At 63.7% G+C, this 57,671-nt stretch carries 48 protein-coding genes and 5 tRNA genes (1 of these 53 only partly in view); 21 read left to right on the forward strand and 32 right to left on the reverse strand.

Annotated elements, in window-relative coordinates:
• Window positions 1–984, reverse strand: a 984-nt coding sequence (locus IE125_RS11550; RefSeq protein WP_189444842.1) for a DUF2333 family protein, incomplete at its 3' end; no start/stop codon positions are given.
• 348 nt (window positions 985–1,332) lie between these two features.
• Between IE125_RS11550 and dsbD the strand changes: the two genes are divergently transcribed.
• From dsbD to purH, 8 genes are all read left to right on the forward strand, one after another.
• Window positions 1,333–3,351 carry a protein-disulfide reductase DsbD gene (gene dsbD / locus IE125_RS11555; protein ID WP_189444843.1) on the forward strand — a complete coding sequence of 673 codons (2,019 nt, stop codon included), beginning with the start codon at window positions 1,333–1,335 and terminating at the stop codon, window positions 3,349–3,351.
• Between the two features lie 266 nt (window positions 3,352–3,617).
• Window positions 3,618–4,061, forward strand: coding sequence for a type II 3-dehydroquinate dehydratase (gene aroQ, locus IE125_RS11560; protein ID WP_189444844.1), 444 nt, complete (start codon window positions 3,618–3,620; stop codon window positions 4,059–4,061).
• A 69-nt stretch (window positions 4,062–4,130) separates the two neighbouring features.
• A complete protein-coding gene (gene accB, locus IE125_RS11565; protein WP_189444845.1) occupies window positions 4,131–4,592 on the forward strand; it encodes an acetyl-CoA carboxylase biotin carboxyl carrier protein in 462 nt (153 codons plus the stop codon).
• A gap of 46 nt (window positions 4,593–4,638) precedes the next feature.
• Window positions 4,639–5,982, forward strand: coding sequence for an acetyl-CoA carboxylase biotin carboxylase subunit (accC, locus tag IE125_RS11570; protein WP_189444846.1), 1,344 nt, complete (start codon window positions 4,639–4,641; stop codon window positions 5,980–5,982).
• Between the two features lie 115 nt (window positions 5,983–6,097).
• Window positions 6,098–7,015 carry a 50S ribosomal protein L11 methyltransferase gene (gene prmA, locus IE125_RS11575; protein ID WP_189444847.1) on the forward strand — a complete coding sequence of 306 codons (918 nt, stop codon included), beginning with the start codon at window positions 6,098–6,100 and terminating at the stop codon, window positions 7,013–7,015.
• Window positions 7,016–7,200: 185 nt separating this feature from the next.
• Window positions 7,201–8,235 carry a tRNA dihydrouridine synthase DusB gene (gene dusB, locus IE125_RS11580; RefSeq protein ID WP_189444848.1) on the forward strand — a complete coding sequence of 345 codons (1,035 nt, stop codon included), beginning with the start codon at window positions 7,201–7,203 and terminating at the stop codon, window positions 8,233–8,235.
• An 83-nt stretch (window positions 8,236–8,318) separates the two neighbouring features.
• Window positions 8,319–8,552 carry a DNA-binding transcriptional regulator Fis gene (fis, locus tag IE125_RS11585; protein ID WP_229809109.1) on the forward strand — a complete coding sequence of 78 codons (234 nt, stop codon included), beginning with the start codon at window positions 8,319–8,321 and terminating at the stop codon, window positions 8,550–8,552.
• 132 nt (window positions 8,553–8,684) lie between these two features.
• The gene (purH, locus tag IE125_RS11590; protein WP_189444850.1) at window positions 8,685–10,310 is read left to right on the forward strand and encodes a bifunctional phosphoribosylaminoimidazolecarboxamide formyltransferase/IMP cyclohydrolase; all 1,626 of its coding nucleotides are present in this window, start codon (window positions 8,685–8,687) and stop codon (window positions 10,308–10,310) included.
• Between the two features lie 143 nt (window positions 10,311–10,453).
• Here the strand turns inward: purH and IE125_RS11595 are convergent, their stop codons facing one another.
• From IE125_RS11595 to IE125_RS11615, 5 genes are all read right to left on the reverse strand, one after another.
• Complete coding sequence (locus IE125_RS11595) at window positions 10,454–11,917, reverse strand: NAD-dependent succinate-semialdehyde dehydrogenase (RefSeq protein ID WP_189444851.1); 1,464 nt, start codon at window positions 11,915–11,917, stop codon at window positions 10,454–10,456.
• Between the two features lie 378 nt (window positions 11,918–12,295).
• Complete coding sequence (locus IE125_RS11600) at window positions 12,296–12,745, reverse strand: hypothetical protein (RefSeq protein WP_189444852.1); 450 nt, start codon at window positions 12,743–12,745, stop codon at window positions 12,296–12,298.
• 41 nt (window positions 12,746–12,786) lie between these two features.
• Window positions 12,787–13,344 (reverse strand): GTP cyclohydrolase I FolE, encoded by a 558-nt coding sequence (gene folE / locus IE125_RS11605; RefSeq protein WP_229809070.1) that lies wholly within the window; start codon window positions 13,342–13,344, stop codon window positions 12,787–12,789.
• 143 nt (window positions 13,345–13,487) lie between these two features.
• Entirely contained in the window at window positions 13,488–14,474 is a 987-nt protein-coding gene (locus IE125_RS11610) for a serine/threonine protein kinase (RefSeq protein WP_189444854.1), read from the reverse strand.
• Between the two features lie 39 nt (window positions 14,475–14,513).
• Window positions 14,514–15,332 carry a ComFC family protein gene (locus IE125_RS11615; protein ID WP_229809071.1) on the reverse strand — a complete coding sequence of 273 codons (819 nt, stop codon included), beginning with the start codon at window positions 15,330–15,332 and terminating at the stop codon, window positions 14,514–14,516.
• A gap of 126 nt (window positions 15,333–15,458) precedes the next feature.
• On the opposite strand from IE125_RS11615, the gene IE125_RS11620 reads away from it, so the two are divergent.
• Window positions 15,459–15,543: transfer RNA gene (locus IE125_RS11620), tRNA-Leu, on the forward strand.
• 708 nt (window positions 15,544–16,251) lie between these two features.
• Here the strand turns inward: IE125_RS11620 and IE125_RS19260 are convergent.
• A complete protein-coding gene (locus IE125_RS19260; protein WP_229809072.1) occupies window positions 16,252–16,761 on the reverse strand; it encodes a hypothetical protein in 510 nt (169 codons plus the stop codon).
• 897 nt (window positions 16,762–17,658) lie between these two features.
• Here IE125_RS19260 and IE125_RS11630 point away from each other — a divergent pair.
• Window positions 17,659–18,474 (forward strand): DUF1206 domain-containing protein, encoded by an 816-nt coding sequence (locus IE125_RS11630; protein ID WP_189444856.1) that lies wholly within the window; start codon window positions 17,659–17,661, stop codon window positions 18,472–18,474.
• A gap of 107 nt (window positions 18,475–18,581) precedes the next feature.
• Here the strand turns inward: IE125_RS11630 and IE125_RS11635 are convergent, their stop codons facing one another.
• From IE125_RS11635 to IE125_RS11700, 14 genes are all read right to left on the reverse strand, one after another.
• Window positions 18,582–19,190 carry a HupE/UreJ family protein gene (locus IE125_RS11635; RefSeq protein WP_189444857.1) on the reverse strand — a complete coding sequence of 203 codons (609 nt, stop codon included), beginning with the start codon at window positions 19,188–19,190 and terminating at the stop codon, window positions 18,582–18,584.
• 79 nt (window positions 19,191–19,269) lie between these two features.
• The gene (ureG, locus tag IE125_RS11640) at window positions 19,270–19,932 is read right to left on the reverse strand and encodes an urease accessory protein UreG (protein ID WP_189444858.1); all 663 of its coding nucleotides are present in this window, start codon (window positions 19,930–19,932) and stop codon (window positions 19,270–19,272) included.
• A gap of 59 nt (window positions 19,933–19,991) precedes the next feature.
• Entirely contained in the window at window positions 19,992–20,678 is a 687-nt protein-coding gene (locus IE125_RS11645; RefSeq protein WP_189444859.1) for an urease accessory protein UreF, read from the reverse strand.
• 3 nt (window positions 20,679–20,681) lie between these two features.
• The gene (gene ureE / locus IE125_RS11650) at window positions 20,682–21,302 is read right to left on the reverse strand and encodes an urease accessory protein UreE (protein WP_189444860.1); all 621 of its coding nucleotides are present in this window, start codon (window positions 21,300–21,302) and stop codon (window positions 20,682–20,684) included.
• Window positions 21,303–21,381: 79 nt separating this feature from the next.
• Window positions 21,382–23,088, reverse strand: coding sequence for an urease subunit alpha (gene ureC, locus IE125_RS11655; protein WP_189444861.1), 1,707 nt, complete (start codon window positions 23,086–23,088; stop codon window positions 21,382–21,384).
• Window positions 23,088–23,426 (reverse strand): urease subunit beta, encoded by a 339-nt coding sequence (locus IE125_RS11660; protein ID WP_189444862.1) that lies wholly within the window; start codon window positions 23,424–23,426, stop codon window positions 23,088–23,090. The genes ureC and IE125_RS11660 overlap by 1 nt, the downstream gene beginning before the upstream one ends.
• Before the next feature lie 197 nt (window positions 23,427–23,623).
• Complete coding sequence (locus tag IE125_RS11665) at window positions 23,624–23,926, reverse strand: urease subunit gamma (RefSeq protein WP_189444863.1); 303 nt, start codon at window positions 23,924–23,926, stop codon at window positions 23,624–23,626.
• Window positions 23,927–24,119: 193 nt separating this feature from the next.
• Window positions 24,120–25,058, reverse strand: a complete 939-nt coding sequence (locus tag IE125_RS11670) for an urease accessory protein UreD (RefSeq protein ID WP_189444864.1) — start codon at window positions 25,056–25,058, stop codon at window positions 24,120–24,122.
• A complete protein-coding gene (gene urtE, locus IE125_RS11675) occupies window positions 25,055–25,750 on the reverse strand; it encodes an urea ABC transporter ATP-binding subunit UrtE (RefSeq protein ID WP_189444865.1) in 696 nt (231 codons plus the stop codon). The genes IE125_RS11670 and urtE overlap by 4 nt, the downstream gene beginning before the upstream one ends.
• Window positions 25,750–26,604: an urea ABC transporter ATP-binding protein UrtD gene (urtD, locus tag IE125_RS11680; RefSeq protein ID WP_189444866.1), complete on the reverse strand. Its 855-nt coding sequence runs from the start codon at window positions 26,602–26,604 to the stop codon at window positions 25,750–25,752. Before urtD ends, urtE begins: the two co-directional genes overlap by 1 nt.
• Window positions 26,601–27,665 carry an urea ABC transporter permease subunit UrtC gene (gene urtC / locus IE125_RS11685; protein WP_189444867.1) on the reverse strand — a complete coding sequence of 355 codons (1,065 nt, stop codon included), beginning with the start codon at window positions 27,663–27,665 and terminating at the stop codon, window positions 26,601–26,603. Before urtC ends, urtD begins: the two co-directional genes overlap by 4 nt.
• On the reverse strand, window positions 27,662–29,293 hold the full coding sequence (urtB, locus tag IE125_RS11690; protein ID WP_189444868.1) for an urea ABC transporter permease subunit UrtB: 1,632 nt from the start codon (window positions 29,291–29,293) through the stop codon (window positions 27,662–27,664). The genes urtC and urtB overlap by 4 nt, the downstream gene beginning before the upstream one ends.
• 90 nt (window positions 29,294–29,383) lie before the next feature.
• Window positions 29,384–30,691: an urea ABC transporter substrate-binding protein gene (urtA, locus tag IE125_RS11695; RefSeq protein WP_189444869.1), complete on the reverse strand. Its 1,308-nt coding sequence runs from the start codon at window positions 30,689–30,691 to the stop codon at window positions 29,384–29,386.
• Window positions 30,692–31,037: 346 nt separating this feature from the next.
• The gene (locus IE125_RS11700; protein WP_189444870.1) at window positions 31,038–32,831 is read right to left on the reverse strand and encodes an acyl-CoA dehydrogenase C-terminal domain-containing protein; all 1,794 of its coding nucleotides are present in this window, start codon (window positions 32,829–32,831) and stop codon (window positions 31,038–31,040) included.
• A gap of 357 nt (window positions 32,832–33,188) precedes the next feature.
• On the opposite strand from IE125_RS11700, the gene IE125_RS11705 reads away from it, so the two are divergent.
• Complete coding sequence (locus tag IE125_RS11705) at window positions 33,189–34,820, forward strand: BCCT family transporter (RefSeq protein ID WP_189444871.1); 1,632 nt, start codon at window positions 33,189–33,191, stop codon at window positions 34,818–34,820.
• An 87-nt stretch (window positions 34,821–34,907) separates the two neighbouring features.
• On the opposite strand, the gene IE125_RS11710 is transcribed toward IE125_RS11705, so the two are convergent.
• The 4 genes from IE125_RS11710 to serS all read right to left on the reverse strand — a co-directional run bounded on the left by IE125_RS11710 (window position 34,908) and on the right by serS (window position 40,469).
• Window positions 34,908–35,633: a 3'-5' exonuclease gene (locus tag IE125_RS11710; protein WP_189444872.1), complete on the reverse strand. Its 726-nt coding sequence runs from the start codon at window positions 35,631–35,633 to the stop codon at window positions 34,908–34,910.
• The gene (locus IE125_RS11715) at window positions 35,630–37,597 is read right to left on the reverse strand and encodes a putative nucleotidyltransferase substrate binding domain-containing protein (RefSeq protein WP_189444873.1); all 1,968 of its coding nucleotides are present in this window, start codon (window positions 37,595–37,597) and stop codon (window positions 35,630–35,632) included. The genes IE125_RS11710 and IE125_RS11715 overlap by 4 nt, the downstream gene beginning before the upstream one ends.
• Before the next feature lie 183 nt (window positions 37,598–37,780).
• Window positions 37,781–38,623, reverse strand: a complete 843-nt coding sequence (gene cobA / locus IE125_RS11720; protein ID WP_229809110.1) for a uroporphyrinogen-III C-methyltransferase — start codon at window positions 38,621–38,623, stop codon at window positions 37,781–37,783.
• Window positions 38,624–39,191: 568 nt separating this feature from the next.
• Entirely contained in the window at window positions 39,192–40,469 is a 1,278-nt protein-coding gene (gene serS / locus IE125_RS11725; protein WP_189444874.1) for a serine--tRNA ligase, read from the reverse strand.
• 329 nt (window positions 40,470–40,798) lie between these two features.
• On the opposite strand from serS, the gene IE125_RS11730 reads away from it, so the two are divergent.
• The 3 genes from IE125_RS11730 to IE125_RS11740 all read left to right on the forward strand — a co-directional run bounded on the left by IE125_RS11730 (window position 40,799) and on the right by IE125_RS11740 (window position 46,481).
• Window positions 40,799–44,020 (forward strand): FAD-binding and (Fe-S)-binding domain-containing protein, encoded by a 3,222-nt coding sequence (locus tag IE125_RS11730; RefSeq protein WP_189445155.1) that lies wholly within the window; start codon window positions 40,799–40,801, stop codon window positions 44,018–44,020.
• 130 nt (window positions 44,021–44,150) lie between these two features.
• Window positions 44,151–44,594, forward strand: coding sequence for a thioredoxin TrxC (gene trxC, locus IE125_RS11735; RefSeq protein WP_189444875.1), 444 nt, complete (start codon window positions 44,151–44,153; stop codon window positions 44,592–44,594).
• 87 nt (window positions 44,595–44,681) lie between these two features.
• Window positions 44,682–46,481 carry a cation:proton antiporter gene (locus IE125_RS11740; protein ID WP_189444876.1) on the forward strand — a complete coding sequence of 600 codons (1,800 nt, stop codon included), beginning with the start codon at window positions 44,682–44,684 and terminating at the stop codon, window positions 46,479–46,481.
• Between the two features lie 249 nt (window positions 46,482–46,730).
• On the opposite strand, the gene trpC is transcribed toward IE125_RS11740, so the two are convergent.
• The 6 genes from trpC to IE125_RS11770 all read right to left on the reverse strand — a co-directional run bounded on the left by trpC (window position 46,731) and on the right by IE125_RS11770 (window position 51,233).
• Window positions 46,731–47,543: an indole-3-glycerol phosphate synthase TrpC gene (gene trpC, locus IE125_RS11745; RefSeq protein ID WP_189444877.1), complete on the reverse strand. Its 813-nt coding sequence runs from the start codon at window positions 47,541–47,543 to the stop codon at window positions 46,731–46,733.
• 72 nt (window positions 47,544–47,615) lie between these two features.
• On the reverse strand, window positions 47,616–48,635 hold the full coding sequence (gene trpD / locus IE125_RS11750; protein WP_189444878.1) for an anthranilate phosphoribosyltransferase: 1,020 nt from the start codon (window positions 48,633–48,635) through the stop codon (window positions 47,616–47,618).
• A gap of 39 nt (window positions 48,636–48,674) precedes the next feature.
• Window positions 48,675–49,262 carry an anthranilate synthase component II gene (locus IE125_RS11755; protein ID WP_189444879.1) on the reverse strand — a complete coding sequence of 196 codons (588 nt, stop codon included), beginning with the start codon at window positions 49,260–49,262 and terminating at the stop codon, window positions 48,675–48,677.
• A 314-nt stretch (window positions 49,263–49,576) separates the two neighbouring features.
• The gene (locus tag IE125_RS11760) at window positions 49,577–49,972 is read right to left on the reverse strand and encodes a type II toxin-antitoxin system HicB family antitoxin (RefSeq protein ID WP_189444880.1); all 396 of its coding nucleotides are present in this window, start codon (window positions 49,970–49,972) and stop codon (window positions 49,577–49,579) included.
• A 282-nt stretch (window positions 49,973–50,254) separates the two neighbouring features.
• Window positions 50,255–50,701, reverse strand: coding sequence for a hypothetical protein (locus IE125_RS11765; protein WP_229809073.1), 447 nt, complete (start codon window positions 50,699–50,701; stop codon window positions 50,255–50,257).
• Window positions 50,702–51,157: 456 nt separating this feature from the next.
• Window positions 51,158–51,233, reverse strand: a tRNA-Ala gene (locus IE125_RS11770).
• 330 nt (window positions 51,234–51,563) lie between these two features.
• On the opposite strand from IE125_RS11770, the gene IE125_RS11775 reads away from it, so the two are divergent.
• From IE125_RS11775 to dusA, 7 genes are all read left to right on the forward strand, one after another.
• Window positions 51,564–52,211, forward strand: coding sequence for a response regulator (locus tag IE125_RS11775; protein ID WP_189444882.1), 648 nt, complete (start codon window positions 51,564–51,566; stop codon window positions 52,209–52,211).
• Between the two features lie 81 nt (window positions 52,212–52,292).
• Window positions 52,293–54,134, forward strand: a complete 1,842-nt coding sequence (gene uvrC, locus IE125_RS11780) for an excinuclease ABC subunit UvrC (RefSeq protein WP_189444883.1) — start codon at window positions 52,293–52,295, stop codon at window positions 54,132–54,134.
• A gap of 83 nt (window positions 54,135–54,217) precedes the next feature.
• On the forward strand, window positions 54,218–54,766 hold the full coding sequence (gene pgsA, locus IE125_RS11785) for a CDP-diacylglycerol--glycerol-3-phosphate 3-phosphatidyltransferase (protein ID WP_189444884.1): 549 nt from the start codon (window positions 54,218–54,220) through the stop codon (window positions 54,764–54,766).
• Window positions 54,767–54,840: 74 nt separating this feature from the next.
• Window positions 54,841–54,915: transfer RNA gene (locus tag IE125_RS11790), tRNA-Gly, on the forward strand.
• 73 nt (window positions 54,916–54,988) lie between these two features.
• Window positions 54,989–55,062, forward strand: a tRNA-Cys gene (locus tag IE125_RS11795).
• A gap of 56 nt (window positions 55,063–55,118) precedes the next feature.
• A tRNA-Leu gene (locus IE125_RS11800) sits at window positions 55,119–55,205 on the forward strand.
• Between the two features lie 373 nt (window positions 55,206–55,578).
• Window positions 55,579–56,649, forward strand: a complete 1,071-nt coding sequence (gene dusA / locus IE125_RS11805; protein WP_189444885.1) for a tRNA dihydrouridine(20/20a) synthase DusA — start codon at window positions 55,579–55,581, stop codon at window positions 56,647–56,649.
• A gap of 4 nt (window positions 56,650–56,653) precedes the next feature.
• Here dusA and IE125_RS11810 read toward each other — a convergent pair whose 3' ends face one another.
• A protein-coding gene (locus IE125_RS11810) for a succinylglutamate desuccinylase/aspartoacylase family protein (RefSeq protein WP_189444886.1) crosses the window boundary here: on the reverse strand, window positions 56,654–57,671 show its 3' portion. Its footprint extends 5 nt past the window's final position; only the last 1,018 of its 1,023 coding nucleotides appear in the window; the start codon falls outside the window, past its right edge; the stop codon is at window positions 56,654–56,656.

Consider the following 57,671-nt stretch of genomic DNA (forward strand, 5'->3'; position numbering starts at 1 on the left):
CAGGCCAAAGCCCGTACCGTTGAGAATCACCGGGCTCCAGAGCTGGGCCTGCGAGGATTGCAGTTCGGCGATCAGCTGATCGAAACGCTGCCCGACGCCGGCCTGCTCGATGACGTCGGCGTAGTCGATCTTCGCCGCCTCCATCAGCTGCAGCAGTGCCCAGGTCGTGCCGCGCGCTTCGAAGAAGACGTTGTCGATCCGGAACCAGGGTGTGCTCTCGTCCTGAGCATTCCCGCTCGGCGACTGGCCAACATTGGCAGCCAGCTGACGGGTCTGCGTCTGCAGCCGCTGACCGACCTGCTCGAGCCACGTAGACAGCGCCTCGGCAGAGAGCGAAGCCGGCGAGGCATCGCTCGGCTGAGAGCCCGACTGATCGGCAGATGCCGCAGCCTGATTCGGCGCGCCAGGTCCGCTGGCGTTTTCCAGCGCCGTGAACGTTTCCCCGAGATTGTTGCGGGCAGCCAGCAGGCTCTTCTCGGACTGCGGCCAGCGCCAGCTGTCGAGATCCTTGGAAAGCGACTGTTGGGCGTCACCGAGCGGCGCCTGTCCTGCCTCGATGACGCTGCCCAGCGACGCCACGGCATCCTGGATCTGTTGGGTGACGCCAGTTTCCCAGTTGGGCATGTTGTCGAGCCACAGCCCCGGCGGCATCACGTCGTTGCGAAGATAGCCACCCGGCTTGTCGAGCAGCGTCTCCAGCATCGAGATGTTGGTTGCCAGCAGCGCCTCGCCGGGCTGAATCGTCGGCGCGGGCTGATCACCGCGAGCCTGGGAGTCGACCGCCTCGGGGAAACCCCGATGCTGAGCGACGGCCTGGGCCGGGTCGGTCGGTGCCGGCGTCCAGCTCCACCAGATACCCAGCACGATGCAGATGAGCAGATAGAGCACGACCAGCGTCACTATCGGCTTCCAGATCCAACCGTACTGCGGCGTTTCGAGAACGTCGGTGCGCGAGGTCGGCGTCTTCTTGCGAAACAGGGCCATGGACGATCCTTGTCATTCAAGAGGTTGGGAGACGAATAAGAGTATCCTATCATGCTCCTTCCGGCGCGCAGCGCGCCTTTGGATGTAGTGTCGGTCTGTCGGGCGCTGGAGGCGTCAGTGCGCACCGAGCGACGTCGCCGGGCAGGATGATGGCGAACTGGCGAGACCATCGCGATCACCGGCATGGCACTTTTACGCCCGGCCGCCGTCGAAGAGTGCGGCGCCGTGATGTCTGTGCGCTCGACACCTTCGGGCACCCGGTAAATCCGTTCATCGCCAGCGTCAATTCCACTGCATGGCGGGCCTCACGCTCGCTTCGGTCATCGTCTCAGGAATCACTCGTTCAGCATGTCTCGCATCTCGTCCTGGATTCTCACCCTCTTTGTCTGTCTGATGACGCCGGCAGGCGTCGCCCAGGGCGCGTCGCTGTTCGGATTCGGAGAGGAGGAATCCGCCGCGCCCACCAGCAATCAGGCCGACTTCCTGCCCGTGGACGAGGCCTTTCATGCCTATGCCTGGCACCAGGATGGCCGTCTCTTCGTCGGCATACGCAACCAGCCAGGTTATTACCTTTACCGTCACCGATTCGGACTCGAGAGCCGCAGGCCCGGCCTAACGCTGGACGATCCCGACATCCCTCCCGGCAAGTTCAAGCACGATCAATATCTTGGCGACGTGCACGTCTTCTATGGCCGAGTCGTACTCAGCGCTGCCCTGCCGAAACCGCCCGCCGACAGCGTTGGCGCCATTCCGGTCACCTTGACGTTCCAGGGCTGCGCCGATGCCGGGCTCTGCTATCCACCGGAGCATTGGCAGCTCGCAGCCAAGGCGGGCGGGCCGCCCGAGGCATTCACCGATGCCAGCAACGAAGCGCAGGCGTCACCGATCGCCTCGCGTGCAGCGCCGACCGCCGATCCCTTCCGCCCTGCCGACTCGCCGGACGCCAAGGCCGACGCGGTACCGCAAGCCGATCCGGTCTCGCCCGCGGCCACTCTCGAACCCCCGGCCAGCGCCACGACGCCGTCCGAGCCGGCACCGGCGAGTGACGCATCTCCGATCAGCGCCGACGGACGTTTCCGGGCGCTGCTGAGCGGCGGGATCGGGATAGCCACGCTGGGGCTTTTCTTTCTTGCCGGGATCGGTCTGACGTTCACGCCCTGCGTGCTGCCGATGATTCCGATTCTAACATCGATCATCGTCGGCCAGAACGCCGGGCGTCGCCGCGCACTCGGGCTCTCGCTCAGTTATGTCGCCGGCATGGCGGTCACGTTCACCGCGCTGGGCACGCTGATGGGACTGTTTGGTGCCTCGCTCAATCTTCAGGCTCGGCTGCAGTCGGTCTGGGTGCTGGTGCCGTTCGCCCTGCTGTTCGTGCTTTTCGCCGTCGCCATGTTCGGCGGATTCGACCTGCGTCTGCCCGGCGGGTTTGGCCGACACGTCGATCGCTGGCAGGATCGCCTGCAGCGTAGCGGCCCGCCGGGACTGGCGACGGCCGGTGCCCTCTCGGTCCTGGTCGTATCCCCTTGCGTCTCCGCGCCACTCGCCGGCGCGCTCGTCTTCATCTCGAGCACCGGCGATGTCCTGGGCGGTGCGCTGGCGCTGCTGGCGCTCGGCCTCGGCATGGGTCTGCCGCTGGTCGTCGTCGGCACCTTTGGCAGCCAGTGGCTGCCGCGCGCCGGTGCCTGGATGAATGGGGTCAAGTCGCTGTTCGGCGTCATGCTGCTGGCGGTGGCTATCTGGCTCGTCGAGCGGCTGCTGCCAGGCCCCATCGTACTGCTGCTGTGGTCTGCGCTGGCTATCGGCAGCGCACTGGCAATGGGAGCGCTTCGATTCGACGGCGCTGCCCCGCAAGGTTGGCGGCTAGTGCGGCTGGTCGCGGGATGGATGCTGCTGTTCTGGGGTGCGGCGCTGGTGTGGGGCGCCGCCCAGGGCGGCAGCGATCCGCTGCGCCCGCTCACTGCCGCAACGGCTGGGGCCGGGACCGACGTCACGCGCCCTCATTTCCGGACCGTCACCTCACTCGATGCGCTCCAGGCCGCACTGCAGGACGCCCGATCCGACGGCCGGCCGGCGATGGTCGATGTCAGCGCCGACTGGTGCATCTCGTGCAAAGTCATGGAGCGCGAGGTCTTCCCGCGGCCGGAGATCGCCCGGCGGCTGGCCGGATTCACGCTGATCCGGGCAGATGTCACCGATGATGCCCCCGCGAGCCGCACGCTACTCGAGCACTACGGTCTGTTCGGCCCACCGGGACTCCTCTTCTTCTCCCGCGGAAAGGAGCTTCGTGCTGCCCGCGTCCAGGGTGAAGTGGACGCAATCGAGCTTGCCGACCACCTAGACGCCGTACAACGCCAGATCGCCAACTGAGCCGCAGAGCCGGTCGCTCGGCTTTCACGCCCCGCAGCGTTTTTGGGTTGCCAGAGGTTTTCAGCTTTCAGTTCGCAGCTCGTGGCTCGTGGCTCGTGGCTCCTGAGCCAAGTTAGCGAACAACGTTCGGGCATCAGGCTGGACACTCCTCCTAAATTTCGGCAAACTCCCTTCCCATCGAAAAACGACGCGCCGGTGCAGTCATCTTGCAGCAAAGTGACGATATCTCGGCGATTCGAGACAGGGTTAACAGCGCAAGGAAGGTCATGTCCAGCGTACTCGTCCTCAACGGTCCCAACCTGAATCTGCTCGGTACGCGCGAGCCGTCGATCTACGGCACGACGACGCTCGAGGATATTCGCATGCGCCTGACCGAGCGGGCGCTGAGCGCCGGTCATCAGCTCGACTGGCTGCAGTCCAACGCCGAGCACGAGCTGGTCGAGCGCGTTCATCAGGCAAGAGCGCAGAACGTCGACTTCATCCTGCTCAATGCCGCCGCCTTTACCCACACCAGCGTGGCCCTGCGCGATGCGCTGAAAGGCGTCGACATTCCGTTCATCGAGCTGCACCTCTCCAACGTGCATGCGCGCGAGCCGTTTCGTCACCACTCCTATTTTTCCGACATCGCCCGCGGTGTCATTGCCGGTTTCGGCGCCGACAGCTATGTACTGGCGCTGGATGCCGCACTTTCCCAGCTGGGTCGAGACTGACCCGCTCTCTTTCATCGCCGGGCCTTCATTCACACCCGCTACAGACATCAATAGAGCCGAGACATCGCCATGGATATTCGCAAGGTCAAGAAACTCATCGAACTGCTCGAAGAGTCCAACATCAGCGAAATCGAGATTCAGGAAGGTGAGGAATCCGTTCGCATCAGCCGTCACCCCAACGGCTTCGGCGCGATGCAGCAGCCGATGATGATGCCGCAGTCGATGGCGCCTGCCGCACCGGCAGCCGCGACCTCTCCGGCGCCGGACCCCGCAGAGCCGGCTCCGGTGCAGCCGACTGGCCATGCCGTGGCCTCGCCGATGGTCGGCACCTTCTATCGCTCACCGGCACCGGGTGCCAAGGCGTTTATCGAAGTCGGCCAGAGCGTCAAGAAAGGCGACACCGTGTGTATCGTCGAAGCGATGAAGATGATGAACCAGATCGAGGCCGACAAGGATGGCGTGATCGAGGCGATCCTGGTCGAGGATGGCGAGCCGGTCGAATTCGACCAGCCGATGATCATCATCGGCTGATCCGCAGCCGTTCATTCTCAACCAGGGCCACACGAGCGAAATCATCATGTTGGACAAGGTACTCATCGCCAACCGCGGCGAGATCGCACTTCGGGTGCTGCGCGCCTGCAAGGAGCTCGGCATCAAGACCGTCGCGGTTCACTCCAAGGCCGACCGGGAACTGATGCACGTGCGCCTGGCCGACGAGGCCGTCTGCATCGGGCCTGCACCGTCGACGCAGTCCTACCTCAACATTCCGGCGCTGATCAGCGCGGCCGAAGTCACGGACTCCAGCGCCATCCATCCGGGTTACGGCTTCCTCTCGGAGAATGCCAACTTCGCCGAGCAGGTGGAGCGTTCCGGATTCATCTTCGTCGGCCCGCGCGCCGAGACCATTCGCCTGATGGGCGACAAGGTCAGCGCGATCAGCGCCATGAAGGAAGCCGGTGTGCCGACGGTGCCCGGCTCGGACGGCCCGCTGCCGGATGACGATGCGGAAATTCGTCGCGTTGCGGCACGCATCGGCTATCCGGTGATCATCAAGGCGGCCGCCGGCGGCGGCGGTCGCGGCATGCGCGTGGTGCGCAACGACGACGAAGTCGCAAAAGCCGTGAGCGTGACGCGCTCCGAAGCCGCTGCCGCCTTCGGCGATGGCACGGTCTACATGGAGAAATTCCTGGAGAATCCGCGCCACGTGGAAGTCCAGGTCATTGCCGACGGCCAGGGGAATGCGGTCCATCTCTATGATCGCGACTGCTCGCTGCAGCGGCGACACCAGAAGGTGCTGGAAGAAGCGCCGGCACCGCATATCGACCCGAAGGCCCGCGCTCAGGTACTCAAGGCTTGTACCGACGCCTGCATCGAAATCAACTACCGCGGCGCCGGCACCTTCGAGTTCCTCTACGAGAACGGCGAGTTCTTCTTCATCGAGATGAACACCCGCGTTCAGGTCGAGCACCCGGTGACCGAGATGGTGACCGGCGTCGATATCGTCAAGGAGCAGTTGCGAATCGCCTGCGGCCAGCCGCTGTCGATCAAGCAGGAAGACGTGCAGCTCAACGGTCACGCTTTCGAGTGCCGAATCAACGCCGAGGATGCACGCACCTTCATGCCCTCCCCCGGCAAGATCGACCTTTATCACCCGCCGGGTGGCCTGGGCGTGCGTATGGATTCGCACATCTACACAGGCTACAGCGTACCGCCGCACTATGACTCCCTGATCGGCAAGCTGATCACCTGGGGCGCCGATCGCGAAATCGCGCTGGTGCGCATGCGCAACGCGCTCGATGAACTGCTGGTCGAGGGCATCAAGACCAACATCGATCTGCAGAAGGATCTGGTACGCGACACCGCGTTCCAGAAAGGTGGCGTCAACATCCACTATCTGGAGAAGAAGCTCGGCCTGAGCTGATCGCTCCAGTCACGACGCACCGCTCGGGGCGAACCATGCTGCGCGAAGCACGCGGCCGGGGTCGCCCCGATCTCGTTTCGATGCCGTAATTGTCTACCGATTCAGGAGAGCGCCCATGGCGTGGCTACAACTCAAGGCCCATATCGCTCCCGAACAGGCCGAATGGCTGGAAGATCTGCTGCTGGCCGAAGGTGCCAGTGCGATCACGCTCCAGGATGCTCACGACGAGCCTGTCTTCGAGCCGGATCTCGGCACTACGCCGCTGTGGCGGGAGACCGTACTGACCGGGCTCTACGACGATCTCGAGGGCGTAGATGCGATGATCGAGCGCGTCCAGCAGGCGTGGGCCGCACAGGCGCCGGACGACCCCGCGCCGCAGATCGACTACGAGCTGCTCGCCGACCGCGATTGGGAGCGCGAATGGATGGACGGCTTCGAGCCGCTCAAGATGGGGAGCCGGCTATGGATCGTGCCCAGCTGGCACGAGGCCCCCGATCCCGACGCGGTCAACCTGTTGCTCGACCCTGGCCTCGCGTTCGGCACCGGTACGCACCCCACGACTGCGCTCTGTCTCGGCTGGCTGGATGACGCCGCGCTGGCGCCGACCGGGACCGACACTCCCGTACACGTTCTGGATTACGGCTGCGGCTCCGGCATTCTCGCGATCGCCGCGCTCAAGCTGGGCGCCGATGTCGCCGTCGGCGTCGACATCGATTCACAGGCGCTGCAGGCGAGCCGCGACAACGCCGAGCGCAACGAGATAGACGACGCTCGATTCATTCTCGACTATCCGGAGAAGCTCGGCCAAGGGGTCTTCCAGGTCGTGGTCGCCAATATTCTGGCCGGGCCGCTGATCGAACTAGCGCCGCAGATCGCCCGGCGTGTCGCCCCCGGCGGACGCATTGCGCTCTCCGGGATTCTCAGCGCCCAGGCGGATTCGGTACTCGATGCCTACCGAGCCCAGGGGCTGGTGATGGAGGAGCCAGTCGAGAAGGAGGGCTGGGTACTGCTCGCGGGACAACGCCGCGCGTAACCGCCGGTAACGTTGCGTTTGCGTGTCAAAAGAAGCCAATTCAGGCCGAGGCGCCCTGGTTTTGAGCGACATTCAAGTGCGAGTCATCCCGGTTGACGCTTAAGTCTGGTGAAGCCAATCAGCGCTTCAACAACGCCGGGGTGGCCGGTATCATAGCTTCCCCGTTTTGCCTGAGCCCTGTAACGATGCGTGATGCCGAGTCATCGTCGACCGATCGCCCGTTGCCCTGCATTGGCCGCCACACGCTGCCCAACCGCGTGATCCTGGCGCCGATGGCCGGCGTCACCGATCGCCCGTTCCGCCAACTCTGTCGAGAGCTGGGGGCGGGGCTGGTGGTCTCGGAAATGGTCATCGCCGACAGCAAACTGTGGCACACGCGCAAATCCCGGCAGCGGCTCGTTCACCGCGGTGAGCCAGGACCCCGTTCGGTCCAGATCGCCGGCGGCGATCCGCAGATGCTCGCCGAGGCTGCCCGCTTGAACGCCGAAGCCGGTGCCGAGATCATCGACATCAACATGGGCTGTCCGGCCAAGAAGGTCTGCAACAAGGCCGCTGGCTCGGCACTCCTGAGAGACGAGCGCCTGGTCGCGGAGATTCTCGATGCCGTGGTCGCCGCCGTCGAGATTCCGGTCACGCTGAAGATTCGTACCGGCTGGTGCGATCAGACGCGTAATGCCGAGCGGGTTGCCCGCCTGGCCGAAGACGCGGGCATCGCCGCGCTGGCCGTGCACGGCCGCACCCGCGAGCAGCGCTACCAGGGTGAAGCGGAGTACGACACCATCGCGGCCGTCAAGCAGCAGGTCTCCATTCCCGTCTTCGCCAACGGCGACGTGACCACGCCACAGCGGGCAGCGGATGTGCTTGCCTACACCGGCGCCGATGCGGTGATGATCGGCCGCGGCGCCCAGGGCAATCCTTGGCTGTTTCGCGAGATAGAACACTTCCTGCGCACCGGTGAGACGCTTGCGCCACCCAGCGCCGAGGAGATCGCCACGACCATGCGCCGTCACCTGCAGGCGCTGCACGAACACTACGGCGACTATCTGGGCGTGCGCGTCGCCCGCAAGCACGTGGGCTGGTATCTCGCCACGCGCGATCCCGGCCGAGAGTGGCGCGCCCGCTTCAATCGGCTGGAGCAGGTCAAACAACAATTCGATTTTCTTCATGAACTCTTTCGCGGTGATTTCGCCGCGATCGGTAATGGAACCCACGCAGCATGAACAGCCGGCATCCTCTGGCCCTCGATGGTGAACTTCCCGCCGAGGCCGACGCATTCTCCGCGCCTGATGCGCTACACGCCCCCATGCCGCACGGCACGCTCAGAGAGTGCGTCGAGCAGGTCATGGAGCGCTACTTCGCGCATCTCGAAGGGGAATCCGTCACCCATCTCTACACCATGGTGCTGGCCGAGGTCGAAGCGCCGCTGCTGGGTGTGGTCATGCGCAATGTCGACGGCAATCAAACTCGCGCCGCCGAACTGCTGGGGCTCAACCGCGGCACCTTGCGCAAGAAGTTGAAACAGTACGACCTGATCTGATTTCTCCACGCTTCGCAGCGCGAAGCGCTAACCGGACGGATGCCCAGCCTCGCTCGCTGCCGCGACGGCCCGCCCGTCCGATTCACCGAAACGCGTTGTTCACGGCGCGTTGATCGACAAGAGTGGATTGGCATGTCACAAAACCCCGCATCCAGCACGCCTCGCGCCGTGCGCCGCGCCCTTCTCAGCGTTTCCGACAAGACCGGCGTCGTCGACTTCGGTCGCGAGCTGGTCGCTCGTGGCGTCGAGCTGCTGTCGACCGGCGGCACCTATCGGCTGCTGCAGGAGAACGGCATCGCGGTGACGGAAGTCTCGGCGCATACCGGCTTTCCGGAAATCATGGACGGTCGCGTGAAGACGCTGCACCCCAAGATTCACGGCGGCATCCTCGGGCGCCGCGGCCAGGACGATGCGGTGATGGCGGAGCACGGGATCGACCCGATCGATATGGTCGTCGTCAACCTCTATCCCTTCGAGCGGACGGTCGCCAACCCGGACTGCACGCTGGCAGATGCCGTCGAGAACATCGATATCGGCGGGCCGACCATGGTGCGTGCCTGCGCCAAGAATCATGACCACACCACCATCGTGGTGAGCGCCGACGACTACTCCCGGGTATTGAAGGACATGGCCAGCCACAACGGGGGCGTGAGCCACAAGACCCGTTTTGATCTGGCCATCAAGGCGTTCGAACATACCGCCGCCTACGACGCCGCTATCGCCAACTACTTCGGTCAGCGCGTCGGCAACGGGGAAGCCGATTTCCCGCGCACGCTGTCGATGCAATTCACGAAGAAACAGAGCATGCGCTACGGCGAGAACCCGCATCAGAAAGCCGCGTTTTATGTCGAAGGCGACTCCGGGGTCGAGGGCGGTTCCAACGGCAAGGAAGCGAGCATCGCCACGGCGACTCAGCTTCAGGGCAAGGCGCTATCGTTCAACAACGTGGCCGATACCGACGCCGCGCTCGAGTGCGTCAAGTCTTATACCAAACCGGCCTGCGTCATCGTCAAGCACGCCAATCCCTGCGGCGTTGCCGTGGTGCCGGATGCCGACGGCGGTATCCGCAAGGCGTACGACCTGGCCTTCGAGACCGACAGTGAATCGGCATTCGGCGGCATCATCGCTTTCAACCGGGAGCTGGACGGCGACACGGCTGCGGCCATCGTGGCCAGGCAGTTTGTCGAGGTCATCATTGCACCGCGCATCTCCGAGGCCGCGCGCGATGCGGTCTCGAGCAAGGCCAACGTGCGCCTGCTCGAGTGCGGTGAACTGCCGGCGAAGAGTGGCAACGGCTGGGACTACAAGCGCGTCAACGGTGGGCTGCTGGTACAAAGCCGCGACACCGGCATGATCGCCGCCGATGACCTCAAGGTCGTCACTCAGCGCGCGCCCTCGGAGCGCGAGCTTCACGACCTGATTTTCGCCTGGAAGGTCGCGAAGTTCGTCAAGTCCAACGCGATCGTCTATGCCAAGAACCGTCAGACGGTCGGCGTTGGCGCGGGTCAGATGAGTCGTGTCAATTCAGCACGGATCGCCGCCATCAAAGCCGAGCAGGCGGGTCTGGAGGTCGCGGGATCGGTGATGGCATCCGACGCCTTCTTTCCCTTCCGTGACGGCCTGGACAACGCCGCGGCGGTGGGTATCACGGCCGTCATTCAGCCCGGTGGCTCGGTGCGTGACGAAGAGGTGGTCGCCGCGGCCAATGAGGCGGGTATCGCGATGGTGTTTACCGGCATGCGTCACTTCAGGCACTGAGCCGCGAGCCAAGAGCCGCGATGCTCAGCGTGATGTTCTCCACGAAAGAGGCCAGCGACGAATGTCGCTGGCCTCTTTCGTAGCTCGTAGCCGCTGTCTACCGCGCCCCGAAACCGGCGCAGTCGAAGCTCTTAGCTCGTCGCTTACGATTGCCCCAGATCGATACAGAGATATTTGATCTCCATGTACTCGTCGAGGCCGTACTTAGAACCCTCACGGCCGAGCCCTGAGGCCTTGACGCCACCGAATGGAGCACTGGCATTAGAGATCAGGCCGGTGTTGATGCCGACCATCCCGTACTCCAGCGCTTCGGCAACACGCCACACGCGGCCGAGATCCTTCGAGTAAAAGTAGGAGGCGAGGCCGAACTGGGTGTCGTTGGCCATGCGCACCGCTTCTTCTTCCGTCTCGAACGGGAACACAGCGGCAAGCGGGCCAAAGGTCTCTTCGGTCGCGACCTTCATGTCCGGCGTGACGTGGCTCACCAGTGTTGGCGAGAAGAAGCGACCGCCCAGCGAATGTTCGTGCCCGCCCAACAGCAGCTGCGCGCCCTTGTCGGTGGCATCCTTGATGTGCTCCGACACCTTGGCAACGGCGTCTTCGTCGATGAGCGGCCCGATATTGACGCCCTCTTCGAACCCGTCACCCACCTTGAGCTCGCTGTTCATCGCTGCTGCCAGCTTCTCGCTGAACGCATTGACCACGCTGGACTGCACCAGGAAGCGATTGGTGCAGACGCAGGTCTGACCAGCGTTGCGGAATTTGGAGGCAATGGCGCCCTCGACCGCCGCGTCCAGATCGGCATCCTCGAAGACCAGGAACGGCGCGTTGCCGCCCAGCTCGAGCGAGATCTTCTGAATGTGCTGCGCCGCGTTCGCCATCAGCGAGCTGCCGACTTCCGTCGAGCCGGTGAAAGTGACCTTGCGCACGACAGGCGAATCGGTCATCGCCTTGGCAATGTCGCTGGCCTTGCCGGGAACCACGTTGAATACGCCTTTCGGCACCCCAGCCTGCTCCGCGAGCGCGGCGAGCGCCGTCGCCGAAAACGGCGTCTGGCTGGCCGGCTTGATGACGATCGTGCAACCGGCTGCCAGTGCGGCCGCTGCCTTGCGCGTGATCATCGAGGACGGGAAGTTCCACGGCGTGATGGCGCCAACGACGCCAACCGGCTGCTTGGTGACGACGATTCGCTGCTGATTGCTGGCCGCGGGAATGGTGTCGCCGTAGATGCGCCGCGCCTCTTCGGCGAACCAGCGCATGAAGCTGGCCGCGTAGACGATCTCGCCGGCAGCCTCCTTGACCGGTTTACCCTGTTCGGCGGTCATGATGGCAGCCAGCTCATCCTTGTGTTCGAGCATCAGCTCGTACCACTTCATCAGGATATCTGCCCGCTCCTGCGCCGTATGATTGCGCCAGCCCGGCAGCGCCGCTTCGGCGGCTTCGATCGCACGCTCGGTCTCGGCACGACCGAGACGCGGCATGCGCCCGAGAATGTCACCGGTAGCAGGGTTGTCGACGTCGATCTGTTCGCCGCTGTCGGCCGCCACCCAGCTGCCGTCGATGTAGGCAAAGGGACGGAAAAGCGCGCTCTCTTTCACGGATTGCATGAATCACTCCTTCCTGGATGTGCTTGTCGGCGATGATAGTTCGGCGCCCGCGGCCACACATCGGGACGCCGGCAACGCGGCCAATGCCTGCACCGCCGCCTCGTCGGCGGCGCGCCATCATCGCAGACGGTCTCGATCCTGACGGATAGGCGTCGACGACCGAGAAGCTCGACTATCAAGACATTCGGTTCGCGAGACGCTGGATTCCCGAGAGAGTCGACTGTCGGGATCTTTCACGCCCACGGTCTCCGCTGCCGAAAGGATGGCGCGTAACGGCCGACTCTGCCAGTGCTATTCATCCGTCGGCAGTGCTTCCTGGTCATCCGCCGGCAGCGCGTCTCGACCATCCGCTCAAAGACTTCCTCGGGCGAGGCGAGCTCACCACCCAGTCCACAGCGTGACACCGACCGCGATCACGATCGCCAGACCACTAACCCAGTAGCCGCTGAAGCGCTCCGGCGCACGATGGACATGACGAAGACCCGTCCAGGCCAGAATCAGCGCGACGATCTCGACCACGAACGCGTAGCGCCCGGCGCTGAAGCCGACCACCGAGAGCACGAAGGCCGCCAATGACCAGTGCGAGAGCTGCTTGCGCAGGGTCTTGCCGCTGGCGTCGCGCGCCAGGCTGGCACGACGCTGCGCTTCCGGTCGATTGAAGACCTGGACCGCTCGACCCTCGCGCACCTCAAAACGCACCGGCAGGTTCTCGCGAGGCAGTCCCCGGCCCCGCCACTGCGCAAGTTCGAAGGGGTAACGCTGGCCTTGCGGTGTCTCGACCTCGCCCGCCTGGGCGTCATCATCGAAACGAATGAGATGACCATCCATGTCGTGCCCTATCCCGAAAAAACGCGTGCTGTCGCCAACGCTCAGCGGCCGTTGACCAGCATCAAAAATTCCTGGCGAGTGGTCTGGTTCTTGCGGAAGCTGCCCAGCATCACCGAGGTTTTCATGCTCGAGTTCTGCTTCTCGACGCCGCGCATCATCATGCACATGTGCTGGGCTTCGATCACCACGCCGACACCGCGAGCTTCGGTGACCTGCATGACCGCTTCGGCAATTTCACGCGTCAGATTCTCCTGAATCTGCAGTCGGCGGGCGTACATGTCCACGATGCGCGCGAATTTGGAGAGCCCCAGCACCTTGCCTTGCGGTAGATAGGCGATATGACACTTGCCGATGAACGGCAGTACGTGGTGCTCGCACATCGAGTACATCTCGATATCCTTGACCAGCACCATCTCGTCGGTGTCCGAGGCGAAGACCGCGCCGTTGACCAGCGATTCCAGCGACTGATGATAGCCCTGCGTCAGGAACTCCATCGCCTTGGCGGCACGCATGGGGGTGTTGCGCAGGCCCTCGCGCTCCGGATTCTCGCCGAGCTTTTCCAGAATGCCGCGGAAGTGACCTGCCAGTTGCTCTGTCATGTTGCTGCCTTGCCTCTCGTCTTTCGATATTGGCGATGGGCCGGCAAGCGCAAGCCGCCTCTCCATCGGTGCGCCAATTCTAGCGAAACTCCCTCGACGGCTCTATCGATAAGATCTTGGAATCGAGCGCCTGAGGGCGGGTTTCACGCCAGCCAGCGCGGCGAGTCCAGCAGAATACGCTGCTGCTCGAGGTGGCGGATATGCTGATCCCAATAGCCGGAATCGGCCACGTAGGGAAAGGCACGGGGGAAGGCCGGGTCATCCCACCTCGAGGTCAACCAGGCGCTATGTCGAATCAGTCTCAGCGTACGCAGTGTCTCGATCCAGCCAAGCTGCCGGCGATCGAATTCGAGGCTGGACTCGTAGCCCTCGATCACCTCGGAAAGCTGCATCTGCCACTCTTCGGGACTCTGCGCCGTCAACAGCATCCAGAGATCCTGCACGGCCGGCGCCATCGCACAATCATCGAAGTCGACCAGCGCAAACTGCTCGTCACGGCCGAGCATATTGCCAAGATGACAGTCGCCGTGAACGCGCTGCAGCGCCGATGCGGGCCAGGCATGATCGCGCAGCAACGGCAGCAGCGCTTCGATCACTCTGGCGTACACGTCACGCTGGCGCGCGTTCAGCCAACGGGCCTGCAGCACCCTTTCGCGGCTTTCGCAGACCATCCGGTCAACGTCGAAGTGAGGGCGATGTCGGAACGGTTGCCGTGCTGCGACCTCATGAACGCGACCGATCAGCTCTCCGAGCGCAAACAGGTGGGCAGGATTGTCGAGCTCGGGCGCCTGCCCCACGACGTTGGCGAACAGCGAGAAGCGAAAGCCGCCATGGTGATGAAGCGTTTCGCCACTCTCACTTACCCAAGGGGCACCGACCGGAATGTCATTGGCAGCCAGCTCCCCAAGAAACGCATGCTCTTCGAGGATCTGCTCATCGCGCCAGCGTTCGGGTCGATAGAACTTGACGACCCAGCGCCGCCGATCGTCGTCGGTCAGCGAGTAGACGCGATTTTCGTAACTGTTGAGCGCGAACGGTTCGCCGGGTAGCCAGAAACCCAGCGACTCGACCGCTTCGACCACGCGCTGGGGGGTCAGCGACTCGAACGGATGCGCAGAAGCGTCGCTCATACGACCTCGGATATGGTGTCAATGCTTGCGCGCATCGTATCAGATTCGCGCCGAGGGCGTCCGTGCCAGCGCGAGCGCCGTTACGCTCTCGGCACCCGCCTTCCGGCACGCCCGGGCGAGCGCATCCAGCGTGGCACCGGTCGTCATCACGTCGTCCACGACGATGACCGAGGCCGGCAGCGGATGCGCCACCACGAAAGCGTCTTTGACGTTACGCCGGCGCGCCCGCCGGTCCAGCCCCCGCTGAGACGGCGTCTGTGCGAGCCGGCGCGCCGGAATCAGCGGCAGCTCGAGGCGATCGGCCAGCCGCCTCGCCAGCCAGGCGGCGTGGTCGAACCCTCGCTCATGGGTTCTCTCGCGCTGCCCCGGCACGGCCACGATCGCTTCCCCGAGTCGGGGAAAACGCCGCTGAGCCTGCTGGAGCGCCGCCGTCAGCAGCCGAATCATCACCTCCCCGGCGCGAGGGTCCGCGGAAAACTTGAAGCGCTGCACCAGCGCAATCATCCGCCCTTCATAGCGCAGAGGCGTCAAGGTGCGCGCCATCGCCGGCGGTCGGCGCAGACAGTGCCCGCACAGCCGACCACTGGCGGTCGCCGATCCCAGGGGTTCTCCGCAGCATTCGCAGGCGTGACGATTCCAGGGCATCTCGCCATAACAGGCTTGGCACCAGGTCGCATCGCCTCCGACCGGTGCGTGGCAGAACGTACAGTAACCCGGCAGCGCCTGCTCCAGCGCAGCATTCACGCCGCGCAAGAGACGCCGAAATCGCCATTTCAGCGCCGTCTGTCGGTTAGCGCCGGATCGCTCCAAGAGCGTATTGCCATGTTCCGCCATTGCACTCCGTCGACCTGTCAGCACCTGTTACTCCGTTGTCGACCCGAGTCGGCAGAACTTGAGCCCCCGGCATGACGCCCGTGAATGGCAGGCGGCGACCGCCGATTGACTTCGCATCCGCCGCACGTACAATAGGCGCGCCCTCATCTTGCGGATGTGGTGGAATTGGTAGACACGCTAGATTTAGGTTCTAGTGCCGAGAGGCGTGGGAGTTCGAGTCTCCCCATCCGCACCATCTGATTTTCAACGGTTTTTTGCCGAAACGAAGTCCTCGAGTTGGGTCACTGGATCGTGAGTGTGACCAGATCGTGACTTTGGCCGAACCCCGTTGGCTGCCTGTAAGACCTTCAACGCCCAATGTATCCACCGCGAACTCGTGGCGATCAAGCTTTGCGGTCGCGGTGCTTCGCTCCCCTGCCCGATGGAACACCAACCTTGACGGATGCCCGTCACCCATGACCGTCGTTCTCGGCCATCCCGCGTGGAGCGTAGCCGGCGAGCCTGAAACCCGCGGTGCAAGTTGCGAACGCAAGATCCCGGCACCGAGGTGCCGGGATCGTCGTTTATCATCGCCCGGTCATGCCGGAAGATCGCCCTCAGGGCCCGCCATGGCCGCCGCCACCCGGACCGCCACCAACACCCGGCCCCCCGGATGCGCCATGCTGAGCTGATTCGCCGCCACCGGGGCCTCCGTGATGCGGTCCCCACCAGGCACAGCCACTCAATCCCAGCGCGATCGCACAGGACAAGATCCATAGATAACGTGTCATTGACGTACTCCTTGTCATGAGATGAGCGCCCAGGGTGCCATGGGCGTGAGCAAGAAATGCGCAAATGACGGCGCCGGAAACGATCGCTGACTGCCGGCCTTTCGCTCAGATACAAAAACGCCTCCCCGATAGGGAAGGCGTCGATGACATCAAGGCGTGCCGGCTGGCGGCAGTTACTGGCTCTTCTGCGCCTCGGCAGCGGCGTCGCTCTGGCCATCGGCATTGATATCGTCGAGAGCCTCGCTATCGTCGATATCAGTCGGCTCGGCGGTTTCCGAATCGACGGAATCCATCGCATCGTCTGCCGCAGCGCTGTGGCCTGACTCGTTGCTCATGGCATCGGTGCTGTCGTGGCTCTGATCGGTGACACCGGAGCCGGATTCCATCGGCTGATTGTCGGCGTCGTAGGCATCTTCCATGGCATCGCTCTGGGCCTGCGCCACACTGGCACCCATGATCATCATCAGCCCGGAAATTGCCGCAATCGCTGTTCCTTTCTTCATGACAGACTCCCTCTTCTTCCTGTGAATCGGTTCTTGCCCGGTGTCATTGCTGGCTCGAGATCCGTTCTGGCTCGAGAACGGCCTCATCGGCGCCCTCGTGCCGCTCATCACGACCTCAACAGCAGCATAGACCAGTTCGCCAATTTTGCTGTCGGTAAAACCAACGTCATCGACGCTCATATGCCCCTTTCACGACGACGTGATTGATACGGCAAAATTAGGCTCGATAAAACGCGGCCTGATAAAACGAAAGGCGAGCCCGTCAGGGCCCGCCTTTTTTTTGATTCGCGTCCGCAGTGACATCCTGTCCCGCTTTCCCCGGAGGGCGATCATCCTGATCCAGCGTGCGCGCGAAGCTGTGCTGTGGAGCTGCGCGGTATCCTCCTGATTCCGACAGCCCCGGCGGTCATCCTTGACCCCCGACTGACACTCCGTTATCTCGACTGGACGCCCTAATGAACCCGGTCATTGGCCGTCAGCGAGCGTTTCCTTGACTCCGATCCCTGGAGCGAAGCGTCAGTTAACGGAAACAAAGTTATACAAGAGTTGTTACAAGGTCAAGGGGTACGATCAGTTTTTTTGAGTACCGAGGCCTTTCGGGGGCCAGGCAAAGCGCGACGGCGAAGAGAGGCAGACAAAAGAAAACCGGCGGAAGGACGCCGGTTTCCGGTACTAGCCACGCCAATGTCATCGATGCCAATGCCGTTGGAGACAGTGACCTTCTCTACCTTGGCCTATCAGCACCAATTCGACCCATGCTCCTGAACCGGTGGTTCATTCCCTGGCCCAACCGCTAACCAACGCCATGCGTAAATCCCTTGGTCACGTCCCTGCGGCAGCCCTCTGGAGAAGAATCGCTGAAATGTTAGATCAATACATTACATACTACAAAGCAACGTACAAAATATTGACGAAAATCGCCGCCTCTTTCACCACCCCCCGTCGTGCTCGGGCCGCAGCGGCCCGCTCCCGGGAGTCACCGGAGCGCGATGGCGCAAGACCAACGCCATTCGTTACCGGATGGCGAAACAGGCACTTTCATCTAACCTTCGGCTACGCCAAGTCACAAGGAACATCATGAAGGTTCGCGACACGCACCTGCGCCAATGGCTCAGCCGAACGGCTTCGGCCGGCTATGTCGCCAAAGGCATCATCTATTTCGCTATCGGCTGGCTGGCACTGCTCACGTCGATTGGCCTGGGCGGTAGCGAGAGCGGCGCGGCAGACGTGATTCAGCGCATCGCTCTCTGGCCGTTCGGGGGATTTCTGCTGGCGCTGCTGGGCGGCGGCCTGATCGCGTACGTGGCATGGAGACTGGGGCAGGCTTTCTGGGACACCGAGTCCAAGGGGCGAAGTCTCGTGGGATGGTGTCAGCGCCTGGGATTCGTGATCAGTGGTGGCCTCTACGCCGTTCTCGCCTGGCAGTGTACGCAGCTGCTGTTCAACAGTTTCTCGAGCGGCAACAGTAGCACCGGCGAACGCACCGAGCGCGTCCTCGGTCTGCCGGGTGGTCGCTGGCTACTTCTGTGCCTGGCAGTGATTTTCATCGGCGTGGGTGTCAACCAGATGGTGCGCGCCTGGCGGCGCGCCTATCGCAAGAACTGGCACCTCGCGGACCGCCCCAATCCGCCGTTGCCGCTGCTCGAGGGCATTGCCAGATTCGGCCTCGCCGCGAGGGGCGTCACGTTCATGATCATCGGCGGTCTTCTCGGCTTGGCGGCGTGGAAATTGACGCCGAGCAAGGCAGAAGGACTCGGTGGCGCGCTCGATCTGCTCGCTCACCAGCCGTTTGGCGACTGGCTACTCGGTGTGGTGGCAGCCGGCCTGATCGCCTATGGCGGCTACTGCTTCATCAACGCGGGATATCGTCGGGTCGGCAGGCTCCGTCGCTAGACGCTCGCGGCAGCGGCATTTCTCCCTTCATCAACGACAAGGACCGCCGAAGCGGTCCTTGTCACGAGCGAGCCGGCGCCTCGCGGCGACCTTGCCATCGAGCCGCCTTAACTCAGCAGCATCGACCCGCCAACGGCGGCGATCGCCGCGCCGATGCCTCGTAGCCAACGGCTGTCGCGGCGCGAAAGCCAGCTTCCCAGCGTGCGGCCAACCAGCGTGATACCAACACTCGAGATCAGGAACCCCAGAGCGAAGAGCGCGGCCGAGGCGTCGGGAGCCAATTCGCTGCCGTGAGCGTGGCCATGCATCAGAATGAACGCGAAAACGAGCGGCCCGCCCACCGCGGTCGGTAGCTTGACCAGCGTGGCGACCAGGATGCCGGCCAGCAGGACGCTGGAAGCGATACCGAATTCAACCCCGAGCAGAGGCACGCCGGCCCAGGCCAGTCCCGCCCCGCAGATCATGCCCAGTGCGATGACCAGCGGCATCCAGCGCCGCAGCATCGGCGCCTGACGTGCACTCCACAGCCCGATCGCCAGCATCGCAAGCAGATGATCCAGCCCGGTGAGTGGGTGCATGATGCCCGCGGCGAAACTCCCGCCATGGGTGTGCGGTAGGACTCCCGGATGCGCCAGCGCCGCCGTGGTGGCAAGCAGTGCCAGCGGTGCGCTGAGCCAGGCGAGGCGGCGAGACGTTGTCGTTGGAAGATAGGCCACGTGTGATCTCCTTGAATGCAAACGAGGTATAGGGCCGTGACGATGAAAGGCCCCGAGTGTGAAGCGCTGCGACAGCGCCTCAGTGGGCTGTCAGCAGCGCCTGATCCTGGATGGCACGACGCGCTTCGCCACGGCGCTCGGGCAGCATGCCCTGGTCGAGGATGAAACGCACGATGGTCTCGACGCCGACGCCGTCGTGAAGATTGGTGAACACGAACGGGCGCTGGCCGCGCTGCGCCTTCGCATCTCGCTCCATCACCTCGAGCGAGGCGTGCACCGATTCGGCGATGTCGATCTTGTTGATGATCAGCAGATCGGACTTGGTAATGCCTGGCCCACCCTTGCGCGGAATCTTGTCACCGGCGGAGACATCGATGACGTAGAGCGTCAGATCGGAAAGTTCCGGGCTGAAGGTCGCCGCCAAGTTGTCGCCCCCGGATTCGACCAGCACCAGCTCGAGATCCGGGTGGCGCTCGTGCAGGTCATCGATCGCCGCGAGATTCATCGAGGCATCCTCGCGAATCGCCGTGTGCGGGCAGCCTCCCGTCTCCACGCCGATGATACGATCCGCCGCCAGCGCATCGTGGCGCAGCAGGAAATCCGCGTCCTCGCGCGTATAGATATCATTGGTCACCACGGCGATATCGTAGTGGCCGCGCAGCGCCAGGCAGAGCTGCTTGAGTAGTGCGGTCTTGCCGGAACCCACCGGGCCACCGACGCCGACACGTAGACAGTGCTTCATGATCTTCTCCTTGTACTTTCCTCATCGGACGCTGACGAGGGCATCGTCGCGCCAGACATTCAACTTCTGAACAGGCGCGAGTACTGTGTTTCGTGAAGTGCGCTCGCCAGCGCCAGCCCGGGCAGTGCCGGCCCGAGTTCGGCGTCCTCGAGCGCATTGGCCTGCTCGACCGCCGCTGCCAGCGCCGGACGCAGTCGTTCGATCAAGCGCTGCGCCGCCGTCTGCCCTAGCGGCAAGGCCTTGCACGCCGTCGCCAGCTGATTTTCGAGCCAGGCCCAGGCGAAACCGAGCTGGGCGTCGGCACAGGCGATCCCGCGCCGCTCGGCGGTCCAGGCGAACAGGGTCACGTAGGTCGGACCGTCGGGAATCAGTCGTTTCGGAGGCGCCAGCGCCAGGTCGCTCAACAAGCGCTCCAACGCCTGTCCCAGCCGCAGATCTTCCTCGGCCAGCTCCCGGGTTTCCCGGTTGGCCTTCAGCCAATCGTTCCAGAACCGCAGCGCATCGCCGTCACCGCGCTGCCAGGCCGCCTGCTGTCGCCCCATCACCGGCAGCTCGCAGCGGGTCAGGCCATCGTCGAGCACACCTAACAGCCACTCTCCGAGGCTCTCCTCATCGTGAACCCAACCGAGCTCGAATGCGCTTTCGAGCCCCTGAGACCAGGCGAAGGCCCCGATCGGCAGCGCCGGGCTCACCAGCTGCATCAAGCCCATCAGCGCCAGCGGATCTCCGGTGCGCGCACCCGTCATTGCTCAGTGCTCATGATCATGCCCGTGGCGATGCGCATGATGGTGCTGAAAGTCATAGACTCGACCGTTCGGTTCGGCGACGCGGTCGACGTTCGGCTCGAGGCCATGAGCCTGACGTGGATCGGCGTGGTGATCATGGCCGTGGTGATCATGGCCGTGGTGATGACCATGATGGTACCCGCCCACTTCTGAATAGGCACCCGGTTCCGGGTCGAACGGCGCCAGATGATGCTCTAGCGTGGCACCCAGGCGCTGTGCCAATGACTCGAGCACGTGATCCGGCGGGAACCGCACCCAACCTTCGTCCCCTTCGACGCCGATGGCGAGCTGAACATGGCGGTTGCCCAGGTGATAGCAGAGCCTCGCCAACTCGAGCTGGCCCGAAATTCGCGCCGTCGCGACGGACTCGGCCGCCGCACGCACCTCGATCACCTCGCCTCCTTCACCGCGCAGCAGGGCGCCATCGCGCAGAACCGGCCCCCGGTCCAGAAACAGGCCGATCTCGCGACCGCTATCGCTGGTCGCCTTGAGGCGCCCGCGACAGCGCAGCTCGAACGGCAGCGTTACGCTATCGCTGGCGACCGCGTCGGAGGTCGCCTCGAGGCGCTGGGTAAATTTCAACATCATTCAATCCTCTTGACGCCTACGCGTGGCTCGTGGCTCGTGGCTCGTGGCTCGTGGCTCGTGGCTCGTGGCTCGTGGCTCAAAACAGATGATAGCGCTGGGCCAACGGCAATTCGGTCGCAGGCTCGCAGGTCAGCAGCTCGCCGTCGGCCCGCACTTCGTAGGTCTGCGGGTCGACTTCCAGATGCGGGCAGGCATCGTTGAGCTTCATGTCGCCTTTGCGCACGCCGCGCACGTTCGTCACCGCAGAAAGCGGACTGTCCAACCCGAGCTTCTCCTTGACGCCGGCAGCCAGCGCCGCCTGACTGACGAAGGTGAGCCGCGTCGCGCTTGCCGCCTTGCCGAGGGCGCCAAACATCGGTCGGTAGTGAACCGGTTGCGGTGTGGGGATGGATGCATTGGCGTCGCCCATCGGCGCCGCCGCGATCATGCCGCCCTTGACGATCAGTGCCGGCTTGACGCCGAAGAAGGCCGGGTCCCAAAGCACCAGGTCCGCCAGCTTGCCGACTTCGATAGAGCCCACCTCGTGAGCGATACCATGGGTCAGCGCGGGGTTGATCGTGTATTTGGCGATATAACGACGGGCGCGGAAGTTATCGGCCCCCAGCGCCTCGTCCTCCGGGAGTAGCCCTCGCTGGACTTTCATCTTGTGGGCGGTCTGCCAGGTGCGGCAGACCACCTCGCCGACCCGCCCCATCGCCTGGGAGTCCGAGGAGATCATCGAGATCACGCCCATGTCGTGCAGAATATCCTCGGCCGCGATGGTCTCGCGGCGAATGCGCGAGTCGGCAAACGCCACGTCTTCCGGGATGTTCGGGTCGAGGTGGTGACACACCATCAGCATGTCGAGATGCTCGTCGATGGTGTTGACGGTGTAGGGCCGGGTCGGGTTGGTCGAGGACGGCAGCACGTAATCCTTGGAACACGCCGTGATGATATCCGGCGCATGACCACCGCCCGCCCCTTCCGTGTGGTAGGTGTGAATGCCACGCTCCTTGAACGCCGCGATCGTATCCTCGACGAAGCCGGATTCATTGAGCGTATCGGTATGGATCGCCACCTGGATGTCGTAGCGCTCGGCCACGCTAAGGCAGTTGTCGATCGATGCCGGCGTCGTGCCCCAATCCTCGTGCAGCTTGAGCCCGATGGCCCCGGCGACGATCTGCGCTTCCAGCGCCTCGGGCAGGCTGGCATTGCCCTTGCCGAGCAGGCCGATATTCATCGGCAGGGTATCGATCGCCTGCAGCATCTTCCCCATGTGCCACTCACCCGGCGTACAGGTGGTGGCATTGGTACCGGTTGCCGGCCCCGTGCCGCCGCCAAGCATCGTGGTCACGCCGCTCATCAGCGCTTCCTCGACCTGCTGCGGGCAGATGAAATGGATGTGCGCATCGATGCCGCCCGCCGTAAGGATCTTGCCCTCGCCAGCAATGATCTCCGTGCCCGGCCCGATGACGATGTCGACGCCGGGCTGCACGTCAGGATTGCCCGCCTTGCCGATGGCCGCGATCCGGCCTTGCTGCAGGCCGACATCCGCCTTGACCACACCCCACCAATCGAGGATCAGCGCGTTGGTGATCACCGTATCCATGACGCTTGCGTCGACTCGCTGGCTCTGCCCCATGCCATCGCGAATGACCTTGCCACCGCCGAACTTCACTTCGTCGCCATAGACAGTGGCATCGCTCTCGACCTGAAGCCAAAGCTCGGTATCGCCGAGACGCACGCGATCGCCAACGGTCGGGCCGTACATGTCGGCATACGCCTGTCGGGTGATTTTCACCATCAGTTGGCCCCCCCGTTGCCGCCGCCAGCGCCATCCAGCAAGCCCATGACGTCACCACGAAAGCCGTAGATACGCCGTTCGCCGACGAAGGGCACCAGCGTCACCTCACGCGTCTGCCCCGGCTCGAAGCGGATCGCCGAGCCTGCCGGCACGTCGAGTCGATAGCCACGCGCCGCGGCGCGATCGAAAGTCAGCGCCGGATTGGTCTCGGCGAAGTGATAATGCGAGCCGACCTGGATCGGCCGATCGCCGGTATTGCCGACCTCGATCACTATCGGCTCGCGACCGACGTTGAGCTCGATCTCACCATCCTGAATCTGCATTTCACCGGGAATCATCGTTTTCCCTTGTTGTCGATTGTTCGTCGCTTAGAGAGCGCTTTTGCTGTGAACGCGGCCACGCGCAAGAACCGCAATCTGACGCGCTGCAAGCGAATGTCAGGGTAGGCGGCAAGCTTCGAAAAAGCGCAGTTGGCTTCAGCCAGTGAGCATTTTTCGAAAGCGTAGCCAACACCGCCTGACCGAGCGCAGCCGCGTCAGACGATGGGGTCGTGAACCGTGACCAGCTTCGTCCCGTCCGGGAATGTCGCTTCGACTTGGACTTCATGGATCATCTCGGCCACGCCATCCATCACATCGTCGCGCCCCAGAATCTCGCGGCCGTAGCCCATCAGATCGGCCACGCTCCTGCCATCGCGCGCCCCCTCCAGAATCTCGAAGCTGATCAACGCCATCGCCTCGGGATAGTTGAGCTTCAAGCCCCGCGCCTTTCGCCTTTCGGCGAGCTGCGCGGCACTGAACAGCAACAGCTTGTCCTTGTCTCTCGGTGTCAGTTCCATATCGTCATCCTGTTCGTTGAGCTGCGAAAGCGCCGGCTTCGGGGCGCGGTAGATAGCAGCTTCGAGCTTCGAGTCTGGCAATGATGCGCCGGCTTCGGGGCGCTGTAAAAAGCCGAGCGCCGGTTTCGAAGCGCCGGTCCCGGGGCGTCATAAAAAGCGGCGCTGTAAAAAGCGGCGCAACAGAAGATAGAGCTCATGTCCGCCAGATCCGGGGTTCGCAGGCGTCGCGCCCTGCCATCCGCGGTCGCAACACTTGCCAGGCGGCACTACAAAGGTCCCAGGCTTCGTTGCGCGAGACGCCCAGATAGCGCAGCAGCAGCACGTCGTGGCGCTGGGTCACCGCCCAACGCGCCGACGCCGGTAACGCACCGCGTACCGCTTCGACCGCCTCATGCAGGTCGGCCAGGCCAACCGCCCACAGCGTTGCCTGAACCGAGGCGCCGCCCTGCCCCCAACGGCCGACGAAACGCGGGTGCGTCGGATCCAACGGCTGACGCTCCATCCACAGCGGGCGACCATCGCGAACGAGCCGGAAGCGCTGCTCGATGCGCCCGCTCGCAAAGGGCAGATGGCTCGCCGGCCGGCCCAGCGCCATCAGCTCCCAGCCAAGGCAGCGCGCGCTACCCTCGAGCTCGACCTCGGTCCGCTGCAGCCCGCGAGAACCATCGAACGCGATCGTCTCCTGCGGCAGCCACTCGAGCAATCCGCCATCGGCAACGCGTAGCCGATTGGTCTGGGACCAGGCGACACCATGGCTATCGGCGCGATAGAGCTTCGTCGCCGCTGGCGTGGTCAGCAGCGCGTGGGCACCACGCTCCACACCGACCTCGATACCCAGTCGATCGCCGCTTACCAGGCCACCTGGCGGGTGCAGCAGATAGACGTGGCAGGGCTCGCCGAGTGCCGCCATCGTCCCGGGATGGCGATGCGATGTTTCGGGATAGAAAGGTCGCTGAACCCGCAGCGGGCCGTGATGGCGAGCACGAATCATGCGCGTTCGCCCGGCCGCGCTGGCGTTCCAGTCAGCCGCAAACCCGAGCGACATCGAGGCATCCCAGCGGCGCTCGGCATCGAACCGATGTCCGGAGCCACCGGCAGGGGCTTGGCAGTCACGTGAGGGGTCGGCGGTCATACGGTGAGATGTCTTTTGATCAAATCGTCGCTCAATTCACTGATGTCGCCCTCGGCCACTTTCTGACCGCGGTCCATGATGGCGAAATTGTCCGCGTATTTCCGCGCGAACGGCAATTTCTGCTCGACCAGCAGCACCGTCAGGCCATCCTCGCGGTTCAACCGTCGGATGACCTCGCCGATCTGGGCGACGATGTTCGGCTGAATGCCCTCGCCGGGCTCGTCGAGAATCAGCAGGCGCGGATCGAGCACCAGCGCGCGACCGATCGCCAGCTGCTGCTGCTGACCGCCGGAGAGATCGCCGCCTCGACGATAGCGCATCTCCCTGAGTACCGGAAACAGCTCATAGATCCGCTCGGGGATGCGCCGCACCCGATCCCGGCGCGCCGGCAGGCCGATGCGCAGGTTCTCTTCCACGCTCAGCGTGGCGAATATCTGTCGACCCTGCGGCACGTAGCCGATGCCGAGACCGGCACGCGCTTCCGGCCGCTGCTTGAGCAGCGCCTGGCCATCGAAACGGATCTCGCCGGCGCGGGCGCCGACCTCGCCCATGATCGTCTTCAATAGCGTCGTCTTGCCGACGCCGTTGCGCCCCATCACGCAGGTACAGCGACCGGCTGGTACCTCCAGCGACAGATCCCGAAGGATATGGCTCTCGCCGTAATACTGGTCGAGTTTCTCCACGCTCAACATCAGGCAGACTCCTCATCACCGCCCAGATAGACCTCGACCACACGCGGGTCGCTCGCGACCTCGTCCATGCAGCCCTCGGCCAGCACGCTGCCCTGATGGAGCACCGTGACCCGACGCGCGATCGAGCGCACGAAGCCCATATCGTGCTCGACCACCACCACCGACTGCTGGCCGGCGAGCCGAGTCAGCAGCTCGGCAGTGCGGTGCATCTCCGGTTCGGTCATGCCGGCCACGGGCTCGTCGACCAGCAGGAGTCTTGGCCGCTGCATCAGCAGCATGCCGATCTCGAGCCACTGCTTCTGGCCGTGCGAGAGCACCCCCGCGAGCCGGTGGCGCTCTGCGGTCAGGCCGATCGTCTCGAGCACCTCCTCGATGCGCGATCGTCCCTCTTGGTCAAGGCTGGCCAGCAGCGTCTTCCAGACGCCGCGATCACCGGCCATTGCGAGTTCGAGATTCTCGATGACGTCGAGCGCCTCGAACACGGTCGGCTTCTGGAACTTGCGCCCGATGCCCAGATTGGCGATCTGCGGCTCATCCATGGTCAGCAGATCATGGCGGCTACCGAACCAGACCTTCCCGCTGTCGGGTCGCGTCTTTCCGGTAATGATATCCATCATCGTCGTCTTGCCGGCACCGTTGGGACCGATGATGCAGCGCAACTCGCCATCGTCGATCGTCAGGTTGAGCCGATTGATCGCCTGAAAGCCATCGAAGCTGACGCTGACGTCCTCCAGATAGAGAATCGGCCCGTGGCGAACATCGACCGGCGACTGCGCCGGCGACATGAATCCGAAGACCTGATCCGGCCGCGCGAACTCGCGCAGCCTTTCGAGGCGCCGATTGAATGTCGTCATGCGCTGGCCTCCTGGCGATGGCGCCAGCGCGACAGCAGCCCGGCGACGCCCTGGGGTAGCGCCATCGTGACCAGCACGAAAAGCCCGCCGAGGATGAACAGCCACGCATCCGGCACGACGCCGGTGAGCACCGTCTTGAGATAGTTCACGACCAGTGCGCCGAGCAACGCACCGTAGAGCGTGGCGCGACCGCCGAGCGCCACCCAGACCACCACCTCGATCGAGAACAGCGGCGCGAACGTGCTCGGATTGATGATCCCGACCTGCGGCACGTAAAGTGCGCCGGCAACCCCGGCGATCATCGCCGACATCACGAAGAGTGCCAGCTTGACGTGATCGACCCGGTAGCCGATGAAACGCACCCGCGCCTCAGCATCCCGCGTGGCCATGCTGACGCGCCCCAGTCTCGAGACGACGATGGCGCGGCAGAGCCAGAACGCCAGCAGTACCGCCACGCCGGAGGCGACGAACAGCGCCACTGTCATACCGTCGCTCGACAGCGAAAACCCGAGCAGCTCGTAGAAACGCGTCAGCCCCGTGCTGCCACCCATGCCCATCTCGTTGCGGTTGAACGCCAGCATCAGCGCAAAGGTCAGCGCCTGGGTAATGATCGAGAAGTAGACGCCGGTCACCCGCGAGCGAAACGCCAGCCAGCCGAAAACCAGCGCCAGGATCCCCGGCGCCAGCACGATAGCCAGCGCCGCCACCGGGAACCAGGTCATGATCGACTGCCAGCCTGGCAGCGGCGAGGTCTGCGCGTTCAGATAGAGCCCCATGGCATAGCCGCCCAGTGCAAAGAACGCGCCATGCCCGAGACTCAGAATGCCGAGGTAACCCCAGATCAGATCCACCGCCAGCGCCAGCAGCATGTAAGTGAAGTATTTTCCCAGCAGCGCCACGGTGGCACTGCTGACGTGCAGCGCGCTGGATGCCGGAAGCGCGTGCAGCACGAGCACCATGGCCATGCCGACGATCAGAATGACCGAGGTGATCAGCGTGGAGCGGGAGAGAAATGCCTGACGCGACCGATCCCGCCCCTGGTCGAAGGATGAAAGGCTCATGAAACTCTCCCTTTCGGCGCGAAGATGCCCTGCGGACGCTTCTGGATGAACAGAATCACGCCGATCAGCACGATGATCTTCGCCAGCACCGCGCCGACCCAAGGCTGCAGCACCTGATTGATCACGCCGAGCGACATGCCGGCCACCAGCGTGCCCCACAGGTTGCCGACGCCGCCGAAGACGACGACCAGGAAAGAGTCGACGATATAGCTCTGCCCCAGATTGGGGCCGACGTTGGTGAGCTGGGAGAGCGCCACGCCAGCAAGCCCGGCCACACCGGCGCCAAGGCCGAACGTGAGCATGTCGACGCGCGTCGCACGAACGCCCATGGCGCGAGCCATGGCCCGATTCTGAGTGACGGCACGCACTTCGAGTCCGAGCCGGGTGAAACGCATCAGCGCCCACAGCGCCGCGAACACGATCAGGCAGAAAATCAGCACACCGAAGCGATTGAGCGTCAGCGACAGTGCCTCATTGATCTGCCAAGCGCCCTGCAGCCAATCTGGCGAGGTCACGCGACGGTTGAGCGGCGAGAACACGGTGCGCACCAGCTGTTGCAGCACCAGGCTCAGCCCGAAAGTCGCCAGCAGCGTCTCCAGCGGCCGCCCCTTGAGAAAGCGAATCACCGTGCGCTCGATCAGCACACCGAACGCGCCGGCGACCAGAAATCCCCCCGGTATCGCCAGCGCGAGCGCCAGCCCCGGCTGACCGGGCAGCGCCTGCTGGATCAGCCAGGTGGTGTAGGCGCCGATCATGATCAGCTCGCCATGGGCCATGTTGATCACGCCCATGACGCCGAAGGTAATAGCCAGCCCGATGGCGGCCAGCACCAGGATCGAACCGGCACTGAGGCCGAAGAACAGTGTCTGGGCCCGATCGTACCAGGCGCGTTTGCTTTCGATGCCGTCGAGCACCTGCCGAGCCTGGCTGGCAAGCTCACCGTCAGCCGCGGCAACCGTGGTCAGCGTATTGCGCACACGCGTATCGAGATTGCCCTTCAGTGTCTCGAGCGCGGTCGCGTCACCCTGCTGTACGCCGTAGAGCGCCAGCGCGACATCGAGCCGGTCGCGAACGGTCGCGCTCTGTTCCTGCTCGCGGCTAGCGCGCACGCTCTCGACGTTGTCGGCGTTGACATCGCCGATCAATCGGTCCGCCGCCGCCAGTCGCGCGCTCTCGTCACCATCGGCGAGAGAGAGCGAGGCAATGATGCCCTGCAGCTGCGTGCGCAGGTCGTTATTGATCTTGAAGATGTCGACCGTGCGTCGAGAGCCGGTGCCAGCATCTTCGAATGTGATCGCATCGACGATCGGCCACTCGCGACCGCTATCGTCGGTGACGATATAGAAGGTGTTACCGCGGCGCTCCCGGCCCAGCCGCCCGTCAAGCAGCGCCTGCAGCCAGCGCGTCTTCTGGTCCGCCTGGCTATCGGCGATCGCTTGGGCCGCTTCTCCTTTAGCCTGAAAGTCGCGGGTATCGAGCGCCTGCAGCAGCGCGCGGGCCTGACCGCCGTCGACCGCCGCCATCGCCGGGGCGCTGATCGCTCCCCAGGCGAGCATGAGACAGAGTAGCAGGCACTCGAGAAGCGGACGGCTGCGCCGGCGGCCGCCCGTCGGTGAATTCATGGTCATGATGGGACGCTCATGCTGCGTGATTCCATCGACAGGGACTCGCGACGGCTGCGCCGCGAGTCCTGCCGCCTCGTCCTGGCGTGTCGCGAATCAGTCTGCGCCCGGGCCGTCCTCGCAGGTCATCGACTCGACGTCGAGCTTTCCGCAGCGCAGCGGCGCGCGCCAGTCACTGATCAGGTTCTTGGATTCCGGCAGATAGTCCGACCAGGCATCACCGGCCACCGTGCCCGGCGTCTGCCAGACCACGCTGAACTGACCATCGTCCTGAATCTCGCCGATCATCACCGGCTTGGTGATGTGATGGTTGGGCATCATGGTCGAAGCGCCGCCGGAGAGGTTGGGCACGGTCACGCCAATGATCGCATCCTTGACCGCGTCCACGTCCGTGGTGCCGGCCTTCTTGACCGCCTGCACCCACATATTGAAGCCGATGTAGTGCGCTTCCATGGGGTCGTTGGTCACGGCATCCTGGTTACCGGTATAGGCGACCCAGTCGTCGATGAAGTCGTAGTTGGCGTCACTATCGACGCTCATGAAGTAGTTCCAGGCGGCCAGGTGACCGACCAGCGGCGCCGTGTCGATACCGGTCAGCTCCTGCTCGCCGACCGAGAAGGCAACGACCGGGATATCAGCGGCCTTGACGCCCTGATTGGCCAGTTCGGTATAGAACGGCACGTTGGCGTCGCCGTTGATGGTCGAGACCACTGCGGTCTTTTTGCCCTGGCTGCCGAAATCCTTGACCTGCGAGACGATCGACTGCCAGTCGCTGAAGCCGAACGGCGTGTAATTGACCATGATGTCCTCGTCCGCCACGCCATGCTCCTTGAGATAGGCCTCGAGGATCTTGTTGGTCGTCCGCGGATAGACATAGTCGGTACCCAGCAGTGCCCAACGCTCGACGCCCTGACTCATCAGATAATCGACCGCCGGAATTGCCTGCTGGTTGGGCGCGGCGCCGGTATAGAAGATGTTCTCGGAGGATTCTTCCCCTTCGTACTGCACCGGGTAGAACAGCAGTCCGTTGAGCTCCTCGACGACCGGCAGCACGGCCTTGCGCGACGCCGAGGTCCAGTTGCCGAAGATGACGTCGACATGGTCGTCGCCAGTCAACATGTCACGCGCCTGCTCGGCGTAGAGCGACCAGTCGGAAGCCGGGTCCATCACGACGGGCTCCAGCTTGCGGCCGAGTAAACCGCCCTCCTTGTTCTGCTTGTCGATGAGCATCAGCATTTCGTCTTTGAGCGTCGATTCGCTGATCGCCATGGTGCCGGAGAGCGAATGCAGAATACCGACGCGGATCGGATCGTCGTCCTGGGCCTGAGCGACCTGCCCGAAGGCACCGATACCGAGCGCAATACTGGAACCGATGATCAATTTGCGAAGGGAAGTTGTTGTCATGGAGTTCTCCTGAAGATCCCTGTCTTGTTATCGGTGCACGCCGCAAGCCGCGTGCCCGACCGAGATTCTCCATGCATTTTCCGTGCCCTAAAACGCTGGCCCATCAATCTTGTATACAAAAAAGACAGAAGCGATGGCTATCGTCTTGGAAAAGCGGGCATCTGCGCTTGAATTTGGTGCAAAAAAATCCTGGCATTGGCGAACAGCAGACGCCGCCGAAAGGATTCGGCCAAGACGACGCCGATTTCGCACCATTTTGAATATCAAACACCATCTACTTAAGAGATTTGCATCAAGATGGTGCGCAAGCCATCGTCAGCCAGGCCAGCGTCCCAACGCGCTGACGCTAAAATCCCTCAATCGGCATGGCCATCAGACCCTCGGCGCCCGACGCCAGTTGTCGCTCCAGGGCCAGCGAGCGGGGTAGCTGGCGTTCGAAGAAATGCCGGGCAACGATCAGTTTCTCGCGGTAGAACGCCTCGCCCAACGCACCGCCCTGCTCGAGACCCGCCATCGCCGACTGACTGGCCCGAGCCCAGAGCCAGGCGTAGACCGTCAGCGCCAGCAGTTGGAGCGTGTCGTGGGCGGCAGCGCCCAGCGCGGCGGGATCGTCTTTCGCGCGCTGGAGAAGATGCTGCGTCGTGCGCTCGAGTCGCGCCAGCTCCTGCTCGAGCTGCGCGCGATAGCGCGGGTCGATCGCCGCGCAGTCCGGCTCGGCAAGGGAGTTTCGCATCCGCTGAATGAAACGCCCCAGCATCGCGCCGTCGTCGCGCGCCAGCTTGCGACCGACCAGGTCCATCGCCTGAATGCCATTGGTGCCTTCGTAGATCATCGCGATACGCGCATCGCGAACGAACTGCTCGGCACCCCATTCGACGCAGTAGCCGCTGCCCCCGAAAAGCTGCTGCGCTTCCACCGTGGCTTCGAAACCCCGTTCGGTCAAAAACGCCTTGGCCACCGGCGTCAGCAAGGCCACGGCTTCCTCGGACCGGGTGCGGGTGTGTGCGTCCGTATGCCATCGGGCACGGTCGAGCTCGCAGGCGATGAAGGCGGCGAAGAGGCGCCCTCCTTCGTTCCAGGCCCGCACATTCAGCGCCATTCGACGCACGTCGGGGTGCACGAGGATCGGGTCGGCGATCTTTTCCGGCGCGACGGCACCGCCCGGTCCACGGCTCTGCAGGCGCTCTCGGGCAAAAGCCATCGCATTCTGGTAGGCGGCCTCGCCGAGCCCCAGCCCCTGGAGGCCGATGGAGAGACGCTCCTCGTTCATCATCGTGAACATCGCCGCCAATCCCTGGTGGGGAGCGCCGATCAGCTCGCCACGCGCGCTGTCGAAGTGCATGACACAGGTGGCACTGCCCTTGATCCCCATCTTGTGTTCGAGCCCGCCACAGACCACGCCGTTGGGCTCACCGAGAATGCCATCGGTCCCGACGTGGCGCTTGGGCACGGCGAACAGTGAAATGCCCCGCGATCCCGCCGGCGCGTCGGGCAGCTTGGCCAGCACGAGGTGGAGGATATTCTCGGTCAGGTCATGCTCGCCGCCGGTAATCCAGACCTTGCTGCCGGTGATCGCATAGCTGCCGTCGTCGTTGGGCACCGCGCGCGTCTTGATCAGGCCAAGGTCGGTGCCACAGTGGGGCTCCGTCAGACACATGGTGCCGAGCCACTCGCCGGCCAGCAGCCGAGGGAGATATCGCGCCTTGAGCGCTTCATCGGCGCAGCTCTCCAGCAGCAGCGCCGCGCCGTTATTGAGGGAAAGATAGAGCGCAAGACTCGTGTTGGCGGCGAACAGCATCTCGTCGACCGCCAGGGTCAATAGCCGTGGCAATCCCTGCCCACCCTGCTCGACGCTACCGGCGAGTCCACACCAGCCCCCGGCTGCCAGCTGGGCCAGCGCCGCCTTGAATCCCGTCGGGGTGGTCACGGCGCCGGCCGAGAATCGACACCCCTCGACATCTCCCGTGCGGTTCAGCGGCGTCAGCTCCGCGCTGACGATCCGGCCGGCTTCTTCCAGAATGGCGTCGACCAGATCCGGCGTGAGGGCCGCCTCTTCTGGCCTTGCCGCCCAGTCGTCGGCCGCACCGAAGAGCGTCTGCACGAAGCGGAATTCTGCCAGTGGTGCCCGGTATTCGGTCATGACGCGCTGCCCTCGGTCGATTTCAAACATTCGTTTCAATATGGTGCTTCACTATAACCAGTGCGAGAACCTGTTGGCAGCCTGACCTTGGTCGATTCACGGCCTGGTGGCACGCCGGCGCTGCCTCCCGAATCCCCGGCGATCATCCATTCAAACGACCTGCACGTAGGGGTCATCGTCACGGCGGTTGGAAGTGGCAACTTGATTCAGGATAATTGGGACCACTTGCGTGTTAGCGCTGGTAAGCCAGACTGAAGGCGCACTTGGACCCGCAAGAGCAAGAGACAAGGGAAACGCCGCCGTTCGCGCAATGCGGGGCGGTAGGGGTAGCAATTCACCGAAGAATGGAGACGGCTAGTGGCTCAAGACACCAACAAACAGCCGGATGCGCCACAGGAAGGCGTGCCGGCACCGGAGGGTCCCGCCAATCTCATCGATACCGATTATGTGATTGGGCAGGACAATATTCAGACCAATAAATTTGGTTTCAGCGTCGATCTGCACGGCAAGGTCTTCACGATCTCGTCGCTGCTCGTGCTGTTCTTCGTGATCGTCACGCTGGCGCTGCCCGATCAGATGGGGCCGCTGTTCAACGGCGCCAAGAGCTTTCTGACCGACAATCTGAGCTGGCTGTTCCTGTTCGCGGCGAACATCTTCGTGATTCTCGCCGTCGTGCTGATCTTCACCCCGCTGGGCAAGGTTCGCCTGGGCGGGATGAACGCCAAGCCCGACTTCAGCTACGCAGGCTGGTTCGCGATGCTGTTCGCCGCAGGCATGGGTATCGGCCTGATGTTCTACGGGGTCAATGAACCCCTGACGCACTTCGGGACATCCGTTACCGGTGACTCCTGGGCGCCGCTGGGCGGCGCCGAAGGCAATCAGGCGGCTTCGCAGTCGCTGGCCATGGCGGCGACGATCTTCCATTGGGGTCTGCACCCGTGGGGCATCTACGCCATCGTCGCGCTGTCGCTGGCTCTGTTCTCCTTCAACAAGGGCCTGCCGCTGACCATGCGCTCGATCTTCTACCCGATCCTGGGTGAGCGGATCTGGGGCTGGCCGGGCCATGTGATCGACATTCTCGCCGTCTTCGCGACGCTGTTCGGTCTGGCGACCTCGCTGGGGCTCGGCGCCTCGCAGGCCTCCGCCGGTCTCAACTATCTGTTCGGCATCCCCAACAACGACGTCACCATCGTGGTGCTGATCATCGCCATCACGCTGATCGCCCTCGGTTCGGTGGTGCTCGGTGTGGACAAGGGCGTGCAGCGTCTCTCGCAGCTCAACATGGGCCTGGCCTTCCTGCTGCTGCTGTTCGTGATCTTCGTTGGCCCGACGCTGCTGATCGCTACCGGCTTCGTCGAGAACCTCGGTTCCTATCTGAAGAATCTGCCGGCGCTGTCCAACCCGTTCGGGCGCGAAGACACCAACTTCATGCACGGCTGGACTGCCTTCTACTGGGCCTGGTGGATCTCCTGGTCGCCGTTCGTCGGCATGTTCATCGCGCGCGTCAGCCGCGGCCGCACCGTGCGTGAATTCTTGATTGCGGTGCTGCTGGTGCCGACCGTGGTCTCGGTCATCTGGATGACCGCCTTCGGCGACACCGCCATCAATCAGCTGGTCAATCAAGGCTACGAAGGTGCCAAGAACGCCGCCGTCGAACTGCAGCTCTTCGCCATGCTCGGTCAGCTGCCACTCTCGACGATCACTTCGTTCGTGGGCATCGTGCTGGTCATGGTGTTCTTCATCACCTCTTCGGACTCCGGTTCGCTGGTGATCGACTCGATCACCGCCGGCGGCAAGGTGGATGCACCGACGCCGCAGCGTGTGTTCTGGGCACTGATCGAGGGCGCCATCGCCATCGCCCTGCTGCTGGGGGGTGGTCTTACCTCGCTGCAGGCAGCGGTCATCGCGACAGGGCTGCCGTTCACGGTCATCCTGCTCGTCGGCTGCTACGCCATCGTGCAGGGGCTGCGCTCCGAGCCCAAGGGCTAGCGCACCCGCGACATCGACGCCGTAACGATAACGGGCAGCCTCAGGGCTGCCCGTTGTCGTCTGGGGAGTTGTCGTCTGGGAAGATGCCTAACGCCACAGCTCGCCGACCGGCGTCTCCCAACTGTAATGGTGCAGGATCTGCGCCTGCACCAGTTCCGCCGTGGCCAGCGAGTCGATCAGCGCATGGTGTCCGGTGTAGGCGGGCAAATGATAACGCAGCCGGCTCTCGTGCAGGCGAATGGAGGCCATCGGCCTGCCCGCCCAGCGGCGCAGACGCGCCCACCAGGACTGGCGGTGAATCCGCGCTTCCAGCGACATCGTGTCGAGCATGGGGAACAGAAGCCCTTCACCGAGCCGTTCGCGAATCGCCGCGTCGAGGAAAGTGCGCTCGAGCTGGCGATAATGGACGACCACCAGCCGCCCCGAAAGACGCTCGAGCAATTCGTCGATGATCGCCGCAAAGTCGGGCGCGTCGGCGACTTCGGCGTGCGTGATGTGATGGTAAGCGACCGACTCGTCGCTGAGCCTACGGCGCGGTGCCAGCACCCAGTAGCGCCCGTCCGCCGGCCGAATACGCGAGAGCGTGAACGGCATGATGCCGACGCTGACGATATCGTGACGCGACGCGTCGAGCCCGGTCGTCTCGAAATCCATTGCCACCAGCGGCGCCTCGCCGATGGGCAGCGACGGATCGAGCGTCCCCGCCGCAAAGAAGGCCGCCAGTCGCGGGTCCCGCGCCTGAGTCGCTCGGGAGGAGAGATGCCCAGGCCAGTCCGGGTTATCAGGTTTGGCCTTCGCCATCGGCAGCCTCATCGACCTTCCTTGCGAGTCGCACCATCATGTGACGAAGCGCTTTTCGATGACGACCCGGTCGATGAAGAGCTCCGGCCGGGCATGGTGTAGCGAAACGACAGAAACTTCTGCGCGTTGCTGATCGCCTCGAACGCGTCCTTGAGATGGTGACGGTCGCGACTGCCGACATGTTCCGGGTCGACGCCGTTATCCGGCTCCGCTCCATGCTCGATCGCCTCGGCCTGATGACGAATCCGTACCATCGACAGAAACTCGAACGCGTAGCGTAACTTCTCGTTGACGCCCTCCCCCAGCAGCTTGGTCTCGGCGATATCGTCCAGGCGGGCGAAAGTATTCTGAGCCTTCGACCCGCAGGCGAGCGCGTGAACGCGAACGAGATCGGTCAACGGCGCCGTTCCTCGTCGCTTGAGGTTGATCGACTTGCGATGCTCGCCGTCCTGCTCCATCACGAACTGGCGGAAGAATCCCAGCGGTGGGGTGCGATTTCTGGCGTTGCGGGCCAGCGCCGCGAGAAACAGCTGACGCCGGGGCGCGGTCTCGGCGATCAGATCCTGCAGCGTTTCCACCATCGGTGCTTCGCCATGAACCGGTGCCAGATCGAAGAAGATCGAGCTGTGCAGCAGACGCTCGCCGTTGGGCTCGTCCATCCACTCGAGAAAATAGCGCTTCCACACCGAGAGCGGCTTGCGCCAGCGTGGATTGGTCGCCATGACGTCACCCTTGCAGTAGGGATAGCCGCAGGCATTCAGGCCATCGCAGACGAAGTGCGCCAAGGCCTCGAAGTACTCGCCGTGGCGCTCGGGGTCGTAGCTGTCATCGAGGACCAGAGCGTTGTCCTGGTCGGCGTTGATCGTCGGCTCCTCTCGCGCCATGGAGCCGAGCACCATGAAGCAGTAGGGAATCGGCGCCGGCCCAAGCTGGGACTCGGCCAGCTCGAGCAGGCGCTGGGTGAATCCACGCCCGATCGTGGCAAGCGCTCGGCTGATCATCTCCGAATTGGCGCCGTCGGCGACCATGCGCACGAACCCGGTTCGCACCTCGGTCGAGAGTCTGGCGAGCTGCTCCGGCGTGTTCTGGACGAAGATATTGTTGACCAGGAAGAGACTGCTGTGGGTCTCGTGGCGCACGATATCGGAAAGGTGCAGCACGCCCATCGGCTGGCGGCGGTGCAGCACCGGTAGATGATGCACCTGATTGCGCAGCATGCAGAGCATGCCCTCGTAGACTGACTCGTCGGACTGGATCACGATGACTCGTGACGACATCACCTCGCCCACGGGCGTCTCGGGCGAGAGCCCTTCGGCCAGCACGCGGGTGCAGAAATCGCGGTCGGTGAGAATGCCGGTCAGCTGCCAGTGGCGACCGTCGCGCCCGGTAAAGGTATAGGCCGAGTGCGTGTCGGTCACGTCGACGACCAGCACGCAAGTTGCGTTGGCATCCCGCATGCGTTGCGCCGCTGCCTGCAGCGTCGTCGTGGACTCCACCATCTGCGGCTGACGGGTGATCAGCTTGCGCACGCGCGTGGTCATCAGGCCGCTGTCGTCACGCTGCTGCTCGACCGTGACCTTGAGCCGCCCGCCGGTGTCGACGAACTCGGAGAAGGTGTCGTCCTCGTCGCAGATCGACTCGAAGACGTCCGCTGGCACGAAGTAGATCAGCGTGTCCTCGATCGCATTGACCGGATAGCGCACGCGGCGGTTACGCAGCAGATCGGAGTAACCGAAGATATCGCCCTCGCCGAGCCGATTGAAGAGCCTGCCGCTGCGCTGATACATCTCCACGGCGCCGCTGCGGATGTACCACAGCGAGTCGATCGGCTGATCCTTGACCAGCAGCTCGCTGCCGGCCTGGAAATAACGAATCTCGACCGCACCGGCCACACGGTCGAGCAGCTCGTCGGGCAAGCTGTCGAAGGGCGCGAACTGCGCCAGGTGGCCGCGAATATCCAGCTGCTCAACGTTCATGGGTCCCTCCCCGTCGCCAAGGGGCATTGTCCGGGGCGCTGCGCAATGGCGTCAATCGCCCTATCGGCTTGATAGACCTAGGAAACGAGAGACTAGGGAAAAGATAGACCCGAGAAACAAGCGAACAGCGAAATGAAAAAAAAAGGAAACGAGACACGTCAGCGAAGACCGGGCGCGGCGACCTCAGGCGCTGTTCGCCTCGGGTAACGGCGTCGGGTGCTTGCCCTCCACCCAGCCGAGGCTGCCGCTATCGGTCGGGCGGAACCAGTCGAGCGTTTCCGCCAGCCGCACGACGCTGCCGACCACGATCAGCGTTGGCGGTTGCGGTGCCCTCTCCGCGAGACTTGGCGGCAGCGTCTGCAGCGAGCCCAGATGCACCCGCTGATTCGCCGTCGTGCCCTGCTCGATCAGGGCCAGCGGCGTATCAAACGCCATGCCATGTGCCATGAGCTCCGCGCGGATGAGCTCGAGCGCGCCGAGCCCCATGTAGAAGACGAGCGTCTGGCCGCCAGCGGCTAGCGTCGACCAGTCCAGGTCGCAACTGCCGTTCTTGAGGTGCCCGGTCACGAAGCGCACCGACTGGGCGTGATCGCGATGGGTCAACGGCACGCCGGCGTAGGCGGCGCAGCCCGAGGCGGCGGTGATCCCCGGCACCACCTCGAACTCGATGCCGGCTTCGACCAGCGCCTCCAGCTCTTCACCGCCCCGCCCGAAGATGAACGGATCGCCGCCTTTCAGTCGCACGACATCCAGCCCGGCACGCGCCCAGTCGACCAGGGCCTGGTTGATGCCCTCCTGCGGCACGCTGTGCCGGGAACGCGCCTTGCCGACGTAGAGCCGCCTGGCCTCGGGATTGGCGAGCGCCAGGATCTCGGCGCTCACCAGCCGGTCGTGGATCACCACATCCGCCCGCTGCAGGCGCTTCAGCGCCTTCAACGTCAATAGTTCCGGATCACCGGGGCCGGCGCCGACCAGCGCGACCCGCCCACGCCGCCAGCGCCCGACCGGCGTTTCGCGTTCGGCCACCGTCACCCGCGGCGGCAGACGCACGCTGCTGAGTTCCGGATGTGCCGGCACGTGGACCGCGACCCGCGCCTCACGCGCCCACTCGGCAAGGCGCCGATCGGTCTCGATATCGCCGCTGGCCACCAGCCAGAGCTGCCCCGCCGCCGGCTTTGGTAGATCGTCGCGAATCTGCCACCGCTGATTCTCGCAGAGTGCCACCAGGCCTGGCATCGGCGTCACCGCGTGAACGCTCAGCGCGTCCGTCAGATCGACGAAGCGGCGCGCCAGCGACAGCGCCTCAGCGCCGCCGCCGATCAGACGCACGTCAAGCTGTTCGGGATCGTACTGCAGTGTCAGGGTTTCAAGAGCAGATCGAGTCACGGTTCGAACCATCGGTTGGCGCGGCAACAGGCAGCTTCCGGGCATGAAGCCGCTGGTTGCCGGCATTTAACGATCAGCGCATTGTAAACGCCCCTCCGACGAGGGCGAAGGAACGCTTTTTCACACGGTTATAACCGAAGACGCCTTCACCGCAACCGCAGTGAAGGCGTCGAGCTGGCTATCGATGATCCGGCGTTCCCGGCGAGGTTCACTCGACGTTGATACGCTCGATGCCACCCATGTAAGGCTGCAGTGCGCTCGGCACGTCGATGCTGCCATCTTCATTCTGGAAGTTTTCCATCACCGCCAGCAGACAGCGACCGACCGCCAGCCCCGAACCGTTGAGTGTGTGCACCAGCTGCGGCTTCTTCTGCTCAGGCGTGCGGAATCGCGCCTGCATGCGCCGCGCCTGGAAGTCCTCGCAGTTGGAGACCGAGGAGATCTCGCGATAGGTGCTCTGGCTCGGTAGCCACACCTCGAGATCGTAGGTCTTCGCCGCGCTGGCCCCCATGTCGCCGCTGCACAGCGTGACGACCCGATAAGGGAGTTCCAGCGCCTGCAGAATCGCCTCGGCGTGACCGCGCATCGCCTCCAACGCCTCGTAGCTGGTCGCCGGGTCGACCACCTGCACCATCTCGACCTTGTCGAACTGATGCTGACGAATCATGCCCCGCGTGTCGCGACCGTAGGCGCCGGCCTCACTGCGAAAGCAGGGCGTATGAGCGGTCAGCCTCAAAGGCAGCGCGGACTGCTCGAGAATCTCGTCACGCACGATATTGGTCAGCGGAACCTCGGCGGTCGGAATCAGGTAATAGTCGCTGTCCTCGAGCTTGAACAGATCCTCGCCGAACTTCGGCAGCTGTCCGGTGCCCATCAGCGAATCACCGTTGACCATGTATGGCACATAGCACTCTTCGTAACCGTGCTCGAGGGTCTGCTTGTCGAGCATGAACTGTGCCAGCGCCCGGTGAAGACGCGCGATCGGGCCGCGCATCACGGCGAAGCGCGAGCCGGTCAGCTTGGTCGCCAGTTCGAAGTCGAGATAGCCGAAACGCGCGCCGAGATCGACGTGATCACGCACATCGAAAGCAAACTCGCGCGGGGTGCCCCAGCGGTGCAGTTCGACGTTGTCATCTTCGTCGGCGCCTTGCGGTACGTCGGCATGCGGCAGATTCGGCAGGCCGGTCACCAGCTCGTCCCAGGCTGTTTGCACGTCGGCCAATTCACGTTTGGCGCCGTCGAGATCGTCGCCAAGCTTGCCGACCTCGTCGAGCAGCGGCTGGATGTCCTCGCCGGAGGCCTTCGCCTTGCCGATCGCCTTGGAGCGCACGTTGCGTTCGTTCTGCAGCTGCTCGGTACGGGTCTGCAGCTCGCGCCGACGAGACTCCAGCGACTCGAGCTTCGCGATATCCAGCGTGAAGCCCCGCAGGGCCAGGCGTTGGGCGACGAACTGCGGATCGCTTCGCAACAGCTTGGGGTCGAGCATGACGATGATTTCCGTTGAAGGTTGAACCGATAGCCTGCACCAGCGCAGGTGCCGACGGCGAGCCGGCAGCGACCGAGCGATGCCGGGGCGTTTGTTGCAGGGAACCGTATTGTAGGGAAAAGCCGCGAGCCGCACCATGCGCGCCGGGCTTTCCTGCGAGCACTTGCTTGCCGAAGGCCTGGGCGAGGGGTTTCGTGCCAGCACTGCCGCGGCCGCGCTACAATGTCGCCCTTTCGCCTCGACGGGCGTTTGGTATCCCACGACGATAAGACAGCGTCTGCACCGCGACTCGACGGCAAGGCGCCGACAAGACAGGCTCGATGAACACGATGATTGCAAGGCTCGACCCGACTGACGACGATCTGACCCTCGACGAGCGCTACCGCCGTTTTCTCGATGCGCTCGAGGTGAGCGGATTCGAGGGCGAGATCGCGCCGGACGCGGCCAACCGCACCGTGCTGGCGACCGACAATTCGATCTATCAGCGGCTACCGCAGGCCGTCGTCTACCCGCGCCACGCCGAAGACCTCGAGCGTCTCGCCAGACTGGTCGCCGAGCCGACGCATCGAAGCGTGGTTCTGGCGCCCCGCGGTGGTGGCACCGGCACCAACGGCCAATCCCTCACCGACGGTCTGGTCGTCGATCTTTCGCGCCACATGAATCGCATCGTGGAGATCGATGCCGACAACCGCCGCGTTCGCGTCCAGGCAGGCGTGGTCAAGGACCAGCTCAACGCCGCGCTCAAGCCGTATGGACTGTTCTTCGCCCCGGAGCTTTCGACCTCCAACCGCGCCACCATCGGCGGCATGATCTCCACCGATGCCAGCGGTCAGGGAAGCTGCGAATACGGCAAGACACGAGACCACGTGCTCGCGCTGGACGTCGTGCTGCTGGGCGGCGAACGTCTCCACAGCGAGCCCTTGGACGACGCTGCGCTGGAAGCGGCCCGCAACGGCAAGGGTCGTCGAGCTGACATCTACCGCTGCGTGAGCGGAATCGCCGCCAGCGAACGCGAGCGGATCGCGGCGACGTTTCCACCGCTCAACCGCTGCCTGACCGGCTACGATCTCGCCCACCTGACCGACGCAACCGGACGCTTCGATCTCAACAGCGTGCTTTGCGGCGCCGAGGGCTCGCTCGCGCTGCTCAATGAAGCGACGCTCAACGTGCTGCCGCTGCCCAAGCACTCCACGCTGGTCAACGTGCGCTACGCGGGCTTCATGGATGCTCTGCGCGATGCCGAAGCGCTGATGAGCGTTTCGATCTCCCCGCAGACGCGATTCGACCAGGTTCAGACCCAGGTTCGGGCCCAAGATCAGACGCTGTCCGATCAGGCGCTGACGCTTCGCCCCACCTCGATCGAGACGGTGGACGACACCGTGCTAATGCTGGCCATGGACGACTTCGTCTGGGACAGCGTCGCCGAATTCTTCCCCGCCGACGATGCCACGCCGATCCGCGGCATCAATCTGGTCGAGTTCAACGACGACGATGCCGACCGCCTGGCCGAACGGGTCCGCGCCTTCACCGAGCACCTCGGCAGCGATACCCGCGTCGAGCGACTCGGCTACACCCTGGCCGAGGGTCGTGCGCAGATCAGTCGCGTCTACGCCATGCGCAAGCGCGCCGTCGGGCTGCTCGGCAACGCCAAGGGCGAGAAGCGGCCGATCCCGTTCGTCGAGGACACGGCAGTGCCGCCCGCGAAGCTGGCCGACTATATCGCCGAGTTCCGTGCCCTGCTCGATGCGCGCGGTCTCGACTATGGCATGTTCGGTCACGTCGACGCGGGCGTGTTGCACGTGCGCCCGGCGATCGACATGAAGGACCCGGCGCAGGCCAAACTGATCCGCGAGATCTCCGATGAGGTCGCCGCACTCACGCAGCGCTACGGTGGCCTGCTCTGGGGCGAGCACGGCAAGGGCGTGCGCTCGGAATATTCGCCACGTTTTTTCGGGACGCTCTATCCACTGCTGCAGCGCGTCAAGGCGGCGTTCGATCCCTACAATCAGCTCAATCCCGGCAAGATCGCGACGCCAAGCCCAGACGGTGATGCCGGGATCATCGACGGTCACGATCCCGGTCTGCTGGCCGTCGATGGCGTGACGACGCGCGGGGAGCTCGATCGCCAGATCGACGAGCGGGTGTGGCAGGAGAACGCCAGCGCGGTTTACTGCAACGGCAACGGGGCCTGCTACAACTACGACCCGAACGACGCGATGTGTCCGTCGTGGAAGGCAACGCGCCAGCGCGTACACTCGCCGAAGGGGCGCGCCAGCCTGATGCGCGAGTGGCTGCGCCGTCAGGGTAACGCCGGCGTAGATGTGGTCGACGTCAGCCGCGAGCAGCGCCGGGCCGGCCTCGGCCATTGGCTGCGCGCTCAGCCCGGCAAGCTGGGCCGCGCCGCCGCCATGCGCCGCGGGGAAACCGATTTCTCCCACGAGGTCTATGACGCCATGGCCGGGTGCCTGGCGTGCAAATCCTGCGCCGGGCAGTGTCCGATCAAGGTCGACGTGCCCGATTTTCGCGCGCGCTTTCTGGAGAGCTACCACAGCCGCTATGCGCGCCCTCTGCGCGACTACCTGATCGGCGGGCTGGAGTTCGTGATGCCGCATCTCCAGCCGTTCGCGGCGTTCTACAATGCGCTGCTCGACAACCGGCTGGTCGATCGCGTTCTCGCCCGCGGCGTGGGCATCGTCGACTCGCCGCGGCTATCGCGGGCCAGCCTGAAAAAGGTCCTGCGCGCCTGGGGCGTGGCGGAGGCGACCCCGCTCACGCTGGGCCGCTTGAGTGCCGCGCAGAAGCGATCGAGCGTAGTGCTGGTACAGGACGCCTTCACCACCCATTTCGAATCGCGCCTGGTGCTCGATGTCGTCGAGTTGCTCTCTCGACTCGGTCTCCAGGTGTTCGTCGCGCCGTTCCAGGCCAACGGCAAACCACTACACGTCCAAGGCTTTCTGGGCCGCTTCGAGCGCACCGCTGCGAGGCAGGCAAGCCGCCTCAAGACACTGGCCGGATTCGGCGTACCGCTGGTCGGCATCGATCCGGCCATGACGCTCACCTACCGCCAGGAGTACGTCAAGACGCTGGGGCCCGATGCCGTCCCCGACGTGCTGATGCTGCAGGAGTGGCTGCTGTCGCTCGATCCGTCGATCTTCCACTGCGGCTTCGACGCGCCGGCAAACGACTTCGGCGATCCCGGTTACCGACTGCTGGCCCACTGCACGGAAAAGACCAACGCACCGGGGAGCCCGAAGGCTTGGCAGCAGCTGTTCACGCGGTTCGGCCTATCACTCGATCTGGTAGCGACCGGCTGCTGCGGCATGTCGGGAACCTACGGCCATGAGGCACGTCACCGTGAAACGTCCGAAGCGATCTACGATCTCTCCTGGCGGGCACCGGTCGAGGAAGCAGCCGACCCCGGATGCCTGCTGGCGACCGGCTACTCCTGTCGCAGCCAGGTCAAGCGGCTCTCCGGGCAGCGACTCGCGCATCCGCTGCAGGCCCTGCTGCATCACGTTCGGATCGCCAGCACCGAAGTAGAAGATCGCTGACAGCGATGAACCATGAGCTATCTTTGGGCAAGCCGCGCCCCCGACTGACGACCCGCGATACGTCTCGGGGCCGGTATCTGACGACAACTTTTCGACGACAACACCCTGACGACCACGGAAGCGCCCTGCCATGACAGAAGCCAGACACGTCGTCTGCCCGCACTGCCTCGCCGTCAATCGCGTGGCCGATACGCGGCTCGACGACCGGCCCAACTGCGGCCGCTGCCAAAACGCGCTCTTCACCGGTGCGCCATTGACGCTGGACTCGGCGAATTTCGACCGCTTCATCTCGCGCAGCGACCTGCCGATTCTGGTCGACTTCTGGGCCGACTGGTGCGGCCCTTGCAAGGCCATGGCGCCCGGTTTTGCCAGCGCGGCGAAAACGCTCGAGCCACGGATCGTGCTCGCCAAGCTCGATACCGAGGCCGCAACCGATGTCGCCTCGCGCTTCGGCATTCGCAGCATCCCGACGCTGATTCTGTTTCGTGGCGGCCGCGAGATGGCGCGCCAGGCCGGCGCCATGCGGCAGCCGGATATCGTGAGCTGGGTCCAGCGACAACTCGCCACAGCCTGATTCATCACGCATCGAGCGCCCGGCATTGCATCGGGTGTGCGCCGTCGCTAGTCTGCGCGCTTTTCAGACCGCCCCGGAGAGATCGCCATGGAAAATGCTGCCCTTGCCCTGACCGGCATCGGCCTGCTGGCGCTGGTTTGCCAATGGCTCGCCTGGCAGCTGCGGGTGCCGGCCATTCTGCCGCTGCTGATCGCGGGCGTAGCCGCCGGTCCGGTCACTGGCATTCTCGAGCCCGACGCCGTGCTCGGGGACCTGCTGTTTCCGCTGGTCTCTCTGGCGGTCGCGGTCATTCTGTTCGAGGGGGCACTGACGCTCGATTTTCGTGAGCTGCGCGGTCACGGCCGCACGGTCAGCCGCTTGGTGACCTGGGGCGCACTGATCACGGCGCTGATCGGCATCGCGGCGGCACACCTGATGCTCGGGCTATCGTGGGAGATGGCCAGCGTGCTCGGCGCGCTGCTGGTCGTCACCGGCCCGACGGTCGTATTGCCGCTGCTGCAGACGCTGCGCGCCCGCGAGCACGTGAGTCAGATCCTGCGCTGGGAAGGCATTCTGATCGATCCGATCGGTGCCATCGGCGCGGTCCTGGTCTACGAGTACGTGGCGCTGGGGGCCTCCAACGGTGCTGCCACTCACACGCTGGTCAACTTCGCGCAGACCGCAATCATCGGCTTCGGGCTGGGCACCGCCGGCGGCTATCTCTGGGGTAGCGTGCTGCGCCATTACTGGCTGCCGCAGCGCCTGCACAGCTTCGGCACCTTGATGATCATGCTGACGCTCTATACCGCGTCCAACACCCTGTTCCACGAATCGGGGCTGCTGACCGTCACCGTCATGGGCGTGTGGATGGCCAACATGCGCGGCGTGCCGACGCAGCCCATTCTGGAATTCAAGGAAACCCTGTCGATTCTGCTGATCTCGGGGCTATTCATTCTGCTGGCCGCACGCCTGAGCCTCGAACAGCTCAACCTGCTCTCCTGGCAGGCCTGGGCATTTCTGGCGATTCTGGTCTGGCTGGCGCGACCGCTGGCGGTCTGGCTGTGTACGCTGGGGAGCTCGTTGAGCTGGCGCGAGAAAGCCCTGCTGGCCTGGCTCTCCCCTCGCGGTATCGTCGCCGCGGCGGTGGCTTCGCTGTTCGCCATTCAACTCGAGGCGCTTGACGTGCCCGGCGCGGAGCTGCTGGTGCCGGTCACCTTTCTGGTGATCATCAGCACGGTCGTGGTTCAGAGCCTGCTCTCGCGGCCGCTGGCCCGTCTGCTCAAGGTGAGCGCACCGCCCCCCTCCGGTTTCTTGATCGTCGGCGCCAATCCGGTCGCACGGGCCTTCGGCAAGACACTGCAGGAAGCGGGGTTCTCGGTACGCCTTTGCGACCACAACTGGGATGCCATTCAGGAAGCGAGGATGGGCAGTCTGCCAACCTATTATGGCAACCCGCTTTCCGAGCACGCGGGTCAGCATCTGGGCCTGACCGGCCTCGGTCACATGTTGCCGCTGTCGCCCTACCGGGAGCTCAACAATCTGGCCGCGCTGCACTTCGAGCACATTCTCGGCCACGGCAACGTCTTCCGGCTGGCGGTGGAGTCCTCCCGCAACGCCCGCCGTCATCATCAGCAGGCCTTGGCTCACCTGCCGCTGCTGTTCGACGGCAATACGACGTTCACCAAGCTCTCCAGCCTGATCGCGCAGGGAGCGGCGATCCGCCACGCCAATATCAGCGAAAGCTTCGATATCGACGACTACCGACGCATACACCAGGATCGGCTGCTGACACTGTTCACTATCTCGACCAGCGGTCGTATTCGTATCGCGACAGCCGAGAAGCCCCTCAATCCCAAGGCCGGGGACACGCTGATCAGCCTGATTTTCCCTGACTCACCGGAATTCTGACACGCGCCCCCAAACGACGACACCGCCAGCCCCGAAGCGAGCTGACGGTGTCGATGCCGGCGTCCGGCCACAGCGGTGGCTGGGGTCGCCGCGTTAGGCTTTGTCTGAAAAGTCCACGAGCGAAGGCCAGACAAGGCAAAAATTGGCAAAAGAAGGACCGGGCTGGCGCTCCAGTTTACGGGTGTAAATGAGCATCTTGAGCCGTTTTTTAACACTGTATGGGCAAGCGCAGTGCTTTTCAGACATGGCCTAGAAGAACAATTTTCGCAGCGCAGCGCCCGGCTCTGGCTCACGCATGAACGCCTCGCCGACGAGGAAGGCGTTGACGTCGTATTCACGCATGCGCTCGACGTCGTCACGGGTGTGGATACCGGATTCGGTCACCACGGTGACACCCTTCGGGATGCGCTTGAGCATTTCGAAGGTAGTTTCCAGTGACGTCTCGAAAGTGCGCAGATCGCGGTTGTTGATGCCGACCAGCGGCAGATCCAGCGTCAGCGCCCGCTCGAGCTCGAAGATATCGTGAACCTCGACCAGCACGTCCATGCCAAGCGCCGTCGCCTGCTGATGAAGATCCTTGAGCTGGGTATCATCGAGTGCCGCGACGATCAGCAGGATGCAGTCGGCGCCAATACCGCGAGCCTCGGCGACCTGGTAGCTCTCGATGATGAAATCCTTGCGAATGACCGGCAGCTCGCAGGCCTCGCGGGCGGCGATCAGATAATCTTCGTGCCCCTGAAAAAAGTCGGCGTCGGTGAGCACGGAGAGACAGCTCGCGCCGGCCGCGGCGTAGTCGACGGCGATATCGGCGGGCCGAAAGTCCTCGCGAATTACCCCCTTCGACGGCGAGGCCTTCTTGATCTCGGCGATCACCGCCGGATCGCCGCCGCGGATGCAGTCATCCAGCGCCTTCACGAAACCGCGGGGAGCACCTTGCGCCATGGCGCGCTGCAACCACGCCTGCTCACTGGTCTCGGCTCGCCGCGTCGCGATCTCTTCACGCTTGCGCGTCAGGATCTTGGCAAGAATGGTGGGCAATTCATGATTGGCGTTGTCGGTCATGCGACGGCTCCCGTGGCGGCGCTGGCATGGTAAAAGGTGATAGGCGAGATGAGGTGTCTCACTACTGGCCCCTCACTGCTGGAAAACGCGAGTGAAGTCGGCAAGCTCCTTGAGCTTCTCCAGCGGTAGCTTCGAGGCCTGGGCGTCCTGCGCCATCAGCACCCCTTCCTGCAGCGAATCGGAGACACCCGCGGCGAAGAGTGCGGACCCCGCATTCAGCGCAACAATGTCGCCGGCGGGCCCCTTGCCCACCAAGGCGTCTTTCACCAGCTTGAGGCTATCCTCGGCAGTGACCACCTTGAGCGGCGCCAGCGACTGACGCTCGATGCCCAGCGATTCCGGCGTGATGGTGTATTCGTGAATCTCGCCGTCTCGCAGCTCGGCGACCTGTGTGGGGGCAGCCAGCGAGATCTCGTCCAGACCGTCCTCTGCGTGAACCACCAGCACGTGACGACTACCGAGCTTGCGCAGCGATTCGGCGACCAGCGGCACCAGATGCGGTGCATAGACGCCAAGCAGTTGGTTAGGCGCGCTGGCTGGATTGGTCAACGGGCCGAGAATGTTGAAGATGGTGCGCACGCCCATCTCGCGACGAGGGCCAATCGCGTGGCGCATCGCCTGATGATGGCGTGGCGCGAACATGAAGCCGACGCCGACCTGCTCGATGCAGCGCGCGATGGTCGCGGCATCCAGATCGAGATAGATGCCAGCCACATCGAACAAGTCAGCACTGCCGGCAGACGAGGAGACGCCGCGATTGCCGTGCTTGGCGACGTGCCCGCCAGCTGCGGCAACGACGAAGCTCGAAGCCGTCGACACGTTGAACAGATTGGCACCGTCGCCACCGGTACCCACGATGTCGACGATATTGTCGCAGTCCAGCGCGACCGGCTGCATCAGCTCGCGCATGACCTGGGCCGCAGCCGTGATCTCGTCCGCCGTCTCGCCTTTCATCGCCAGCCCGATCAGGAAGCCGGCAATCTGCGAATCGGTCGCCTCGCCGGTCATGATGGTGCGCATGATGGCATGCGTATCGTCATAGCCGAGGTCCTGGTGGCGCATGAGCGCGCCGATGGCATCCCGCATCTGCATGTCGATATCCTCTCTATCCGGTTTCAGGTCTGTCCGGTGTCAGGCGCGCCGCTTCAGAAAATTGGCCAGCAGTTCGTGGCCCTGGCGCGACAGAATCGACTCGGGATGAAATTGTACGCCTTCGATATCCAGCGTCTTGTGCTTGAGCCCCATGATCAGGCCGGGCGTAGGATCGTCGTCATCGACCCACGCGGTGACCGCCAGACAGTCGGGCAACGTGTTCTGATCCACCACCAGCGAGTGATAGCGCGTGACTTCCAGCGGATCCTCCAGCCCCTCGAACACCCCTTCACCACGGTGACGGATCGCCGATGTCTTGCCATGCATGACCTGCGGCGCGCGAATGACATCGCCGCCATAGACCTGACCGATCGCCTGATGTCCGAGACAGACGCCCAGTATCGGCAGCTTGCCGGCGAAGTGGCGGATCGCCTCCATAGAGATACCCGCTTCGCTCGGCGTACAGGGGCCGGGCGAAACGACAAGATGCGTCGGCGCCAGCCGCTCGAGCTCGGCGAGATCGACCTCGTCGTTCCGTACCGTCACCACATCCGCGCCCAGCTCGCCCAGATACTGGACGATGTTGAACGTGAAGCTGTCGTAATTGTCGATCATGAGAACTGACATGGCGCTGGATTCCCGATTTCCGTCGATAAAGGTGTGCGCTGGTTCCGGTGGACCGGAGCGCGTTGCTCATGCCGGCCTTCCAGGGGCGAGGTCCACAGGTCGGGACCATAAAAAATGCCGCCCGGGGGCGGCATTGCTGAAACGAATTCTTCAGACACTGGCGAGCCGCCCTGCTTTCAAAGGCGCCACCACCACTGGATCGATTGATAGCTGCTTGCTGTCTTCATGCCAAGTCTCGGCCGTGTCTTGATGACCGGTATAGTGCCGCGCTGGCGCCGCTCGTGTCAATTCGCCAGGCCGCGCCTCGGCGCGGTTCACTCGCGTACATGATCGCTACCCGGGCGCGTCGCATCCTCCCGCCCACGCGTCGTCGTCTCGTCATCGCCAAGGTGGCAAAGCAACTCATGAATATCCGGAAAGATCGGCTCGACCGCGCTCTGGCCAGGACGCAGCGGCCCCAGCCTGATCTTGAGGAACTGCCAGAAAACCAGACCGTATTCGCCGAGGTACTCACCCGCTCTCGTCTGCCGTGCGACCGCTTCGCCGTTCGCGATCCGGGCGGCAAGATACGGCATCACCAGAGGCTTTACCTGCTCGAACGCCTCGATGTCGGTCGCCCCTTCACCAGCCACACCCGGCAGTGCCGGCACCAGCGCCTGCCACCCGTCACCTCGAGGCCTGATCGCCACATCGTAAATGAGTTCTCGCATGAGGTTGCCGATTGTCCTTGTTCTATCTGCGGTCAGCGGCGCAACGCGCGTTTCATGTCGTCCTGGTGCCGCACGAGGATCTCGAATTCTGATGCCCATTCTGGCGAGCGACCCAGCGCGACGATTCACCGAACAACCGGCTTTCCAGAGCGCAATCCGAAGCGACACGGACGAGACGGCTCCTCGTCGCTCCCAATCCAGCCGCTCCCAATCCAGCCTCTTTCAATTGAGCCGCTTTCAATTGAGCCGCTTTCGATTGAGCCGTTTTCGATTGAGCCGTTCTCAATCCACTCGTACCAGCTCGCCGCGCTCGATGAGAAACCAGGGCCGAGCGAACGAGCGCTCGGCGCAGTAGCGTCGAGCATCTGCGGTGCGGGCGCCGCGCGGAAGCATGGGCGCCAGGAAGCAACGGAGGCGATCCACGAATTCGCTATCGGTCATGGCGATTTCTTCACGACGGAACACGTGGCCGAAACGGGTCGCGCGGGATTCGAACCGCTCGCGCTCCGCTCTGAAAGCACCCAGCAAAAGCGGCTGCGCGATCTGTTTGGCCAGATCACTCTGGTAGAACGAGGCGTCCTGACTGATCGCAGCAACGTCCTCGCGGTGAAAGATGATGATATGACCGAGTCTCAGCGCCTCGTGAATCATCATCTCGTCGTCCCCCGTCCCGCTCCCTGCCCGGTCATCGAACAGGGGACGGCACGGCGCGGGTAGCGGTCTCATCATATCGGCTGGCTTCCATGCGCATGACATCAGTGATCTCGGAGTCACGTGAGTCTCTGAAAATCCCGAGAAACAGAGAGTAAAAAGCATAAACCGATATCGAGAGGATGAGTTTTTTCACACTTTGGTATAGGGAAGCTTGGGGATGGGTGGCTTGGGGAGGGATGCAAGAAGATTCCGGGATGGGCTTAGCAGGATACGCTCGGATCGAGAGCAACAGAAAAGCGCGAGAGACAGGGCGCGAGCGGTCATTGACAGAAATCAACTAGAGTGAGGGCCGACACTCGAATTCACCGGGCGGCCGATGGGCGGAACGCGGCCCGCCAAGCAATGTGACATGCAGGCCAGCGTACGCGGGCCCATCTCTGCGATACCCGATACGCGGATTCGACCCACGAACTCGATCCACGAAAAAGCCGCCTGCGGAGGAGTCCACAGGCGGCTAGATCGATGACAATCTGGTGGAGCCTAGCGGGATCGAACCGCTGACCTCGACACTGCCAGTGTCGCGCTCTCCCAGCTGAGCTAAGGCCCCAGAATCGTTCAAACTTCAGAACGCGCAGTAATATAATCGCCGACCACGGTAGAGTCAACCTGACTGGATACATTGGTACGTTTGGGAAAACGGCAAAGTTTGCAGCGGGCAATTTTTCCGTGTTGAAACTGGAGTAATCGGTCCAACAACGTGTCACACTGTTACCAAGGGGAATAGGGTTTCCAATTCGAAAACTTAGGAAACTTTTTGTAAACATCGGAAGGCAGGCAGCCATGTCGTCACTCGGCACGCCTTCAATGCTGAACGCCACCAACGACAATCTGGCGGCAGCGCACTTCCGAGCGAAGCGGAAAACCCGGGGGAGTCATCTTGATCAGGGTATTAGTCGCCGACGACCATCACCTGGTACGTACGAGCATCGCTCGCGTGCTGGCCAGCGAGTCGGACATCGAGGTTGTCGCGGAAGCGGAGAACGGGGAAAGCGCCTTGAGCGAGTGCCGCGCGCACTCGCCGGATATCGCGATGGTGGATATTCGCATGCCGGGTATCGGCGGCCTGGAAACCATTCTCAAGCTGCTCAAATCGCACCCTGGCACACGCGTGATCGTGCTTACCGGCCAGACGGAGGAGAGCACCGCCCAGCGGTTGATCGATGCCGGTGTCACCGGATTCATCAGCAAGGGCACCGAACTCGACCTGATGATCGCGGCCGTGCGCAAGGTAGCCAGCGGCGAACGCTTCATCAGCCCGGATATCGCGCAGCGGGTCGTGCTCGCGCGCAGCGAAGGGCGCAGCAATCCGTTCGATCAACTCTCCCATCGCGAGCTGCAGATCGCCACGATGATCATCCACTGTCATCGAGTGAGCCGGATCTCGGAGCAGCTGTGCCTGAGCCCCAAGACGGTCAATACCTATCGCTACCGCATCTTCGACAAGCTGCAGGTGCAGTCGGATGTCGAGCTGACGCACCTCGGGCTGAAACATGGCTTGATCGAGGGGTTCGATACGCCCCGGTGACGTCGCGATACGTGTGGAGTGACAGCGCATTTGGCCACGGCGCGGCATCGGCCGACTGCTCGGCTTTGTTATACTCGCGGCATGAGTGAAAACCAGCCCGACATTTCGGCGCCGTTCGACGCCAAACACTTCCTGAAATCGGTCTCCGAGTCGCCGGGCGTCTATCGCATGCTCGACGCGTCCGCCAACGTGCTCTACGTCGGCAAGGCGAAGCGGCTCAAGGCACGGTTATCCAGCTATTTCCGCGGCGCGCTCAATACCAAGACCCAGGCCTTGGTCGCCCGCATCCAGGATATTCAGGTCACCATTACGCGCAGCGAGACCGAAGCGCTGCTGCTCGAACAGACATTGATCAAGGAGCTTCGTCCGCCCTACAACGTGCTGTTGCGGGATGACAAGTCTTACCCTTATGTCTTCGTGACGGACAAACACCCTTACCCGGCCCTGGAGTTCAAACGCTCACGACAGAAGCGCAGCGACGGACGCTACATGGGGCCCTATCCGAGCGCCACGGCGGTGCGGGAAAGCCTGTCGCTGATGCAGAAGATATTCCGGATTCGCAACTGCGAGGACAGCGTGTTCGCGCATCGCCACCGGCCCTGCCTTCAGTACCAGATCAAGCGCTGCAGCGCGCCCTGTGTCGACTACATCAGCCAGGCGGAGTATCAGCGCGATATCGATCATGCGGTGATGTGCCTGGAGGGGCGTAGCGAGCAGGTCACGCAGCAACTGACCCGGGATATGGAAAGCGCAAGCCAGGCGCTCGACTTCGAGGAAGCGGCTCGCCTGCGCGATCAGATTCAGCAGCTGAGGCGCCTGCAGGAGAAACAGTTCGTCGATAACGCCGACGGCGATGCCGATGTCTTCGCGCTCGCCGAACAGCCGGGAGGCATCTGCATCAGCGTGCTGGCGATCCGTCAGGGGCGCATGCTGGGGGCACGCCATCATCAGCCCGAGAACGGCCTGGATCTGGGCGCAGACGACCTCCTGACCGAGTTCGTCAGCCAGTACTACCTTGGCCAATCCCGCGAGATCCCGCAGGAGGTGATCACATCGCATGCGCTGACCGATGGCGAACTGTTGCAATCGGCGCTCGCCGAACGCGCTGGACGCCGCGTTCGCGTCGCGTCTCAGGTTCGCGGTCATCGAGCCCAGTGGCGTCGCCTCGCCGTCACCAACGCCGAGCAGCATCTGGCCACGCAGCTGGCCAACCGCACGCAGTTGAGCCGACGCTTCGAGTCGCTGCGCGATGCGCTTGAGATGGACGACATCCCCACGCGGCTCGAGTGCTTCGATATCAGTCACAGCCACGGCGAAGCCACGGTGGCTTCCTGCGTGGTGTTCGATCCCGACGGCCCGGCGAAGTCGGACTACCGCCGCTTCAACATCGAAGGGGTCGCTGCGGGTGACGATTACGCCGCCATGCGCCAGGCCCTGACGCGACGCTACAAGCGCATCCAGAAAGGCGAAGGCAAGCTTCCGGACATTCTCATCGTCGACGGCGGCAAGGGGCAGCTCAACATGGCACGCGACGTCATCGAGGAGCTGGACGTCACGGGCGTCACCCTCATCGGCGTCGCGAAGGGCGTGACACGCAAGGCCGGACTCGAGACGCTGTTCATCGAGACGGTGGACCGCACGCTGAACCTGGATACCAGTTCACCAGCGCTGCATCTGATACAGCACATTCGCGATGAAGCGCACCGCTTCGCCATTACCGGTCACCGCCAGCGCCGCGACAAGCAGCGGCGAACCTCTTCACTGCAGGATATTCCGGGTGTCGGCCCCAAACGCCGCCGGGAGCTTCTACGCTTCTTCGGTGGCCTGCAAGGCGTGCGCAAGGCGACACGAGACGACCTGGCTCGCGTTCCCGGCATCAACGATCAGATGGCGACTACCATTCACCAGGCGCTGCACGGATGAGTGGCGCCAGGTGCGTGGATGCCGGGATCAAGCGGGCGTAGAATGCCATCACACTTACCTCGAGCAAGGATGCTAGCGGCACGATGAACATTCCCAACATGCTGACTCTGGCCCGAATCGTGTTCATCCCGCTGCTGGTGGTGCTGTTCTACCTGCCCTACCGCTGGAGTCTGCCGGTAACCGCCATTCTCTTTGGCGTGGCGGCGGTGACCGACTGGCTCGATGGTTACCTGGCCCGTCGCTGGAACCAGAGCACGCCGTTTGGAGCCTTTCTCGACCCCGTCGCGGACAAGGTCATGGTGGCGGTCGCCCTCGCCCTGCTGGTCGAGCGGTACGAAACCCTCTGGCTAACCCTGCCAGCCCTGGTCATCATCGGCCGAGAGATCGTGATTTCTGCCCTGCGGGAATGGATGGCGGAAATCGGCCAGCGCAAACGGGTGGCCGTGTCATGGATCGGCAAATCCAAGACCACCCTGCAGATGGTGGCTCTGCTTCTGCTTTTAGGTTTTCCGCCCTCTTCCGCCGTCGCGGATATCGGCGTGATCATGCTCTACGCCGCCGCCGCGTTGACGCTCTGGTCGATGATCCAGTACCTGAAGGCAGCCTGGCCTGAGCTGACGCGCTCGATGTAACGGTTTCGATGCGAAAAAATGCCATAAGCGTTTGACAGTTACGGACTTATCCTTATAATGCGTCGGCGAGTTCAGCGGGAATAGCTCAGTGGTAGAGCATCGCCTTGCCAAGGCGAGGGTCGGGAGTTCGAATCTCCTTTCCCGCTCCAACTCAAAGAGTCAGGAAACGGTTAGCGAGGCAGCCGAAAGGCATTCAGATCCTCACACCGCTCTAACTCGTAAGGCTGGATGGCAGAGTGGTTATGCAGCGGACTGCAACTCCGTGTACGCCGGTTCGATTCCGACTCCAGCCTCCACTTCTTCTGCGTTGAATCGCACCGATTCAGTCGCCTCTCGCAAGATATGTAATTCGGCCCGGATGGCGAAATTGGTAGACGCAAGGGACTTAAAATCCCTCGGTGGCAACACCGTGCCGGTTCGAGCCCGGCTCCGGGCACCAAAGCGCTAACCGTTCGCCACGCCAGAACATCCTCGGCGATACCTCGAATATCAGACCCTGGATCGATATGGGCGATGAGCCATACCGATAGCGCCAGTCGCCGTCCGCGTCTCTCACAAGAAAAAGCGACCCGGGATACGTAGTGGCATGGCTGCTAGGTATCTCGGGTCGAAGTCGTCGCAGGGAAGCGACAAAACCGTAGCCGATAAAACGCAATGCCTCTGGATGACCGAGGCGAATTGCCACACCCTTGCGGCCACCCTTTATCGGCGCATCCGACCCCGGCTTGAGAAAACTTCGTCGCATGCAGCCCCAGGCAGAATGTGCGACACTGCGCCGCCCGAAATATCGACCATGCCACCCCGACATTGATATGAATACGCCCCCCGCTTCGCTCACCACAGTCGCCAGTCACGACCGGCTCGATCGCACGCTATCCGTCGCCCCGATGATGGAGTGGACGACGAGAGACTACCGGGCGTTTGCCCGCTGTCTGACGAAACGGACGCTACTCTACACGGAGATGGTGACGACAGGCGCGATCCTGCATGGAACGCCCCGTGAGCGGTTTCTGGGCTACGACGATCTCGAGCATCCGCTGGCCCTGCAACTCGGCGGGAGTGATCCGGTCGAGCTCGCCGAATGTGCCGCGATAGCGCAGTCGTGGGGGTACGACGAGGTCAATCTGAACGTGGGCTGCCCGAGCGACCGGGTTCAGAACAACCTGATCGGCGCCTGCCTGATGGCCCACCCGGAGAAAGTCGCCGACGCCGTCGAGGCGATGCAGCGAGCCGTCTCGATCCCGGTCACCGTAAAGTGCCGGATCGGCATCGACGATCAGGACGAAGACGCAGACCTTGAGCGCTTCATCGAGATCGTCGCTGCCGGCGGCTGCGATACCTTCATCATCCACGCGCGCAAGGCATGGCTTCAGGGACTCTCTCCCAAGGAGAATCGAGAGGTGCCGCCGCTCAATTACGAGAGAGTCTACCGACTCAAGCGGCAGCACCCCGACCTGCATATCGGCATCAATGGCGGCATCAAGACGCTCACTGCGAGTCAGGAGCATCTAGAGAGCGGTGTCGACAGCGTGATGATCGGCCGCGAGGCCTATCAGAATCCGTGGCTGCTCGCCGATGTCGATAGCCGCTTGTACGATGCGCGAGATCCCGTAATGACCCGGCACGAGGCCGCCCGTGCCTTCCGTCCCTATCTCGTCGAACGGCTCGCCCAGGGCGTCAAGCTCAATCACGTCACGCGCCATCTACTGGGGCTGTTTCAAGGGTGCCCGGGGGGACGCCGATTCCGCCGTCATCTGTCGGAAAACGCGCATCGGGAAGGCGCCGGCATCGGCGTATTCGATGATGCGCTCGGCATGGTCGATGAACGCCAGCTGGACGCAACTTCCACATCGGCCACGAAGGTGGCGGCAACATCGAGCTAGCAGGTTAGAACGTCGAGGACTCGTAGCGTGACTGGAACGTCTCGACTGCACTTTCGACCTCGTCGATCTCCTCGTAGCGGGCGACGTGGAAGAGCGCCTCGCCCTCGTTGACCAGCGGCAAGTTGCTCATCCCGATCACGATGCCGTCGGCGCTGGCGATGACCGGCGCTTCATCGTTGCCGAAGGGATCGGCCACAAGCCCCAGCACCTCCCCTTTCGAGACGCGCGCACCCAGTCGCGCGCGCGGGCGCAGAATGCCGTCGATCGGGGCGCGCGCCCAGCTGGAGCCGTTGGCGATCTCCGCCGCGGGCGGCGAGCGCCGTCGGCCCTCGCTCGGCAACATGCCGATCAGACGCATGACCCGGCGAATGCCACGTACGCCGGGGGCGATCGCCCACTCATCGAATCGCAGCGCCTCGCCCGCCTCGTAGGTCAGCACCGGCACACCGCGTCCCTGGGCATACTCGCGCAGGCTGCCCTCGCGAAGCTCGGCATTCAGGATGACCGGCACGCCGAACGCCTCCGCCATGGCCTGGGTCTCGGGGTTGCGGCGCAGCTGCGAGCGAATCTGAGGCAGGTTCGTGCGATGGATCGCGCCCGTGTGGAGATCGATGATGTGTGTCGCTCGGTCGACCATCTCCTCGCGCAGCAGCGCCGCGATTCGCGAGCCCAGCGAACCACTCTCGCTACCGGGGAAACAGCGGTTGAGATCACGACGGTCCGGCAGATAGCGCGACTGCTGGACGAACCCGAACACGTTGACCACCGGCACGGCAATCAGCGTACCGCGCAGTCGTGACAGCACCGGCAACTTCAATAGTCTTCTGACGATCTCGACGCCGTTGAGCTCATCGCCATGGATACCGCCGCAGACGAGCAGCACCGGGCCTGGCTGTCGTCCGTGGATGACTTCGACCGGTATGTGCAGCGGGGCGTGGGTGTAGAGCTTGGCGACAGGCACGTCGATCTGGCGACGCGAACCCGGCTCGATCAGTTCGCCGGAGAGTTCGAAGGAGGGCTGT

The organism is Salinicola rhizosphaerae, from assembly GCF_014652715.1.
GTDB classification, from domain to species: Bacteria; Pseudomonadota; Gammaproteobacteria; order Pseudomonadales; family Halomonadaceae; genus Salinicola; species Salinicola rhizosphaerae.

Excerpts from the sequence above, each read along its gene's own strand:
- accC (WP_189444846.1), top strand. The coding sequence starts at position 4,639 with ATGTTGGACAAGGTACTCATCGCCAACCGCGGCGAGATCGCACTTCGG.
- aroQ (WP_189444844.1), top strand. The coding sequence starts at position 3,618 with ATGTCCAGCGTACTCGTCCTCAACGGTCCCAACCTGAATCTGCTCGGT.
- pgsA (WP_189444884.1), top strand. The coding sequence starts at position 54,218 with ATGAACATTCCCAACATGCTGACTCTGGCCCGAATCGTGTTCATCCCG.
- trpC (WP_189444877.1), bottom strand. The coding sequence starts at position 47,543 with ATGACCGACAACGCCAATCATGAATTGCCCACCATTCTTGCCAAGATC.
- ureG (WP_189444858.1), bottom strand. The coding sequence starts at position 19,932 with ATGAAGCACTGTCTACGTGTCGGCGTCGGTGGCCCGGTGGGTTCCGGC.
- IE125_RS11740 (WP_189444876.1), top strand. The coding sequence starts at position 44,682 with ATGGAAAATGCTGCCCTTGCCCTGACCGGCATCGGCCTGCTGGCGCTG.
- urtE (WP_189444865.1), bottom strand. The coding sequence starts at position 25,750 with ATGTTGAGCGTGGAGAAACTCGACCAGTATTACGGCGAGAGCCATATC.
- urtB (WP_189444868.1), bottom strand. The coding sequence starts at position 29,293 with ATGACCATGAATTCACCGACGGGCGGCCGCCGGCGCAGCCGTCCGCTT.
- urtD (WP_189444866.1), bottom strand. The coding sequence starts at position 26,604 with ATGACGACATTCAATCGGCGCCTCGAAAGGCTGCGCGAGTTCGCGCGG.
- IE125_RS11755 (WP_189444879.1), bottom strand. The coding sequence starts at position 49,262 with ATGTCAGTTCTCATGATCGACAATTACGACAGCTTCACGTTCAACATC.
- IE125_RS11765 (WP_229809073.1), bottom strand. The coding sequence starts at position 50,701 with ATGATGAGACCGCTACCCGCGCCGTGCCGTCCCCTGTTCGATGACCGG.
- dusA (WP_189444885.1), top strand. The coding sequence starts at position 55,579 with ATGAATACGCCCCCCGCTTCGCTCACCACAGTCGCCAGTCACGACCGG.
- IE125_RS11630 (WP_189444856.1), top strand. The coding sequence starts at position 17,659 with ATGAAGGTTCGCGACACGCACCTGCGCCAATGGCTCAGCCGAACGGCT.
- fis (WP_229809109.1), top strand. The coding sequence starts at position 8,319 with ATGCCGCACGGCACGCTCAGAGAGTGCGTCGAGCAGGTCATGGAGCGC.
- IE125_RS11610 (WP_189444854.1), bottom strand. The coding sequence starts at position 14,474 with ATGAGCGACGCTTCTGCGCATCCGTTCGAGTCGCTGACCCCCCAGCGC.
- urtC (WP_189444867.1), bottom strand. The coding sequence starts at position 27,665 with ATGAGCCTTTCATCCTTCGACCAGGGGCGGGATCGGTCGCGTCAGGCA.
- IE125_RS11710 (WP_189444872.1), bottom strand. The coding sequence starts at position 35,633 with ATGAGGCTGCCGATGGCGAAGGCCAAACCTGATAACCCGGACTGGCCT.
- trpD (WP_189444878.1), bottom strand. The coding sequence starts at position 48,635 with ATGCAGATGCGGGATGCCATCGGCGCGCTCATGCGCCACCAGGACCTC.
- IE125_RS19260 (WP_229809072.1), bottom strand. The coding sequence starts at position 16,761 with ATGAGCGTCGATGACGTTGGTTTTACCGACAGCAAAATTGGCGAACTG.
- serS (WP_189444874.1), bottom strand. The coding sequence starts at position 40,469 with ATGCTCGACCCCAAGCTGTTGCGAAGCGATCCGCAGTTCGTCGCCCAA.
- IE125_RS11715 (WP_189444873.1), bottom strand. The coding sequence starts at position 37,597 with ATGAACGTTGAGCAGCTGGATATTCGCGGCCACCTGGCGCAGTTCGCG.
- IE125_RS11665 (WP_189444863.1), bottom strand. The coding sequence starts at position 23,926 with ATGGAACTGACACCGAGAGACAAGGACAAGCTGTTGCTGTTCAGTGCC.
- IE125_RS11760 (WP_189444880.1), bottom strand. The coding sequence starts at position 49,972 with ATGCGAGAACTCATTTACGATGTGGCGATCAGGCCTCGAGGTGACGGG.
- ureE (WP_189444860.1), bottom strand. The coding sequence starts at position 21,302 with ATGTTGAAATTTACCCAGCGCCTCGAGGCGACCTCCGACGCGGTCGCC.
- trxC (WP_189444875.1), top strand. The coding sequence starts at position 44,151 with ATGACAGAAGCCAGACACGTCGTCTGCCCGCACTGCCTCGCCGTCAAT.
- ureC (WP_189444861.1), bottom strand. The coding sequence starts at position 23,088 with ATGGTGAAAATCACCCGACAGGCGTATGCCGACATGTACGGCCCGACC.
- prmA (WP_189444847.1), top strand. The coding sequence starts at position 6,098 with ATGGCGTGGCTACAACTCAAGGCCCATATCGCTCCCGAACAGGCCGAA.
- IE125_RS11700 (WP_189444870.1), bottom strand. The coding sequence starts at position 32,831 with ATGACCGAATACCGGGCACCACTGGCAGAATTCCGCTTCGTGCAGACG.
- IE125_RS11670 (WP_189444864.1), bottom strand. The coding sequence starts at position 25,058 with ATGACCGCCGACCCCTCACGTGACTGCCAAGCCCCTGCCGGTGGCTCC.
- purH (WP_189444850.1), top strand. The coding sequence starts at position 8,685 with ATGTCACAAAACCCCGCATCCAGCACGCCTCGCGCCGTGCGCCGCGCC.
- accB (WP_189444845.1), top strand. The coding sequence starts at position 4,131 with ATGGATATTCGCAAGGTCAAGAAACTCATCGAACTGCTCGAAGAGTCC.
- IE125_RS11660 (WP_189444862.1), bottom strand. The coding sequence starts at position 23,426 with ATGATTCCCGGTGAAATGCAGATTCAGGATGGTGAGATCGAGCTCAAC.
- dusB (WP_189444848.1), top strand. The coding sequence starts at position 7,201 with ATGCGTGATGCCGAGTCATCGTCGACCGATCGCCCGTTGCCCTGCATT.
- dsbD (WP_189444843.1), top strand. The coding sequence starts at position 1,333 with ATGTCTCGCATCTCGTCCTGGATTCTCACCCTCTTTGTCTGTCTGATG.
- IE125_RS11600 (WP_189444852.1), bottom strand. The coding sequence starts at position 12,745 with ATGGATGGTCATCTCATTCGTTTCGATGATGACGCCCAGGCGGGCGAG.
- IE125_RS11730 (WP_189445155.1), top strand. The coding sequence starts at position 40,799 with ATGATTGCAAGGCTCGACCCGACTGACGACGATCTGACCCTCGACGAG.
- urtA (WP_189444869.1), bottom strand. The coding sequence starts at position 30,691 with ATGACAACAACTTCCCTTCGCAAATTGATCATCGGTTCCAGTATTGCG.
- uvrC (WP_189444883.1), top strand. The coding sequence starts at position 52,293 with ATGAGTGAAAACCAGCCCGACATTTCGGCGCCGTTCGACGCCAAACAC.
- IE125_RS11595 (WP_189444851.1), bottom strand. The coding sequence starts at position 11,917 with ATGCAATCCGTGAAAGAGAGCGCGCTTTTCCGTCCCTTTGCCTACATC.
- IE125_RS11645 (WP_189444859.1), bottom strand. The coding sequence starts at position 20,678 with ATGACGGGTGCGCGCACCGGAGATCCGCTGGCGCTGATGGGCTTGATG.
- folE (WP_229809070.1), bottom strand. The coding sequence starts at position 13,344 with ATGACAGAGCAACTGGCAGGTCACTTCCGCGGCATTCTGGAAAAGCTC.